This window comes from Allobosea sp. TAF32 (assembly GCF_052113585.1).
Taxonomy (GTDB): Bacteria; Pseudomonadota; Alphaproteobacteria; order Rhizobiales; family Beijerinckiaceae; genus Allobosea.
On record NZ_JBFRDM010000014.1, the window covers coordinates 1 to 56,230 of the forward strand.

51 protein-coding genes (1 of these 51 cut by a window edge) are annotated in these 56,230 nt (G+C 65.8%); 22 read left to right on the top strand and 29 right to left on the bottom strand.

Annotated features, from left to right (window positions below):
• Together AB4Z16_RS25990 and AB4Z16_RS25995 are read left to right on the top strand one after the other, a co-directional pair.
• A partial coding sequence (locus AB4Z16_RS25990) for a methyl-accepting chemotaxis protein (RefSeq protein WP_441514215.1) occupies positions 1-1,195 on the top strand: 1,195 nt, incomplete at its 5' end.
• A 317-nt stretch (positions 1,196-1,512) separates the two neighbouring features.
• Positions 1,513-1,863, top strand: a complete 351-nt coding sequence (locus AB4Z16_RS25995; RefSeq protein WP_441514216.1) for an Atu4866 domain-containing protein — start codon at positions 1,513-1,515, stop codon at positions 1,861-1,863.
• Positions 1,864-1,948: 85 nt separating this feature from the next.
• Here AB4Z16_RS25995 and AB4Z16_RS26000 read toward each other — a convergent pair whose 3' ends face one another.
• Complete coding sequence (locus AB4Z16_RS26000) at positions 1,949-2,560, bottom strand: NAD(P)-dependent oxidoreductase (RefSeq protein WP_441514217.1); 612 nt, start codon at positions 2,558-2,560, stop codon at positions 1,949-1,951.
• Positions 2,561-2,684: 124 nt separating this feature from the next.
• Between AB4Z16_RS26000 and AB4Z16_RS26005 the strand changes: the two genes are divergently transcribed.
• Positions 2,685-3,092, top strand: a complete 408-nt coding sequence (locus AB4Z16_RS26005) for a winged helix-turn-helix transcriptional regulator (RefSeq protein WP_441514218.1) — start codon at positions 2,685-2,687, stop codon at positions 3,090-3,092.
• On the opposite strand, the gene ligD is transcribed toward AB4Z16_RS26005, so the two are convergent.
• The gene (gene ligD / locus AB4Z16_RS26010) at positions 3,079-5,598 is read right to left on the bottom strand and encodes a DNA ligase D (protein ID WP_441514219.1); all 2,520 of its coding nucleotides are present in this window, start codon (positions 5,596-5,598) and stop codon (positions 3,079-3,081) included. The genes AB4Z16_RS26005 and ligD overlap by 14 nt on opposite strands.
• Before the next feature lie 376 nt (positions 5,599-5,974).
• Here ligD and rpsO point away from each other — a divergent pair, with 376 nt between their 5' ends.
• The 3 genes from rpsO (at position 5,975) to AB4Z16_RS26025 (ending at position 9,581) form a co-directional block, all read left to right on the top strand.
• Complete coding sequence (gene rpsO / locus AB4Z16_RS26015; RefSeq protein ID WP_149131827.1) at positions 5,975-6,244, top strand: 30S ribosomal protein S15; 270 nt, start codon at positions 5,975-5,977, stop codon at positions 6,242-6,244.
• Positions 6,245-6,507: 263 nt separating this feature from the next.
• Positions 6,508-8,679, top strand: a complete 2,172-nt coding sequence (gene pnp, locus AB4Z16_RS26020) for a polyribonucleotide nucleotidyltransferase (protein ID WP_441514220.1) — start codon at positions 6,508-6,510, stop codon at positions 8,677-8,679.
• Positions 8,680-8,945: 266 nt separating this feature from the next.
• Complete coding sequence (locus AB4Z16_RS26025) at positions 8,946-9,581, top strand: pyridoxamine 5'-phosphate oxidase family protein (RefSeq protein WP_441514221.1); 636 nt, start codon at positions 8,946-8,948, stop codon at positions 9,579-9,581.
• A gap of 146 nt (positions 9,582-9,727) precedes the next feature.
• On the opposite strand, the gene AB4Z16_RS26030 is transcribed toward AB4Z16_RS26025, so the two are convergent.
• The 5 genes from AB4Z16_RS26030 to AB4Z16_RS26050 all read right to left on the bottom strand — a co-directional run bounded on the left by AB4Z16_RS26030 (position 9,728) and on the right by AB4Z16_RS26050 (position 13,742).
• Positions 9,728-10,726, bottom strand: coding sequence for an adenosine kinase (locus AB4Z16_RS26030; RefSeq protein ID WP_441514222.1), 999 nt, complete (start codon positions 10,724-10,726; stop codon positions 9,728-9,730).
• A gap of 194 nt (positions 10,727-10,920) precedes the next feature.
• A complete protein-coding gene (locus AB4Z16_RS26035; protein ID WP_441514223.1) occupies positions 10,921-11,295 on the bottom strand; it encodes a helix-turn-helix domain-containing protein in 375 nt (124 codons plus the stop codon).
• Positions 11,292-11,852: a Smr/MutS family protein gene (locus AB4Z16_RS26040; RefSeq protein WP_441514224.1), complete on the bottom strand. Its 561-nt coding sequence runs from the start codon at positions 11,850-11,852 to the stop codon at positions 11,292-11,294. Before AB4Z16_RS26040 ends, AB4Z16_RS26035 begins: the two co-directional genes overlap by 4 nt.
• Before the next feature lies 1 nt (position 11,853).
• Positions 11,854-13,020: a murein transglycosylase A gene (gene mltA, locus AB4Z16_RS26045; RefSeq protein WP_441514225.1), complete on the bottom strand. Its 1,167-nt coding sequence runs from the start codon at positions 13,018-13,020 to the stop codon at positions 11,854-11,856.
• Entirely contained in the window at positions 13,017-13,742 is a 726-nt protein-coding gene (locus tag AB4Z16_RS26050; protein WP_441514226.1) for a Tim44/TimA family putative adaptor protein, read from the bottom strand. Before AB4Z16_RS26050 ends, mltA begins: the two co-directional genes overlap by 4 nt.
• Before the next feature lie 247 nt (positions 13,743-13,989).
• Between AB4Z16_RS26050 and secB the strand changes: the two genes are divergently transcribed.
• Entirely contained in the window at positions 13,990-14,487 is a 498-nt protein-coding gene (secB, locus tag AB4Z16_RS26055; RefSeq protein WP_441514227.1) for a protein-export chaperone SecB, read from the top strand.
• A gap of 169 nt (positions 14,488-14,656) precedes the next feature.
• Complete coding sequence (locus AB4Z16_RS26060) at positions 14,657-15,403, top strand: TerC family protein (protein ID WP_441514228.1); 747 nt, start codon at positions 14,657-14,659, stop codon at positions 15,401-15,403.
• 24 nt (positions 15,404-15,427) lie between these two features.
• Here the strand turns inward: AB4Z16_RS26060 and dnaQ are convergent, their stop codons facing one another.
• From dnaQ to AB4Z16_RS26085, 5 genes are read right to left on the bottom strand one after another with little or no spacing between them, the layout of a single operon-like run.
• Entirely contained in the window at positions 15,428-16,144 is a 717-nt protein-coding gene (gene dnaQ, locus AB4Z16_RS26065) for a DNA polymerase III subunit epsilon (protein WP_441514229.1), read from the bottom strand.
• Positions 16,137-16,763, bottom strand: coding sequence for a dephospho-CoA kinase (coaE, locus tag AB4Z16_RS26070; RefSeq protein ID WP_441514230.1), 627 nt, complete (start codon positions 16,761-16,763; stop codon positions 16,137-16,139). The genes dnaQ and coaE overlap by 8 nt, the downstream gene beginning before the upstream one ends.
• Before the next feature lie 15 nt (positions 16,764-16,778).
• Complete coding sequence (locus AB4Z16_RS26075) at positions 16,779-17,612, bottom strand: shikimate dehydrogenase (protein WP_441514231.1); 834 nt, start codon at positions 17,610-17,612, stop codon at positions 16,779-16,781.
• A gap of 12 nt (positions 17,613-17,624) precedes the next feature.
• Positions 17,625-18,251, bottom strand: coding sequence for a Maf family protein (locus AB4Z16_RS26080; RefSeq protein ID WP_441514232.1), 627 nt, complete (start codon positions 18,249-18,251; stop codon positions 17,625-17,627).
• Positions 18,248-19,078 (bottom strand): pyruvate, water dikinase regulatory protein, encoded by an 831-nt coding sequence (locus AB4Z16_RS26085; protein WP_441514233.1) that lies wholly within the window; start codon positions 19,076-19,078, stop codon positions 18,248-18,250. The genes AB4Z16_RS26080 and AB4Z16_RS26085 overlap by 4 nt, the downstream gene beginning before the upstream one ends.
• Positions 19,079-19,519: 441 nt before the next feature.
• Between AB4Z16_RS26085 and hemE the strand changes: the two genes are divergently transcribed.
• From hemE to AB4Z16_RS26125, 8 genes are all read left to right on the top strand, one after another.
• Positions 19,520-20,572 (top strand): uroporphyrinogen decarboxylase, encoded by a 1,053-nt coding sequence (hemE, locus tag AB4Z16_RS26090; RefSeq protein ID WP_441514234.1) that lies wholly within the window; start codon positions 19,520-19,522, stop codon positions 20,570-20,572.
• Between the two features lie 10 nt (positions 20,573-20,582).
• Positions 20,583-21,005 (top strand): protoporphyrinogen oxidase HemJ, encoded by a 423-nt coding sequence (hemJ, locus tag AB4Z16_RS26095; RefSeq protein ID WP_441514235.1) that lies wholly within the window; start codon positions 20,583-20,585, stop codon positions 21,003-21,005.
• A 221-nt stretch (positions 21,006-21,226) separates the two neighbouring features.
• Positions 21,227-22,492, top strand: a complete 1,266-nt coding sequence (gene rho / locus AB4Z16_RS26100; protein WP_441514236.1) for a transcription termination factor Rho — start codon at positions 21,227-21,229, stop codon at positions 22,490-22,492.
• 390 nt (positions 22,493-22,882) lie between these two features.
• Entirely contained in the window at positions 22,883-24,211 is a 1,329-nt protein-coding gene (gene mnmE / locus AB4Z16_RS26105; RefSeq protein ID WP_441514237.1) for a tRNA uridine-5-carboxymethylaminomethyl(34) synthesis GTPase MnmE, read from the top strand.
• Positions 24,212-24,286: 75 nt separating this feature from the next.
• Complete coding sequence (gene mnmG, locus AB4Z16_RS26110; RefSeq protein WP_441514238.1) at positions 24,287-26,179, top strand: tRNA uridine-5-carboxymethylaminomethyl(34) synthesis enzyme MnmG; 1,893 nt, start codon at positions 24,287-24,289, stop codon at positions 26,177-26,179.
• A complete protein-coding gene (rsmG, locus tag AB4Z16_RS26115; RefSeq protein WP_441514239.1) occupies positions 26,176-26,823 on the top strand; it encodes a 16S rRNA (guanine(527)-N(7))-methyltransferase RsmG in 648 nt (215 codons plus the stop codon). The genes mnmG and rsmG overlap by 4 nt, the downstream gene beginning before the upstream one ends.
• Positions 26,820-27,650: a ParA family protein gene (locus AB4Z16_RS26120; RefSeq protein ID WP_441514240.1), complete on the top strand. Its 831-nt coding sequence runs from the start codon at positions 26,820-26,822 to the stop codon at positions 27,648-27,650. The genes rsmG and AB4Z16_RS26120 overlap by 4 nt, the downstream gene beginning before the upstream one ends.
• 32 nt (positions 27,651-27,682) lie before the next feature.
• Positions 27,683-28,567, top strand: a complete 885-nt coding sequence (locus AB4Z16_RS26125) for a ParB/RepB/Spo0J family partition protein (protein WP_441514241.1) — start codon at positions 27,683-27,685, stop codon at positions 28,565-28,567.
• Here the strand turns inward: AB4Z16_RS26125 and holA are convergent, their stop codons facing one another.
• Genes holA through leuS form a run of 3 tightly spaced genes read right to left on the bottom strand, consistent with a single transcriptional unit; the run spans position 28,568 to position 32,747 of the window.
• The gene (gene holA, locus AB4Z16_RS26130; protein ID WP_441514242.1) at positions 28,568-29,596 is read right to left on the bottom strand and encodes a DNA polymerase III subunit delta; all 1,029 of its coding nucleotides are present in this window, start codon (positions 29,594-29,596) and stop codon (positions 28,568-28,570) included.
• A gap of 6 nt (positions 29,597-29,602) precedes the next feature.
• Positions 29,603-30,136, bottom strand: coding sequence for a hypothetical protein (locus AB4Z16_RS26135; protein ID WP_441514243.1), 534 nt, complete (start codon positions 30,134-30,136; stop codon positions 29,603-29,605).
• Positions 30,123-32,747 (bottom strand): leucine--tRNA ligase, encoded by a 2,625-nt coding sequence (leuS, locus tag AB4Z16_RS26140; protein WP_441514244.1) that lies wholly within the window; start codon positions 32,745-32,747, stop codon positions 30,123-30,125. The genes AB4Z16_RS26135 and leuS overlap by 14 nt, the downstream gene beginning before the upstream one ends.
• A gap of 169 nt (positions 32,748-32,916) precedes the next feature.
• On the opposite strand from leuS, the gene AB4Z16_RS26145 reads away from it, so the two are divergent.
• A complete protein-coding gene (locus AB4Z16_RS26145; RefSeq protein WP_441514245.1) occupies positions 32,917-33,582 on the top strand; it encodes a YggS family pyridoxal phosphate-dependent enzyme in 666 nt (221 codons plus the stop codon).
• A gap of 115 nt (positions 33,583-33,697) precedes the next feature.
• On the opposite strand, the gene AB4Z16_RS26150 is transcribed toward AB4Z16_RS26145, so the two are convergent.
• Both AB4Z16_RS26150 and AB4Z16_RS26155 read right to left on the bottom strand, forming a co-directional pair.
• Positions 33,698-34,075 carry a glyoxalase superfamily protein gene (locus tag AB4Z16_RS26150; protein WP_441514246.1) on the bottom strand — a complete coding sequence of 126 codons (378 nt, stop codon included), beginning with the start codon at positions 34,073-34,075 and terminating at the stop codon, positions 33,698-33,700.
• A 115-nt stretch (positions 34,076-34,190) separates the two neighbouring features.
• On the bottom strand, positions 34,191-34,745 hold the full coding sequence (locus AB4Z16_RS26155) for a L,D-transpeptidase family protein (protein ID WP_441514247.1): 555 nt from the start codon (positions 34,743-34,745) through the stop codon (positions 34,191-34,193).
• Positions 34,746-34,827: 82 nt separating this feature from the next.
• Here AB4Z16_RS26155 and AB4Z16_RS26160 point away from each other — a divergent pair, with 82 nt between their 5' ends.
• Together AB4Z16_RS26160 and AB4Z16_RS26165 are read left to right on the top strand one after the other, a co-directional pair.
• Positions 34,828-35,514 carry a response regulator transcription factor gene (locus AB4Z16_RS26160; RefSeq protein ID WP_441514248.1) on the top strand — a complete coding sequence of 229 codons (687 nt, stop codon included), beginning with the start codon at positions 34,828-34,830 and terminating at the stop codon, positions 35,512-35,514.
• 3 nt (positions 35,515-35,517) lie between these two features.
• Positions 35,518-35,982 (top strand): cyclic nucleotide-binding domain-containing protein, encoded by a 465-nt coding sequence (locus AB4Z16_RS26165; protein WP_441514249.1) that lies wholly within the window; start codon positions 35,518-35,520, stop codon positions 35,980-35,982.
• Positions 35,983-35,994: 12 nt separating this feature from the next.
• Here the strand turns inward: AB4Z16_RS26165 and AB4Z16_RS26170 are convergent, their stop codons facing one another.
• From AB4Z16_RS26170 to tesB, 7 genes are all read right to left on the bottom strand, one after another.
• A complete protein-coding gene (locus AB4Z16_RS26170) occupies positions 35,995-36,930 on the bottom strand; it encodes an EamA family transporter (RefSeq protein ID WP_441514250.1) in 936 nt (311 codons plus the stop codon).
• A gap of 102 nt (positions 36,931-37,032) precedes the next feature.
• The gene (gene xth, locus AB4Z16_RS26175) at positions 37,033-37,848 is read right to left on the bottom strand and encodes an exodeoxyribonuclease III (protein WP_441514251.1); all 816 of its coding nucleotides are present in this window, start codon (positions 37,846-37,848) and stop codon (positions 37,033-37,035) included.
• A gap of 100 nt (positions 37,849-37,948) precedes the next feature.
• Positions 37,949-38,800, bottom strand: a complete 852-nt coding sequence (locus tag AB4Z16_RS26180; RefSeq protein ID WP_441514252.1) for a LolA family protein — start codon at positions 38,798-38,800, stop codon at positions 37,949-37,951.
• A 182-nt stretch (positions 38,801-38,982) separates the two neighbouring features.
• On the bottom strand, positions 38,983-41,556 hold the full coding sequence (locus tag AB4Z16_RS26185; RefSeq protein ID WP_441514253.1) for a DNA translocase FtsK: 2,574 nt from the start codon (positions 41,554-41,556) through the stop codon (positions 38,983-38,985).
• Between the two features lie 220 nt (positions 41,557-41,776).
• Entirely contained in the window at positions 41,777-43,255 is a 1,479-nt protein-coding gene (locus tag AB4Z16_RS26190; protein WP_441514254.1) for an ammonium transporter, read from the bottom strand.
• 26 nt (positions 43,256-43,281) lie between these two features.
• A complete protein-coding gene (locus tag AB4Z16_RS26195; protein ID WP_441514255.1) occupies positions 43,282-43,620 on the bottom strand; it encodes a P-II family nitrogen regulator in 339 nt (112 codons plus the stop codon).
• 236 nt (positions 43,621-43,856) lie between these two features.
• The gene (gene tesB, locus AB4Z16_RS26200) at positions 43,857-44,723 is read right to left on the bottom strand and encodes an acyl-CoA thioesterase II (RefSeq protein ID WP_441514256.1); all 867 of its coding nucleotides are present in this window, start codon (positions 44,721-44,723) and stop codon (positions 43,857-43,859) included.
• 122 nt (positions 44,724-44,845) lie between these two features.
• On the opposite strand from tesB, the gene AB4Z16_RS26205 reads away from it, so the two are divergent.
• Positions 44,846-46,093, top strand: coding sequence for a ubiquinone biosynthesis hydroxylase (locus AB4Z16_RS26205; RefSeq protein ID WP_441514257.1), 1,248 nt, complete (start codon positions 44,846-44,848; stop codon positions 46,091-46,093).
• 105 nt (positions 46,094-46,198) lie between these two features.
• Here AB4Z16_RS26205 and AB4Z16_RS26210 read toward each other — a convergent pair whose 3' ends face one another.
• Both AB4Z16_RS26210 and AB4Z16_RS26215 read right to left on the bottom strand, forming a co-directional pair.
• Entirely contained in the window at positions 46,199-46,393 is a 195-nt protein-coding gene (locus AB4Z16_RS26210) for a Trm112 family protein (RefSeq protein WP_441514258.1), read from the bottom strand.
• 14 nt (positions 46,394-46,407) lie between these two features.
• Complete coding sequence (locus AB4Z16_RS26215; protein ID WP_441514259.1) at positions 46,408-51,231, bottom strand: NAD-glutamate dehydrogenase; 4,824 nt, start codon at positions 51,229-51,231, stop codon at positions 46,408-46,410.
• Positions 51,232-51,423: 192 nt separating this feature from the next.
• Here AB4Z16_RS26215 and AB4Z16_RS26220 point away from each other — a divergent pair, with 192 nt between their 5' ends.
• Both AB4Z16_RS26220 and AB4Z16_RS26225 read left to right on the top strand, forming a co-directional pair.
• Positions 51,424-51,972, top strand: a complete 549-nt coding sequence (locus AB4Z16_RS26220; RefSeq protein WP_441514306.1) for a peroxidase-related enzyme — start codon at positions 51,424-51,426, stop codon at positions 51,970-51,972.
• A 355-nt stretch (positions 51,973-52,327) separates the two neighbouring features.
• Positions 52,328-52,696 (top strand): DUF2794 domain-containing protein, encoded by a 369-nt coding sequence (locus AB4Z16_RS26225; protein ID WP_441514260.1) that lies wholly within the window; start codon positions 52,328-52,330, stop codon positions 52,694-52,696.
• Positions 52,697-52,716: 20 nt separating this feature from the next.
• On the opposite strand, the gene AB4Z16_RS26230 is transcribed toward AB4Z16_RS26225, so the two are convergent.
• The 3 genes from AB4Z16_RS26230 to AB4Z16_RS26240 form a co-directional block, all read right to left on the bottom strand.
• Positions 52,717-53,253 (bottom strand): GNAT family N-acetyltransferase, encoded by a 537-nt coding sequence (locus tag AB4Z16_RS26230; protein ID WP_441514261.1) that lies wholly within the window; start codon positions 53,251-53,253, stop codon positions 52,717-52,719.
• An 88-nt stretch (positions 53,254-53,341) separates the two neighbouring features.
• Positions 53,342-54,115, bottom strand: coding sequence for a Bax inhibitor-1/YccA family protein (locus AB4Z16_RS26235; RefSeq protein ID WP_441514262.1), 774 nt, complete (start codon positions 54,113-54,115; stop codon positions 53,342-53,344).
• Between the two features lie 219 nt (positions 54,116-54,334).
• Positions 54,335-56,230, bottom strand: the 3' portion of a protein-coding gene (locus AB4Z16_RS26240; RefSeq protein WP_441514263.1) for an ABC transporter permease. Its footprint extends 690 nt past the window's final position; the window shows 1,896 of its 2,586 coding nt (coding positions 691-2,586); its start codon lies off the right edge, out of view; its stop codon occupies positions 54,335-54,337.

The following is a 56,230-nucleotide window of genomic DNA, read 5'->3' on the forward strand; positions in this document are numbered from 1 at the left end:
GGGCATCAACGAGATCAACCTCGTGGTTGATTCGGCGACGACGGAGTTCGCGCAGGCATTGTCGGCGATCGCGGGCGGGGATCTGACCAACCGGGTCGAGACCGCCTATCGCGGCCGCTTCGCCGACCTGAAGGGCGCGATCAACGAGACGGTCGACCGGCTCTCGGCCACGGTCGCGACGATCCAGACGACCTCGGCCGATGTCGGCCTGGCCGCCCGCGAGATCCATATGGGCTCCGACGACCTGTCCAAGCGCACCGAGGAGCAGGCCTCCTCGCTCGAGGAGACCGCCGCCACCACCGAGGAGCTCGCCGCTTCGGTCAAGGCCTCGGCCCAGGCCTCGAAGGACGCCGCCCGCATCGCCGACGGCGCCATGCAGGCCGCCCAGAACGGCGGCGCCATCGCCGGCCAGGCCGTCGAKGCCATGGCCCGCATCGAGAGCGCCTCGCAGAAGATCTCYGACATCATCCGYGTCATCGACGACATCGCCTTCCAGACCAACCTKYTGGCGCTCAACGCCGCGGTCGAGGCGGCCCGTGCCGGYGAGGCCGGCAAGGGCTTYGCCGTCGTYGCCTCCGAGGTGCGCACGCTGGCGCAGCGCTCGGGCGAGGCGGCCAAGGACATCTCGGCCCTGATCTCCTCGTCCAATGCCGAGGTCGGCGARGGCGTGAAGCTGGTGCGCCAGGCCGGCGAGCAGCTCGCGCGCATCCTGGAAGCCTCGCAGAAGGTGGCGGCGACCATCGCCGACATCTCGGCGGCGTCGGGCGAGCAGGCCAACGGCATCGACGAGATGAGCCAGGCGGTGGCGCATCTCGACGAGATGACGCAGCAGAACGCAGCGCTGGCCGAGCAGAGCGCGGCTTCCGCCAACGCCCTCTCCGGCCGGATCGGCCAGCTCAACGAGCTCGTCGCAACCTTCCGCACCGGCCGCGAGGCGGTCGGGCAGTCCAGCTATCCGCAGCCTGTCGCTTCCGCGGCTGCCGCGGCGCGCCCGGCGAAGCCCGCCCCTCGCGCCGTGGTGCGGCCCGTCGCGGTCTCGAACATGGCTCCGGCCGCCTCCGCCAAGGCCCCCGCGGCCGAGCCGGAGCGGCTGCGCAAGCTTGCCGAAGCCGCCTTTGCCCAGTCCAAGGCCACCCCCGCCCCGCGCAAGGTCGCCAATGGCCGCGCCCAGGATGCAGGCTGGGAGGAGTTCTGAGGGCGGAGGACTGAGCCCTCGACGCCCACAGCCCTCCTGCCCTCAAACGAAACGGCGCCCGAAAGGGCGCCGTTTTTCGTCGATCCTGAATTTTTCTGCGCATCGGCACCTTGCGCAGAGCTGGTATCGACCTATCTCTGCGACAGGCGCCGGGACTTTATGTCCCTTTATGACGCCGACATCGCAAACAGATTTGTGACGACCGTCATGCCGCCTTCCTCGGAATCGGCAGATGCTTCGCCGCTTGCTGACAGGTCCCGACGGGGATGTCTGCGACAAGCGGTTTCAGCCGTCACCAGAACAGGGAGACGAAAACCATGCCTTTCAGCCAGGTTCTTCAAACTCTCGGCCAGCTCGCCTCCGGCTTCACCCAAGCCAGCCGTCCTACCCGCCTGCTCGAGATCGATCTCGACGACAGGGGCGGCCCCACCCCCTTCGAGCAGGCCGCCATCGGCACGTGGAAAACCGAGGACGGGTCGATCTTGATCGATCTGAGACCGGATGGTCAGTTTCACAAGGCCAAGCCAGCAGCCGGCGCGCAGCATCGCGGCCGCTATGCGGTCGATCGCTCGAAGCTCTATTTCGAGGGCGAAAGCGGATGGGTCGCGCTGGGCAAACTCAAGCGCGGCACGCTCAGCATCGGCGAGAAGCATTTCCGCAAAGCGTGACGCGACGCCAAACAGACTAAAATAGGGCCGTGCCGTCGAGAGGGGGCGCGGCCCTTTCCTTTTTCGGAGTCGTTCGCAGCGCTCGTCAGTAGCCGACTGTGAAGCGACGGCGGCTATGAGTTGGCTTTTCCAGCTCATCGACCAGAGCCATGGCGTAGTCCTCCGCCGAGATCGCGCTGTTGCCGCTGCCGTCGACCAGGAGCTGGTCGGTGCCAAGCCGGAACTTGCCGGTCCGCTCACCCGGCTGGATCAGCGCCGAAGGCGAGAGGAAGGTCCAGTCCAGGCCCTGCTCCCGCTTCAGCAGATCGAGGAAGACGCCGCCCTGCTTGGCCTCGTCGAGATAGGCGGCCGGAAATTCCGGCGTGTCATAGAGCCGGATGCCCGGCGCCACTTCGAGGCTGCCGGCGCCTCCGACGACGAGATAACGCTTCACGCCCGACTGCTTCACGGCGGCAAGGAGGAGCTGCGGATCGCTGGCGGTGAAATGGACCGCGCTGATCACCGCGCCATGACCGGCAAGGACCTTCGCCAGCCCGTCCTTGTCGAAGATGTCGCCCTTGACGGCGGTGACGCCGGGCAAAGCCGCGACCTTCTCGGGATTGCGGACAATGGCGGTGACGGCGTGGCCGCGCGACGACAGCTCGGCGAGCAGGCGCGAGCCGATAAATCCGCTTGCGCCGATCAAAGCAACTTTCATGACAGGGGCTCCTTGTTGAGGTATCAAAAAGATACCTGCATCCTGTTGGAACCTATCTGCTCATGCCGCGCAGCCCCGTAAAGAAGGCACTTTCGCGCGACATGGTCACCTCCCGGAAACCGCCATGCTGAAACGCCCCGATCCATTTCAGGCGCTCTGTCCGACGCGACGCGTGCTCGATCGCATCGGCGATACCTGGGCCGTTCTGATCCTGATCGCGCTCGACGACGGCACGTTGCGCTTCAACGCGCTCCGGCGCCGGATCGAGAATATCTCCCAGAAGATGCTGTCGCAGACGCTGAAGAGCCTGGAGCGAGACGGACTCGTCCGGCGCGAGGTTTTTCCGACCGTGCCGGTCACAGTCGAGTATTCGCTGACCGAGCTCGGGCGCACGCTCTCGCGAACCGTGCATCAGCTCACCCTCTGGGCCGAAGCGCATATCGGCGAGGTCGAGGAAGCGCAGCAGCGATACGACCGCGGCTCCCAGCTGCTGGAAGGCGGTCGCATTCCGATCCCGCTCATCCCCCGGTAAGCGGCTTGCCCGCCGCGAAGAAGCCGCTCCAGAGATCGGGCGGCAACGCGCCGTCGAGGATGTCGCCCGCCTTGAACGCATCGGGCGTCAGCTTGTCGATGTCATCCCACTCGACCGGCATCGCCAGCGTCGCACCCGGCCGGGCGCGGGTCGAATAGGGGGCGATCGCGGTCGCACCGCGGCCATTGCGAAGATAGTCGATGAAGATGCGGCCGCGTCGCGCCTTCTTCGACAGCGTCGCGGTATAGAGCTTCGGCGCGGCCTGCTCCATCGCCTTGGCGAAATCGCGGGCGAAACCCCTGACGCGCTCCCAATCCGCCTTTGGCTTCAAGGGCAGCACGACATGGAAGCCCTTGCCGCCGGAGACCTTCAGGAAGCTTTCGAAGCCGAGTTCATCGAGATGCCGGCGCACCGTCAGCGCCGCATCCCGCACGCGCTCGATCGGCACGCCCTCATCGGGATCGAGGTCGAAGATGATCTGGTCCGGCGTCTCGATGGCGTCCATGGTCGCGCCCCAGACATGGACCTCGACCGTGCCGAGCTGGACGAGAGCGGCAAGCCCATCGAAATCCTCGATATAGACCAGCTCCTCGTCGTCCGAATCCCGGCGCCGTTTGACGGCCTCGTGCAGGCCCGGGCCGGCGTGTTTCTGGAAGAAGCGGGAACCCTCGATGCCGTTCGGCGCGCGCACCAGGCTGAGCGGGCGGCCGATGACGAAACGCTGCATCAGCGGCCAGACCTTGGCGTAATAGGCGAGCAAATCACCCTTGGTGAAGCCGATATCCGGCCAGAGCGGCTTGTCGGGGTTCGACAGTTTCACCACGGTCGCGACCGACCTCCTTTGAGAAGGCGGCGCAACCTTCCCGCCCTTCGTTTGCGCCGGAGCCGTTTGGGCGGGCTTCTCCGCGACGATCTCACCCGCCGGCTTGTCCTCGCGCAAGCCCAGGAACGAGGCGTGGCGCAGGGTTTTCGAAGCCGTCCAGGCGCGGAACTCGACCTCGGCCACCAGCTCCGGCTTCACCCAGACAACGCCGCGCTCGCGCCCCGCGGCGCCTTTAAAGGGCGAATTGTCGGTCGCGAGCCCGTCGAGCTTCACCTTCAGCGCAGCTGCGGATTTCGCGGTGAAACCAGTGCCGACGCGGCCTGCCGGCTTCAAATCCCCCTTCTCGTAATAACCCGTCACGATGGAGCCGAGCTTGCGTGGCGCCGCCTGGGAGGGGACATAGCCGGCGATCACGAATTCCTGACGCTGCGTGCATTTCGACTTGATCCAATCGCGCCCCCGGCCACTGCGATAGGGCGCATCAGCCTGTTTCGAGATTACGCCTTCCAGCCCCATGCGGCAGGCATGATTCAGCATGGTCTGGCCCGGCTCGATGAAATGCTCGCTGTAGCGCAGAGGCCCATCGGCCGGGCTGCCCTCCAGGAGATGCTGCAGCCTTTCCTTGCGCGCGAGCAGCGGCTCGTCGCGCAGATCCTCGCCGTCGAGATGAAGCAAATCGAAGGCGAAATAGACGAGACCGCTGGTCTTTCCCTCCGAAAGCGCCTGCTGCAGCATGGAGAAGGACGAGATGCCGTTGCTGCCGAGCGCAACAAGTTCGCCGTCGATCAGCGCAGCCTCGCAGGGCAGACCGGCCAGCGCCGCAATGAGGCTCCCAGCGAAGCGGGCCGTCCAGTCGAGGCCGGAGCGGGTCAACAGCCGGACGCCGCCGCTGTCGATGCGAGCTTCCAGCCGATAGCCGTCGAACTTGACCTCGTGCAGCCAGTTCGCGCCGCTCGGCGGCTTTTCCTGCAAAGTTGCGAGGCAAGGCTCGACGAAGGCGGGAAGATCCTTTCGATCGCTCGGCCCCTTCGCCTTCCGGACAGGCTTCGCCGCGGCCGCCGCCCGCTTTGCCGGCTTTGTCGTGTCCCAGACGGCTCCGCGATCGTCGTCAATGCCGATCCGCTCGACCGACAGGCCGGATTTCACCGAATCGGGCTTGGTGTCGAGGATGTCCTCGTCGGCGCGGGCGAATTCGTCCTCCGACTTGATCAGCAGCCAGTTGTCGCGCTTCTCGCCTCGCCGGGGCTTCAGCCGAACGAGATGCCAGCGCCCACGCAGCTTGTGGCCCTCCAGCGTAAAGGCCAGATGGCCCTTCTTCATGCCGGCAGCCGGATCGCCCTCCGGAGTCCATTGGCCTTCATCCCAGACGATGACCGAGCCGCCGCCATATTGACCGGCGGGAATCGTGCCCTCGAAGCCGCCATATTCGAGCGGGTGATCCTCGACATGAACCGCCAGACGCTTCTCGGCCGGATCCAGGCTCGGGCCGCGCGTCACCGCCCAGGACCAGAGCACGCCGTCATGTTCGAGCCGAAAATCATAATGCAGGCGGCGGGCTGCGTGTTTCTGAACGACGAAGGCGCCACCCTTCGCGGCAGATTTCTTGCCGGCGCTCGCTGCGCCCGCCGGTTCACGGGTTCGAGAGAAATCGCGTTTGGAGCGATAAGGATCGAGCGTCGACATCGCCTTTTCTCTCCTCACAACCTCGAAGACAGCGCCTTCAAGCGAGCGAGAGCTCGAGATAACCCGCGCGCACCGGCCGCGCCGGCATCAGACCATCCGCGGCGATGAGCCTGAGCGGCATATCGTGATCCGGCATACGCACGGGCATGACACGATCCCGCCTTTCGGAACGACGATAAGCAAGTCAAACCGGCGTCCGGCGCTCCTGTTCCGCACGGCGCTGGCGTTTCCGCCGATTTCGTGTATATGGCCCGCATCCGGCCCGAAAAAGCCGGCAGCGCGACCCCTCCGCGATGAGGTGGCTCGCGGATTTCGGACCTCGCTGGACGACATCCCGGCCTGGCCCGCCAGATCAACCCGAACAGAGGATATCCCGATGTCGATCACTGCCGAGCGCAAGACAGCGCTGCTTCAGGAATACGCCACCAAGCCGAACGACACCGGCTCGCCGGAAGTGCAGGTCGCGATCCTGACCGAGCGCATCAACAACCTGACCGGCCACTTCAAGTCGCACGCGAAGGACAACCACTCCCGTCGCGGCCTGCTCAAGCTGGTCTCGCAGCGTCGTTCGCTGCTCGACTACCTCAAGGGCAAGGAAGAGGCCCGCTACAAGACGCTGATCGAACGGCTCGGCATCCGCCGCTGATCGAAGGCTGAAAACCGTTTCCGCCCGGTGCGCCACGCTCCGGGCGGCATCCTTTTAAGGCGATGCCGCCATGGGCGGATTGCCTCACTGTCGCGGCGGCCGCATGGGGCGGCCCTCCCGCGTGACCCGCCGGGCGCCGCAGACGTCCATGGCAGGATCGCCGAGCGCTCGGGCGCACAACCTTTTCCACCCGAGTGCTCCGCCGTCTTGCCCATGGGCCTGAAGGCACCGGACGGGTCGAACCCGACCGAAAGACGAAACACATGTTCGACATCCAAACCGAAGAACTGATCTGGGGCGGCCGCAAGCTCGTCCTCGAAACCGGTAAGGTCGCCCGCCAGGCCGACGGCGCCGTGATGGCCACCTATGGCGAGACCGTCGTGCTCGCGACCGTGGTCTCGGCCAAGGAGCCGAAGCCGGGCTTCGACTTCTTCCCCCTGACCGTCAACTATCAGGAAAAGACCTTCGCGGCCGGCCGCATTCCCGGCGGCTACTTCAAGCGCGAAGGCCGCCCGAGCGAGAAGGAGACGCTGGTCTCCCGCCTGATCGACCGCCCGATCCGCCCGCTCTTCGTCGAGGGCTACAAGAACGACACGCAGGTCGTCATCACCGTGCTCCAGCATGATCTGGAGAACGATCCCGACATCCTCGCGATGGTTGCCACCTCGGCTGCGCTGACGCTCTCCGGCGTGCCCTTCATGGGCCCGATCGGCGGCGCCCGCGTCGGCTATATCGACGGCGCCTACAAGCTCAACCCGACGGTCGAGGAAGCCAAGGAATCGGTTCTCGATCTCGTCGTCGCCGGCACGCAGGATGCCGTGATGATGGTCGAGTCCGAGGCCAAGGAGCTGACCGAAGAGGTCATGCTTGGCGCCGTGATGTTCGGCCACAAGCATTTCCAGCCGGTGATCGAGGCGATCATCCGCCTGGCCGAGAAGGCCGCCAAGGAGCCGCGCGACTTCACCCCGCCGGATGATTCCGCCGTTCTCGACGCGATCATGAAGGTTGGCGAGTCCGAGCTGCGCGCCGCCTACAAGATCACCGCCAAGGCCGAGCGTTACAAGGCTGTCGACGCCGTCAAGGCCAAGGTCGTCGCCGCGCTGGTCTCGGAGACCCCGGACGGCGTCGCGACCTTCCCGAAGGACAAGGTCGGCGCCCAGTTCAAGGAAGCGCAGGCCAAGATCGTCCGCTGGAACATCCTCGACGACGGCATCCGTATCGACGGCCGCGACGGCAAGACCGTGCGCCCGATCGTCGCGGAAGCGGGCGTTCTGCCGCGCACCCATGGTTCCGCGCTGTTCACCCGCGGCGAGACCCAGGCGCTGGTCGTGACCACGCTCGGCACCGGCGACGACGAGCAGTTCATCGACTCGCTGGAAGGCACCTACAAGGAGACCTTCCTGCTGCATTACAACTTCCCGCCCTACTCGGTCGGCGAGACCGGCCGCATGGGCTCGCCCGGCCGCCGCGAGATCGGCCACGGCAAGCTCGCCTGGCGCGCCATCCACCCGATGCTGCCGGGCAAGGGCGAGTTCCCCTACACCCTGCGCGTCGTCTCGGAGATCACCGAGTCGAACGGCTCCTCCTCGATGGCCACGGTCTGCGGCACCTCGCTGGCGCTGATGGATGCCGGCGTGCCGCTGCGCGCTCCGGTCGCGGGCATCGCGATGGGCCTCATCCTGGAAGGCAAGCGCTTCGCCGTGCTCTCCGACATCCTGGGTGACGAGGACCATCTCGGCGACATGGACTTCAAGGTCGCCGGCACGGGTGAGGGCATCACCTCGCTGCAGATGGACATCAAGATCGCCGGCATCACCGAGGAGATCATGAAGGTCGCCCTCGATCAGGCCAAGGGCGGCCGTGAGCACATCCTCGGCGAGATGGCGAAGGCCCTCTCCGCCTCGCGCAGCCAGCTCGGCGAGTTCGCGCCGCGCATCGAGACGATGAAGATCCCGGTCGACAAGATCCGTGAAGTCATCGGCTCCGGCGGCAAGGTGATCCGCGAGATCGTCGAGAAGACCGGCGCGAAGGTGAACATCGAGGACGACGGCACCATCAAGATCGCCTCGGCCGACGGCAAGTCGATCGAAGCCGCGATCAAGTGGATCAAGTCGATCGTCTCGGAAGCCGAGCCGGGCATGATCTATGACGGCACCGTGGTGAAGATCATGGAGTTCGGCGCCTTCGTGAACTTCTTCGGCGCCAAGGACGGCCTCGTCCACATCTCCGAACTCGCCTCGCGCCGGGTCCAGAAGGTGCAGGACGTCGTCAAGGAAGGCGACAAGGTCAAGGTGAAGTTCCTCGGCATGGACGAGCGCGGCAAGATCCGCCTCTCGATGAAGGTCGTCGACCAGGAAACCGGCGAAGACATCACCGAGAAGCTCAAGGCCGAGCGCGACGCCGAGAAGGCCCGCGAGAAGCAGCAGGCCGAGTAAGCCGACGCATCACGCGATTCACGTGAAACGAGACGCCCCGCATCTTCCGATGCGGGGCGTTTTGCTTTGGTCGGTGTCCAGCAGAGGCGGGAGAGGCGACGTCACGCCTGGGCTTGGCCCGAGCATCGCATGAAGGAGCGGCACTTCTTCTTGCCAACGATTCTCCGGTTTCCGCTTCGCTTCGCCCGGGGAAGGATGGCCCGCTTTCGAGAAGGTGACGCGCCGCCATCAATAGTCTAGACATATACCGATCCATGGAGACCGGCATGTCCGACCACTGCATCGCCTCGCTCGACGATCTCGCTCGCGCCTACCCCAATCCGCTCGCTCCGGCCTCGGTCTTCAAGGAGATCGATCATGTCGACGAGAATTATGCAGCGCTGATTGCCGCCTCGCCGTTTTTTGTGCTCGCAACGGTCGGCCCGGAGGGGCTGGATTGTTCGCCGCGCGGGGATCTGCCGGGCTTTGTCACGGTGCGGGACGCGAAAACGCTCCTGATTCCCGACCGAAAAGGAAACAACCGTCTGGATTCATTGAAGAATATTCTGTTTGACGATCGAATCGGAATGCTCTTCCTGATCCCCGGTTACGGCGAGACGCTGCGCGTGAACGGACGCGCAGCGATTTCCTGCGATCCTGAGTTGTGCGCATCGTTCGAGATGGCCGGGAAGCTGCCGGCGAGCGTCATGATCGTCCATGTCGAGGCCGTCTACTTCCAGTGCTCGCGCGCGGTGGTGCGGGCAGAGCTCTGGAACCCGGAGCGGCAGGTCGACAAGCGGACCCTGCCCTCGCCCGGAACGATCCTGCGCGACATCACCGCGCGCAATGCGGCGGTCGAGACCTTCGACGGCGGGGCTTACGACGCGGCGCTGCCGGCGCGGGTCAAGGCGACGCTGTATTGAGGTGTGCCGTATTCGGAGCAGGCGCGCGTCATGCTCGGCCTTGAGCCGAGCATCTCGGGACGAGAGGACGCCTGCACAGTGAGCCTTGTCTAGATGCGATTCTCGGGTCCGCGCAAAGCGCGGCCCGAGAATGACGGACTAACGGCTCACAGCAGGCCTTCGTTGCCCGCCAGCGTCTTCAGGACAACATCCGGCCGGGCGCCTACATGCGAGATGATTTCGGCCGCTGCCAAGGCGCCGAGACGCAGGCAGTCGCGGGTCTCTCGGCCGGAGGTCAGGCCGTAGAGGAAGCCGGCGGCAAAGAGATCGCCCGCGCCGGTTGCGTCGACGACGCGCTCGATCGGGAAGACCGGCTCCTCGATGATGCCGTCCGGCGTGACCGCCAGCGCGCCCTTCTCGGAGCGGGTGACGACCGCGATAATGTTCTCGGAGCGCAGCCAAGACAGGGCCGTATCGAAATCCGAGGTCTCATAGAGGCTCTTGAGCTCGTGCTCATTGGCGAAGACGAGGTCGACCATGCGGTTGCGGATCAGGCCGACGAATTCGTCGCGGTAGCGGTCGACGCAGAAGGAGTCCGACAGGGTGATCGCGACGCGCCCGCCCGCCCTGTGCGCGACCTCGGAAGCCTTGCGAAAAGCCTCCTTCGCGGCCGGCGGGTCCCAGAGATAGCCTTCGAGATAGATGATGTCGGCGTTCTCGACGGCCTTCTCGTCGACATCCGCGGCGGAGAGACCCTGGCAGGCGCCGAGATAGGTGTTCATTGTGCGCTCGCCATCGGGTGTGACGATGATGAAGGAGCGCGCCGTCGCCGGGCCGTCGGCGGCCGCAGCCGTATCGAAGGCGACGCCAAGCGAGGTGAGATCGTGGCGGTAGAGCTTGCCGAGTTCGTCGGCCTTGACCTTGCCGATGAAGGCGCCCTTGCCGCCGAAGGAAGCGAGGCCGGCGATGGTGTTTGCAGCCGAGCCGCCGGAGATGATGCGCGCCGGCCCCATGGCGGCGTAGAGCGATTCCGCTCGGCTCTCATCGATCAGCATCATCGCGCCTTTGGTCAGCTTTTGCGCGGCGAGGAAATCTTCCTCGGCCAAAGCCAGGACATCGACGATGGCGTTGCCGAGGGCGAGGACGTCCGTGCGGGTCTTGGTCATGAGCTGGCTTGTCCGGAATTGCGCGGCCGAAGTGCCGGAAAGGAAGGTTTCGGCGTGTCGCATCCGCGCGCGGCGGGGTCAAGCGGCCTAGATCGCCGTGTGTTCTTTCGGACGCAAAGTGGCGATCCGGCCCTTTGTGTAAGCATCGGATTTGCCCGAAAAGCGGATTCCGCTTGTCGGTCCGATGCTCCGGCTCAACCCTTGTCCCGGCGCGTGGCGGCTTCGTCGAGGACCGTGGCGAGGCGACGCAGATCCTCGCCGTCGAGTTCGGCGATCTCGCGGGCAAGACGGTTGGCGAAGAGTGTCGCCTCGGGATCGAGGCCGGCCGTATCGACGGTGACGCGCGGATGCGAGAGATCGGCGAGGCGGACGAGTTCATCCGCCTCGTCCCAGATGACGCCGAGCACATGGATCGCGCCCTGGATCAGGGTGAAGGTCGGACGACCACGCTTGCCGTGCTCCAGCGCCGAAAGATAGGCCGGCGTCACGCCAAGGCCGTCCGCCATCTGAGCAAGGGTCAGGCCTCGCCGGTCCCGAAGCTCACGCACACGCCGTCCGAAGGGCGTCACGGGCCGTGCTCCCTAGGCCGCCGCAAGCGCACATAGAGCGCGCCGGCACCGCCATGGCGCTGCTCGGCCTCTTCGAAGCCCAGCACCAGCGGGCGCAACTCCGGGAGCCTGAGCCAATGCGGCACCATGCGCCGCAGGACGCCACGCTCATCACCGAACAGGGTTGGTGCAGGACCGCCCTTTCCGGTGACGACAAGGGCCAGGCGGGTGCCGCGGGCCTGTTCGCGACGCAGGAAGCCGTGCAGGGCCAGATGCGCCTCGTCCTGCCGCATCCCGTGCAAATCGATCGATGCTTCGATCTCCTGCCGGCCACGCCGGAGTTGCGTGCGCAGGCGGCGCTCGATCGGCGCGAGCGGCGGAGCCGCCGGGGGCGACGTTCTTGCCGAGGCGACGGCAACGACAAGAACGGATGTCTCGGTTGGAGAAGGCGCTGCCGGAGGCGGGGCCGGCTCCGGCTCGATCGGCGCCCTGCCGGGCAGCGGCTTGACCGAACGCGCCACCTGTCTCCAGAGCGCGATATCGGCCTGCGTCAGCGTCTTGCCCCGGCGTGACCGCATGTCAACGCGGCCATAGCACGGTGAAGGACACGGGATGGCGGATCAGCCCGGCGCGATGGCCGGCAGCCGGGCCGGAACCGACGAAGAGGTCCATCCGGGCCGGGCCGAGGATGGCCGAGCCCGTGTCCTGCGCGATCATCAGCCGGGCGAGATGCTCGTCACCGCCAGCACCATCCGGAATCGTCGTGTCGATCCAGACCGGCAGACCATAGGGCCAAGCAGTACGATCGATGGCGATGCTGCGCAGCGGCGTCAGCGGTAGTCCGGCGCCGCCGATCGGCCCGCTCTCCGCTGGAAGATCGTCGCGGCGGGCGAAGAAGACGAAGGACTCGTTCAGGCGGATCAGGTCCCGGGCAAAGGCGGGGTCGGCCTTCAGCCGAGCGACGAGCCGGTCCATGGTCATCTGCTCGGGCGGAATGGCCTCGCGCTGGCTGAGAACGCGGCCGAGCGAGGTATAGGGATGGCCGTTGCGACCTGAATAGGTCAGCCGCGTCACAGAACCGTCGGGCAAGCGCACGCGGCCCGAGCCCTGCACCTGCAGGACGAAGCGGTCGACCGGATCGCGTAGCCAGAGAATCTCCAGCCCCTGCCCGTCGAGCGCACCGGTCTCGATCGCGGTGCGGTCCGGAAAGGGTTCGAGTCCCCTTTCGGTTCGGCGCGCGGCGGACAACGTCTTTTCCAGGCCCGGCCAGTCATCCTCCGGGAAGCGCGTCACCAGATCCTTCGGTCGGTCGTAGAGCGGCGTCGGGAAGGCATCAGTACGCTTGAGCGAACCTTCGAACTCGGGCTCGAAATAGCCCGTCGTGAAGCCGGTATCAGCGCCGGCCGGCCGGATGCGCCAGAAGCTGAAATTCTGCTCGAAGAAGCCGCGCGCCTGGTCCCGGCCGACATTGCCCTTGGCGGCCAGCGCCTTCGCCTTGTCGCAGACGGCGGCGAGGATGTCGGGCAAAGGTACTGCCTGGCGCAACGGCGGGTCGGCCATGCAGCCGCGCGCGAAAATGGCGAAAGCCCGGGCGTGATCATCCCGGGCCCAGCCATCGATCTCATGCGCGGCGCGTTGCTCGGCCCGGGCGCCGTCCGGCAAGGGAAAGGGAGCGGCCATGGCGGTCATGGAGGAGAGGCAGACTGCCGCGGAAAACGCCAGCGCGATCCCCGCAGCACGGTTCACGCGGCCGATTCGGTGGCGACCAGAAGCCAGTTCGGATCGCGGCTGCCGAGCTGACGCGAGAAGGTCCAGATGTCGTTGACCTCGGAGACCTGATCGGCGCTGCCGTCGACGACATTGCCCTGCGCATCGCGGGTAACGCTGATCAGCTGCGAGATGAAGGCGATGGTCACCTGGGCGGTCTTGCCCTTGACGTCGACGGCGGCGAGATCGGCCTTGTCGATCGAGACGAAATTCGATTCCGCCTTCTCACCGCGCTTCTCACGCTCGGTGATCGCCTGCTCGAAACCGTCATAGACATCCTTCGCAAGCAGGCCCTTGAGCATCTTGCGGTCCCCGCGCGCGAAAGCGGTGACGATCGCCTCATAGGCCGACTTTGCGCCCGAAATGAAGGCATGCGGATCGAAGCTCGGCTCCTGCCTGATAATGGCCTCGATGCCGGCACTGACCGGCGAATCCGGCGGAGCGAGATCCTTCCAGCGCTCGGCGGCCGGCGGGTCTGCGGCGACGGAATCGTTGGCGGCACCCGGCAGGCGGATCACATTGTCGCGCTTGTCCGGGGACTGCGCCTGGTCAGGCCGCATCGGCGGGGTCTCGCGACGCGCGAAAGGATCCTTCGGCTGCTCGTTGCCGGTCTTCTGACCGAGCACGGAACGCAGCTTCCAGGCGACGAAAACGGCCAGAGCCAAGAAGACCAGAGTCGTCATGTCGAAGGAATTTTGCATCGAAGGCTGACCCGCGGCTCCCCGTTATTGCTTGCAGCCTTTCCGCGCAGCCGCGGCAGGCCTTAGCCGTCATATGGTAAGACAGGCTCGTAACATCCACCCCCCACCTTGTGAAGGCGACTTCTTGTGCCGGCCCAGCGTCCATGATAGCCGACGCGCGCGTTGCTCCGGAATGTGGGACGCAGTCCCGGACGCCGGCAATGGCGCGGGATTTCCCGAGACAGCCTGCCAGAACAAGATGGGACCGATGGCCAACGAACTCCCCAACGGCAATGGCACGGACGCTGCGAACGCGGCTCCCAGCCTGAACGCCCTAGTCCAGTACACGAAGGATTTTTCCTTCGAGAACCCCAAGGCGCCGCGCTCGCTCTCCCAGCAGGAGGCGCAACAGGGCCCGCAGATGTCGCTGCAGGTCAATGTCGGCAGCACCGCGCTCGGCGACAACGATTATGAGACCGTGCTTCGCCTGGAAGGCAAGGCCGAACTGAAGGGCGAGACGCTCTTCGCCTTCGACCTGAGCTATGCCGGCGTGTTCCGTCTGCAAAACATCCCGCAGGAGCACATCCACCCTGTACTGGTGATCGATTGCGCCCGCCTGCTCTTCCCCTTCGCGCGCCAGATCGTCGCGGAAGCGGTCCAGAACGGCGGCTTCCCGCCCTTTTACATCCCGCCGATCGACTTCGCCTCGCTCTATCAGCAGCGTATGCAGGAACTGCAGGGTCAGCCCGGCGCCACCGCCAACTGACGGCAGCTCGAGCCGCTACAAGGATCAAGAAAGGGCCCTTCCGGGCCCTTTTTCATTTGTTGCGGATCATTGTTGCCCTTGCAGAGCAAGTGCCACCTCTCCATGTCGCACGAGCAACGGCGGACGCCCCGGCAGGGACGCCCGCCTTTTCCGTATCCGTGGAGACCCGATGGACAACCTTCTGACACTTGCCGCCGACCCCGCCGTATGGGCCGCGCTCGGGGCATTGATCGCCATGGAGGTCGTGCTCGGCATCGACAACCTGATCTTCATCTCCATCCTGACCAACAAGCTGCCCGAACATCAGCGCTCGAAGGGCCGCAAGATCGGCATCGGCCTGGCGCTGATCCTGCGCCTTGCGCTGCTCAGCACCGTGGCCTTCATCGTCACGCTGACTACGCCGATCTTCTCGGTACTCGGCCAGGCCTTCTCCTGGCGCGATCTTATCCTCATCGCCGGCGGCCTCTTCCTGGTCTGGAAGGCGACGAAAGAGATCCATCACAAGGTCGATCCCGATCCCGACTCCGTCCTCGCCGAGGGCGGCCGGGCAGTGACGCTGAGCTTCGGCAGCGCGATTTTCCAGATCCTGCTGCTCGACCTCGTTTTCTCGATCGACTCGATCATCACTGCGGTCGGCATGACCGAGCACGTGCCGGTGATGGTGATCGCCGTGATCGTCGCCGTGCTGACGATGCTGCTCGCCGCCGATCCGCTGGCGCGCTTCATCGACAGGAACCCGACCATCGTGATGCTGGCGCTCGGCTTCCTGCTGATGATCGGCGGTACGCTGATCGCAGAGGGCTTCGGCGTGCATGTGCCGAAGGGCTATATTTACGCCGCTATGGCCTTTTCGGCCCTGATCGAGGCGCTCAACATGCTTTCGCGCCGCAAGGTGCGGAAGGACGCCCAGAGCTGACCTTCCGGGAAAGGACGATGCGGATTACTGTGCCGCGTCGTCCGTGATGCCGAGATAGCCCTTCCACAGCGGGGCCTTCAGCGATCCCAGGATGAAGGCCTCATGCGCCTTGATGGCGGCTTCGTCGAGGCGCGGCGCAAGCGGACGCTGGCGCTGCGGCTTCTCGGCCGCAACCATCGCAAGCCCGCCGCGACCCGCCACTCCCTCGACGCCCAGACCCAGCGAGGTCTGCTTGCCGCCGATCAGCTCGATATACACCTCGGCGAGGATCTCGGAGTCGAGCAAGGCGCCGTGCCTGGTGCGGCGGCTGTTGTCGATGCCGTAGCGCGAGCACAGCGCATCGAGGCTGTTCGAAGCGCCGGGGTGCTTGCGGCGCGCCATCGACAGGGTATCGACCACCCATGCCTGCTCGATCGGCGGCAGGCCGAGGCGCTTGAACTCCATGTTGATGAAGCCGACGTCGAAGGCGGCGTTGTGAATCACCAGCTTCGCGCCGGCGATGAACTCCGCGAACTCCTGGGCGACCGCGGCGAAGACGGGCTTGTCCGACAGGAATTCTTCCGAGAGGCCGTGGACATTGAACGCCCCGACCGGCATCGAGCGCTCGGGGTTGATGTAGACATGATAAGTGCGGCCGCTCGGGCAGTGATTGACCAGCTCGACGCAGCCGATCTCGACGATGCGGTCGCCATTATTGGCTTCGACGCCGGTGGTTTCGGTATCGAGAACGATCTCACGCATCGCTTGAGGACCTCACTGCAGCGCCGCGCCCGGGACGGCCGGCGAGCGCCATCAGGATAGAACCGACCTGTCGCTCCGCGGCCACGAGCCCGCGGGACGTGTCCACAAGGAAATGGGCGCGGCGGCGCTTTTCGGCATCCGGCATCTGGCGCGAAAGGATCGCGTCGAGCTTTTCCGCGTTCATGCCGGGCCGGGCGAGGACGCGTTCGCGCTGAACCTCAGCCGGCGCGGTCACGACGAGGACTGCGTCGCAACGCACTTCCCCGCCGGTTTCGAGCAGCAGCGGCACGTCGATGACAGCAAGCGCCGCGCCCTCGCGGCGACAGCGCACGACGAAGCTTTCCTCTTCCTCGCGCACGAGCGGATGAATGATCGCCTCGAGCCGCTTGAGCGCTTCCGGCTTTCCGAGGACCGCCGCGCCCAGTTTCGCCCGATCGACCACACCATCGACCAATGTGCCGGGGAAGGCCTCCTCGATCGGTGCCGCCGCGCGGCCACGGTGCAGGCGATGTACGGCAGCATCCGCATCATGCAACGGCACGCCGCGCTGCACGAACAGCCCGGCCGTCGTCGACTTCCCCATTCCGATCGAGCCCGTCAGCCCCAGCACGAAGGTCATGCTCTCTCCGCCGAATCAGGTCTTCAGGATATCGGCTTCGATCAGGGCGCGCAGGGCCGGCGTCACTTCCGGCGTTACGCCGAACCAGCGAGCGAAGCCGGGTACCGCTTGATGCAGCAGCATGCCCAGACCATCGACCGGAACGCCGCCGCGACTCTCGGCCGCCGCGAGGAGCGCCGTCTTGAGAGGCGCATAGACGATGTCGTCGACGATGGTGCCGGGCCGGAGCGCCGCGAGATCGATCTCCAGCGGCGGTTTGCCCTGCATGCCCAAGGCCGTCGCGTTCACGATGAGATCGGCCTGCCCGACGAGCCGGTCGCGCTGATCCCAGTCTCCGGTCTCAAGCGGCCGCCCCAAGGCAGCAGCCAATTCCTCTGCGCGCTCGCGGCTGCGATTGACGACGACGACGCGGTCGACGCCCCGCGACTTCAGCCCGTAGCAGATGCCGCGCGCGGCCCCGCCGGCGCCCAGGACGAGTGCTGTTCCGACACGCCCCTGCCAATCCGGCACGGTCGCATCGAGATGAGCGAGGAAGCCCGGCACATCGCTGTTATCAGCCAATACGCGATTGCCCTCGCGCCAGAGCGTGTTGACCGCGCCGACCGCCCGGCCGGCATCGCTGACCTCATCGACCAGCACCATCACTGCTTCCTTGTGCGGCACGGTGACATTGCCGCCGGCGAATTCACCGTCGCGCAAGCGCTGGATGAAGGCGGGCAGATCGGGCGGTGCGACATCGACGCGCTGATAGGAACCGGCGATCCGGTATTGGCGGAGCCACTCGCCATGGATCATCGGCGAGCGCGAATGAGCGATGGGGTGTCCAACAACGAAGCAGCGAGGCGGCATGGGATAGTCCAGTCAGCGGGCGAGACAGCCGAGATCGCGCAGGGCGGCGAGAACGGCAAGCAAGGGCAGGCCCAGTATGGTGAAGTGATTGCCTTCGACGGTGTCGAAGAGCTGGGCGCCCAGCCCTTCAAGCTGATAGCCGCCGACGCTGGACAGAGCCGCAGGGCCGACCAGATCGACATAGAGCCCGATGAAGTCGGAATCGAGAGAACGCATGGTCATCCGCGCGGTCTCGCGCCCTTCGGCGATCGGCGCGCCATCCCTCGCCAGGACGAAGGCGGAGTGGAGTTCGTGCGTCCTGCCGGCGAGCTCCGCGATCTGCTCGGCAGCTGCGAAGTCATCGACCGGCTTGTGGAAGGTGATTCCGTCGCAGGTCAGGGTCTGGTCGGCGGCAAGGACGAGACGACCCGGCCGCGCGTTCGACACAGAGAGAGCCTTGGCGCAGGCAAGCGCCGCTGCGATCTGGTCTGCCGGGACATGCTGCTCGACCAGCGGATGCTCTACCGCGCGCTCGTCGATCTCGGGCTTCAGCACCTCTACCGGAATGCCGGCCGCAGCCAGCATCTCGCGGCGGGTCGTGCTCCCGGAGGCGAGGATCAAGGGCTGTGCTTCGAGCCAAAGACTGTTGGATATGATCATGTCGCGATGAACTTCATGCGGTGGTCGCGCAGCAGGTCGACGATCGATGCTGCAGTCTCCTCGATCGAGCGACGGGTCACATCAATGACCGGCCAGCCCTTGCGGGCGCAAAGCCGTCGCGACTGCGAAACTTCGTCGGCGACCGCCGCCGGATCAACATAGGATGTCTCATCGTCGGCGCGTAGGGACAGGAGGCGATTCTGGCGGATCTGAACGATGCGATCGGGGCTGGCGATCAGGCCGACGATCAGCGGCTTCTTGGCGCTCTCCAGTTCCACAGGCAGCGGAATATTCGGCACGAGAGGGATATTGGCGGTCTTGATGCCGCGATTGGCGAGATAGATGCTCGTCGGTGTCTTCGACGTCCGGCTGATGCCGACCAGGATGACGTCGGCATTGTCGAGATCGCCGCCCATCTGCCCGTCGTCATGGAGCAGCGTGTAGTTCATCGCATCGATGCGGCGGAAGTACTCGGTATTGAGAACGTGCTGCGCGCCCGGCTTCGTCGCGGAGGCCTGGCCGAGATAGGATTGGAACAGCGACAGCACCGGCTGCAGCACCGAGAGACAGGGGCAGCCCAGCTCGCGGCAGAAGTTCTCGAGCTTTTCCTGCCATTCAGGTTCGACCAGCGTGTAGAGCACGACGCCGGGTGAGGATTCGATTTCGGCCAGAACGCGGGCGAGCTGAGCCTCCGAGCGCACCAGCGGGTAGACATGCTCGATAGCGGACACGCTCTCATATTGTGCCGCTGCGGCACGGCTGACGGCGATCAGGGTTTCGCCGGTCGCGTCTGAAACCAGATGCAGATGGAAATAGTTGCGGACCACGGCGTCCCCCGGCCTGAAGCGCTCTTGTCTTCATCTAGCGCGCTTTCGGCCGGATCGGAATCAGGCATTCGATCCGAAAGCGTCGGTACCGTGGCCGCTCCGAGTTTTCCCGGGGCATGGGGAGTGGTGTGGACAACCCGGCCTGTGGGCGGTGGCAGCGAGAGCGCCTGTATAACCCGCCCTGTTCGTCAACAGCCGCCGGACTGTGCATGGTTAAGGAAGTGTTTCACGTGAATCATTCTGGCCGCTGCAGGCGCGGAAGCGGATTTCAATTCGTTAATAAAGCCTTAACACCCGATCGTTCGAACCTGAGATCCGCGACCGGCTGTCCCACCACCTGTGGAACGGTTGTGGACAGGATTGGGCCGGGCTATCTCCCCTGTCCAAGAGTCAAAGAAAAAGAGAATCTTTCATAGAATCTCTTTTTAGTGAGGATACGGGATGAGCCATCCAGCCCCTGGAACGATCAGCGCAGAGCCGCTCTTTCTTCGGGCATTGGCAGGCGAGAAATTGCCTGTTCCTCCGATCTGGCTGATGCGCCAGGCGGGGCGCTATTTGCCGGAGTATCGCGAGCTCCGGGCCAAGGCCGGCAGCTTCCTTGCGCTCTGCTACAACCCCGAGCTCGCTGCCGAGGTGACACTCCAGCCGATCCGGCGCTTCGGCTTCGATGCCGCGATCCTGTTCTCGGATATTCTCGTCGTGCCGCAGGCACTCGGGCAGAAGCTCTGGTTCGCAGAGGGCGAAGGTCCGCGGCTGGAACCCGTCGCGGATGCCGCAAGACTGGCAGAGATCGATCAGCTCGCCGATGGCGCCAAGCTGGATCCCATTCTGGAGACCGTGCGGCGGGTGCGTGGTGCCTTGCCCCGCGAGACAGGGTTCATCGGTTTCTGCGGGGCTCCCTGGACTGTGGCGACCTATATGGTGGCCGGCCGCGGCACGCCCGATCAGGGACCTGCCAAGGCCCTGTTCGCGAAGGACCCTGAACTGTTCCAGGCGATCATCGATCGCATCGTCACTGCCTCCGTGAGCTATCTCAACGCACAGATCGCCGCCGGCGTCGATGCGGTGCAGATCTTCGACAGCTGGGCAGGCGCGTTGGGACCGGAGGATTTCAGGCGCTGGTGCGTCGCGCCGACCAGCCGGATCGTAGAGGGCGTGCGCGCGGTTCACCCCCATGCCCGCATCATCGGGTTCCCACGCGGAGCCGGCAGGTTGATCCCGGACTATGTTGCTGGAACGGGTGTCGATGCGGTCGGGCTCGAATCCGATATCAATCGGGACTTTGCGCGCGACGCGATTCAGTCGAAACTACCTGTGCAGGGCAATCTCGATCCGCTCGTTCTGAGGGCTGGCGGCCCGGAGCTCGAGAAGGAAATAGCGGCGATCCTCTCAGCCTTCGGTGGCGGGCCGTTCGTCTTCAATCTCGGGCATGGCATCCTGCCGGATACGCCAATCGCCCATGTCGAGCGGCTGCTGAAGGCCGTGCGGGGCTGAGGGTCAGGATATGTATGAGTGGATCAAGGCTTTCCACGTCGTCGCGGTCATCTCCTGGATGGCCGGGATGCTCTATCTGCCGCGGCTGATGGTCTACCATGCCGAGGCTCAGATCGGCTCGATCCAGTCCGAAACCTTCAAGATCATGGAGCGCCGGCTGCTGAAGGGCATCATCAACCCGGCGATGATCCTGACCTGGGTGCTCGGTCTCTACCTCTCCTGGTACGGCTTCGCCTTCAAAGGCGGCTGGCTGCATGCCAAGCTGCTGCTGGTGCTGATCCTCTCTGGCATCCATGGCGTGCTGGTGAAGCATGTCCGCGCCTTCGCCCAGGACAAGAACCAGAAGTCTCCCCGCTATTTCCGCATCCTCAACGAAGTGCCGGCCGTGCTGATGCTCGTCATCGTCATTCTCGTCATCGTGAAACCGTTCTGACGCTGACGATTCTTCCCGCTTGAGCCCGGCCGCGATTCCCGCTATCAGGAGCTGCGCTTCTCCAGCGTCCTCCCTTGTTGTCGACTGTTCGTGAGCGATCTGCCCTAGCAGCAGCTCAGGTCGCGCACCCCCCGCGCAGGTCCGGTCAGGGCCGAAGTCGATCACTCCAGTACAGTCCCCACCCCTGCCGATTCGCAGGGCGTTCACGATCCGGGTGCCCCATGCGGGAAATCAAGCTCCAAGAGCTCAAGATCAAATCGCCGACCGAACTTCTGACCTTTGCCGAAGAGGTGGAGGTCGAGAACGCCAGCACGATGCGCAAGCAGGAGCTGATGTTCGCCATCCTGAAGCAGCTCGCCGCACGCGAGACCGAGATCCTGGGCGAGGGCGTGGTCGAGGTGCTGCAGGACGGCTTCGGCTTCCTGCGCTCCTCCGATTCGAACTATCTGCCGGGTCCCGACGACATCTATGTCTCGCCCTCGCAGATTCGGAAGTTCGGTCTGCGCACTGGCGACACGGTCGAGGGGCCGATCCGCAGCCCCAAGGATGGCGAGCGCTATTTCGCTCTGCTCAAGGTCAACTCGATCAATTTCGAGGACCCGGAGAAGATCAAGCACAAGATCCACTTCGACAATTTGACGCCGCTCTACCCGGACCAGCGGCTGAAGCTCGAGGTGCAGGATCCGACCAAGAAGGATTTCTCGCCGCGCGTCATCGACATCGTGGCGCCGATCGGCAAGGGCCAGCGCGCGCTGATCGTCGCGCCGCCGCGCACCGGCAAGACCGTGCTGCTGCAGAACATCGCCCAGTCGATCACGACCAATCATCCCGAGTGCTATCTCATCGTTCTGCTGATCGACGAGCGCCCAGAGGAAGTCACCGACATGCAGCGCTCGGTGAAGGGCGAGGTCGTGTCCTCGACCTTCGACGAGCCGGCCTCGCGCCACGTCCAGGTCGCGGAGATGGTCATCGAGAAGGCCAAGCGTCTGGTCGAGCATGGCCGCGACGTCGTCATCCTGCTCGATTCGATCACGCGCCTCGGCCGCGCCTACAACACCGTGGTTCCGTCCTCGGGCAAAGTGCTGACCGGCGGTGTCGACGCCAATGCCCTGCAGCGGCCGAAGCGCTTCTTCGGCGCGGCGCGCAATATCGAAGAAGGGGGCTCTCTGACCATCGTCGCGACAGCGCTGATCGACACCGGCTCCCGCATGGACGAGGTGATCTTCGAGGAGTTCAAGGGAACGGGTAACTCCGAGATCATTCTCGACCGCAAGGTGGCCGACAAGCGCATCTTCCCGGCGATCGACATCATCAAGTCCGGCACCCGCAAGGAGGAGCTCATCACGCCGCGCTCCGACCTGCAGAAGACCTATGTGCTGCGCCGTATCCTCAACCCGATGGGACCGCAGGACGCGATCGAGTTCCTTTTGGACAAGCTGCGCCAGACCAAGCAGAACTCGGAATTCTTCGACTCGATGAATACCTGACGGGTCCACCCGATCCGGCATTCGATTCGCCGCCGTATCGATCGCGCAGAAGCGGTCGGACGGCGGCGAATTTGTTTGTGGCGCAGCTACGGGCCGCCGCCGCCCCCGATCTATGTGGCGACCGATTCACTCCCGTTACAACCGGGAGACAGATTTCCGAGAAGGACTCGATTCGTAATCGAAACGAATCCGAACGGTCGCCTATCTTCGGGCTCCCGCATGGAGCATCGTTGGCCGGTCGCTCCCCAGCTCGACATAGGGCTTCTTGTGCCTTCGCGCGCTCGGCCGGGACGCGGCAGAATGCGGGCCCAGAGGATGCAAGCTTGACGCGCTGCCCGGGCAAGGCACAGCTGTGCCGCCATCCCTGACACCTACCAGCGAATGACCAGCATGACGGCCACTGAGACGCACATCTACGAAGCCCATCCGACGATCGTGGCACTGTCCTCGGCGCCTGGTCGGGCCGGTGTCGCGGTCGTACGTGTCTCCGGTCCGCGGGTTCGTTTCGTCCTTGAGACCGTAGCGGGAGTCATACCGCCGCCGCGCGTGGCGACACTCCGCCGACTCTCGGATGGAAAAGGTATGGCCGTCGATACGGCGCTCGTTCTGTTCTTCGCGGCACCGGCGAGCTTCACTGGTGAGGATGTCGCGGAGTTTCATGTCCACGGTTCGCGCGCCGTTCTCGCGGAACTACTGGCCATACTGACGGTACTACCGGGAGTAAAACTCGCGGAAGCCGGAGAATTTACCCGGCGAGCCTTCGAGGCCGGCAAGCTCGATCTCGCAGCCGTCGAAGGCTTGGCCGACCTGATCGATTCGGAAACGGAATGGCAGCGCAAACAGGCCCTGCGCCAAATGGACGGCGCCCTCGGCTTCGTCGCCAAGCGCTGGCGCGGAGAGTTGATCGAGGCGATGAGCTTGCTCGCCGCCGAGCTGGATTTCTCAGACGAGGGCGATGTTGCGGGTCCGCTTCAGGATCAGGCACTTGCCTTGGCCGGCGGTGTTCTGAGCTCGCTGCGTGAGGCGCTCGGCAGTTTCACCATGGGCGAACGTGTCCGCGAGGGCTTCGTCGTGGTGCTGGCCGGCCCGCCCAATGCCGGCAAATCGAGCCTGCTCAATGCGCTCGCCCGGCGCGAGGTTGCTATCGTGTCTCCGATTGCCGGCACGACGCGCGACGCTTTGGAAGTACGCCTCGACCTGGAAGGTTTGCCGGTGATCCTGGTCGATACGGCGGGACTGCGCGACAGCATCGACCCGATCGAGGCCGAAGGCGTCAAGCGTGCACGCGCGCTGGTGGAGCGCGCTGATCTCGTACTGAGCCTGCGCGGGATCGATTCGGATACGTATCGAATCGAGCAAGAAGCTTCGACATTGGCAGTCGCGACGAAGTCGGATCTTGGTGGGGAAGCACTGGCGGGGGAACGTGCGATCTCGGTGAAAACCGGAGAGGGAATCCCTGACCTGCTCGCGGAGATCGTGGCACGGCTGCGCGATCTCGGTCAGACGGAGCCTGCGCTCCTGACGCGTGAACGCCATCGCGTCGCGGTGAGCGATGCGGTCGCGGCGCTGGAGCGTGCGGTCACCGCCGATCATTGCCAGGGTGAGTTGCTGGCGGAGGATATCCGCCTGGCGGTCGTTGCGCTGGAGAGGCTGGTCGGCCGCATCGATGTCGAGGACGTGCTCGACCAGCTCTTCGCCGGATTCTGCATCGGAAAGTAAGCCCGAGCGGATGATCCGCCTGGCTTGTAGCGATTGCCGTTGACCCGCCTCCCCGGCTTCGTTAGCGAAAATGGCATGTCCATCCATCATCAGCAGCACTACGACGTCATCGTCGTCGGCGGCGGCCATGCCGGGGCAGAAGCGGCTGCGGCGGCGGCGCGCTATGGCGCGCGTACAGCCTTGGTGACGCACAAGCCCGAGACCATCGGCGTGATGTCTTGCAATCCCGCGATCGGCGGTCTCGGCAAGGGTCATCTCGTAAGGGAGATCGACGCACTCGACGGCGTGATGGCCCGCGCGGCCGACCTTGGGGGCATCCAGTTCCGTATGCTGAACCGGCGCAAGGGACCAGCGGTGCGCGGGCCCCGCGCCCAGGCCGATCGCAAGCTCTATCGCCAAGCCGTGCAGGAGCTGCTCGCGCAGCAGGCCGGGCTCGATATCGTCGCCGGCGAGGTCTTCGACCTCGAGATCGAAGCTGGCCGCGTTGTTGCGGTCATACTTGCGGATGGGCGCCGATTCGGAACCGGAACGGTCGTGCTGACGACGGGGACCTTCTTGCGCGGGTTGATCCATATCGGCGAGACCAAGATCCCGGCCGGGCGGGTCGGTGAGGCACCCTCGCTCGGACTCTCGGCGACGCTGGAGCGTTATGGCTTCCCGCTGGGGCGTCTGAAGACCGGAACCCCTCCCCGTCTCGATGGTAGAAGCATCGACTGGGCTGCACTTGAGATGCAGCCGGGCGACGAGCCGCCGGAGCCGTTCTCGGCGCTGACTGCAGCGATCACTAATCCGCAGATTTCCTGCGGTATCACGCGCACGACGCTGGCGAGCCATGAGCTGATCCGCGCCAATCTGCATCGCGCGCCGATGTTCTCGGGTCAGATCGAAGGGCGCGGCCCGCGCTATTGCCCGTCGATCGAGGACAAGGTCGGCAGGTTTGGCGATCGCGACGGACACCAGATCTTTCTGGAGCCGGAAGGGCTGGATGACGACACGGTCTATCCCAACGGCATCTCGACCTCGCTTCCCGAGGACGTCCAGCTCGGTCTGCTGAAGACCATCCCCGGTCTCGAGCGCGCCACGATGCAGCGGCCGGGCTATGCGATCGAATACGATTTCGTCGATCCGCGGGCGTTGAAGAACACGCTGGAGACGCACGCCGTCGCTGGCCTGTTCCTGGCCGGCCAGATCAATGGAACGACGGGCTATGAGGAGGCGGGCGCCCAGGGACTGCTCGCAGGACTCAACGCGGCACGGTTGGCTGGCGACGCTGAGCCCGTGGTTTTCGACCGAACACAGTCCTATATCGGCGTGCTCGTCGACGACCTCGTCACGCGCGGCGTTACGGAGCCGTACCGAATGTTCACGTCGCGGGCGGAATTTCGCCTGTCACTGCGCGTGGACAATGCCGATGAGCGGCTGACGGGCTTCGGCACGAAGCTCGGCGTGGTCGGCTCAGCCCGGCATGCCGCCTTTGAGGCGCGCCGCGGCGAAATCGCTGCTTTGAGCCAGACCTTGCAGGGACTGTGGTTGACGCCTCGGCAGGCAGAGGGCGTGGGCCTGCAGCTCAATCGGGACGGAGTGCGACGCAGCGCTTACCAAATCCTGTCTTATCCCGATGTCGGTTTCGAGCGGCTTGCTGCGATCTGGCCTGAGCTGCAGGGTTATTCCGCGTCCGTGACGGCGCGTGTCACCGCGGATGCAGTCTATGCGGTCTATCTCGACCGGCAGGCTGCGGAGATCCAGGCTTATCGACGCGACCAGTCTTTGAAAGTTCCGGCTGATCTCGACCTCGACATGATTTCGGGCCTGTCGAACGAGATCAAGGCAAAGCTCGCCGCGCTGCGCCCAGCGGACCTGGCGCAGGCCGGCAAGATCGAAGGCATGACGCCGGCAGCTCTGGCGTTGTTGGCCGCACACGCACGGAAGGGCCGGCTTCCGGCGCCGTTATCCACAGGATCGACGTGACTGTTGAAAAGACCGACAGGCAGCGCGCTTTGCGCTTGACGCCTGTTTCACGTGAAACAGAGGAGCGCCTGGCGCTGCTCGTGGCGGAGCTCGAGCGCTGGCAGGCGGCCAAGAATCTGGTCTCCTCCACGACGCTGGCGGATGTCTGGACACGCCATATCGCGGACTCGCTGCAGATCTTCAGCCTCGCGCCCGAACGCGAACGCTGGCTCGATCTCGGTTCCGGCGGCGGTTTTCCGGGGCTGGTGATCGGTATCTGCCTTGCGGAGCGTGGCCGAGGTCAGATCGATCTTGTCGAGAGCAATGCTCGCAAATGCGCGTTTCTGCGCCACGCGGCGCGGGTTACCGGCGCCCCGGTCAAGGTCCATGCCGCTCGTATCGAGGATGTGATCGGCGATTTCGCGGGCAAGGCCGATGTGGTGACAGCCCGGGCGCTAGCGCCGCTGACGAAGCTCCTCGACTGGTGCGAAGAGCTGTTGAGAACCGGCACTCTTGGGCTCTTTCCCAAGGGACAACATCTAGATGCGGAATTGACCGACTCGGCCAGATATTGGAAGATTCAGGCGACAACGGTTTCCTCCGTGACTGATGATGCCGCGCGAATCCTGATGATCCGCTCGGCCGAGAGACGAGCCGATCCATGACCGAACCCAGATCTGCGCCACCGCAGCGCCGCCCGCGTGTCATCGCGCTTGCGAATCAGAAGGGTGGCGTCGGCAAGACGACCACGGCGATCAACCTCGGCACGGCGCTGGCCGCGATCGGCGAGAAGGTGCTGATCGTCGACCTCGACCCGCAGGGCAATGCCTCGACCGGACTCGGCGTCGATCGCCGTAGCCGGAAGTCCTCGACTTACGATGTTCTCTGCGGCGATGTCGGCCTGGGTCAGGCGCTCCAGCCCACGGCCGTACCGGGCCTGTCTCTGGCGCCCTCGACGCTGGACCTGCTCGGCGTCGAACTGGAGATCGCATCGGCCAAGGATCGCGCTCATCGGTTGAAGAGTGCGATTGACGAATTGTGCTACGACCAGCGCTGCCAGGATCTGACCTATGTCCTGATCGACTGCCCGCCTTCGCTGAGCCTGATTACGATAAACGCGATGACGGCAGCTGACGCCGTATTGGTGCCGCTGCAGTGCGAGTTTTTCGCGCTCGAAGGTCTCAGCCAGCTGCTCAAGACGGTGGAGCAAGTTCGCGCCGGGCTCAATCCGCGGCTGATGATCCAGGGCGTGGTGCTGACCATGTTCGACCCGCGCAACAATCTGTCGGGTCAGGTCATGGCGGATGTGAAGAGTTTCCTTGGTGACAAGGTTTATGAGACGGTAATCCCACGAAACGTGCGGGTTTCCGAGGCGCCGTCCTATGGGAAGCCGGCGCTGCTCTATGATCTGCGCTGCTCGGGTTCGCAGGCGTATCTGCGACTGGCGTCGGAGGTGATCAAGCGGGAGCGCGCTCTGCGCGCCGCGGCCTGACGAAACGAAATGGTGAGGTAACGAGGATGGCGATGGCCGAAGAACAGGGGCGCTCACGCCTGGGCCGTGGTCTGGCGGCGCTGATCGGCGACGTCGGGGAGGAAATCGGCGCAATCGAGCGGGCGCGGGGCCAACGCAAAGTGCCGGTCGAGTTCCTGCGTCCGAGCGCGCGCAATCCGCGCCGCAGCTTCGTGGAGGAGGATCTCGACGAGCTCACGACTTCGATTCGCGAGCGTGGCATTTTGCAGCCGATCATCGTGCGTTCGATCCCCGGCATGGTCGATGCCTACGAGATCATCGCCGGCGAGCGGCGCTGGCGGGCGGCGCAACGCGCCGAACTGCACGATGTCCCGGTGATTCTGGTCGAGGCGGACGACCGCGAAGCGCTGGAGATCGCGATCGTCGAGAACGTTCAGCGCACCGACCTGAACGCGATCGAGGAAGCTGCCGGCTATGAGCGGTTGATCGCCGAGTTCGGCTATACGCAGAACGATTTGGCACGCGTCATCGGCAAGAGCCGCAGCCACGTCGCCAATACGATGCGTCTGTCGAAGTTGCCGGAATCCGTCCGCAAGATGGTCAGCGAAGGCGCGGTTTCAGCGGGTCACGCTCGCGCCCTCCTCTCCGTTTCGGAGCCGGAACTGATGGCGCGCCGGATCGTCGACGAAGGCATGAGCGTCCGCGATATCGAGCGTGTCGTGCAGGAAGAAGCACGGGGCGAGACGACAAAGAGCGTCGCGCTGTCGAAGCCGAAGGTAGAGAAGGATCCGGATACGCGGGCTCTCGAGAAGGCGCTGGAGGAAGCGCTTGGTCTCTCAGTTTCGATCGCGCATCGCGCCAACGGATCGGGGGAGGTCCGGATCGGCTACAAGACGCTCGAACAACTCGACGCGCTCTGCCACCGGCTCAAGGCCTGATCACTCAGGCCGGCCGCTGCGGGCGAGCCGAGCCAACGTCCACAATGTGCGGGTCGCGACGGCGCGACCCATATCGGCATTCTGGCGCGTGGCCAGGATCGCATTGCCGAGTAGGCCGACAGCTTCGTTCAGCTTGGTGCTGGACCAGGCATTCAGTGCAGCTTCGGTTGTGGCAATGCGGGGGTAGGGTAGGCGCATCGTCCCGACGACGTCTCTGACCCCCTTCCCGGCATCGACAGCCTGGCGCGCCTTGAGCAAGGCCAGCGCCTGGCGAAGCACCGTGCCGAGCATCACACCGGCGTCCAATCCCTCGCTGCTGAGCTTGGCCTGAGCGAGGTCGAGCACCGGCAGCTTTCCCGCGAAGACCGCATCGACGAGAATGGCCTGCTCGCGCTGGGCGGTGTCGCCGACGATAGCGTCAATGTGCTCTTCCCGCACGGCAGGGTCGGTTCCGACATAAAGCAGGAGCTTTTCGATCTCGCGGCGAGATGTCTGGCGGTCGCCGCCGAGAAGACCGGCGAGATGCTCCCGGCTGGTGCGGTCGATCGACTTGCCGGCGGCGCGTACCATTTCATCGATGATCGAGCCGAGATCGCGGGCTGCGTCGCCATAGCAGGGCACGGCGAGCGCGGTCTTCGCCCTCTCGCAGGCGGTGCGCAGCGGGTTCGTGCGCTGCAGATCGCCCGCCTCGACGATGACGAGGGCATCCTGCGAAGGCACCGCCAACAGCGGCTCGACTGCCGCCAGCAGGGGTTTGGATGTCGGAGAGACGCGGATTGCGCGGCGGCCGCCGAAAAGGCCGATGGTGTTGGCTTCGTCAGCGAGCTTCAGCGGGTCGGCGGCAACGACGTCGCCATCCATGCGGATGAGCTGGAAAGCATCGTTGGCATCATCGACGCTGGCGCGGGCCAAGGTGCCTGCCCGCTCGGAGACGAGGCCAGCATCGGGTCCGTAGATCAGGACAAGGCGCCAGGCCGGATCGAGGCGCGCCAGTGTCCGTTCGGCTTCATGCGCCTTGATCGCGACCATGGCAGGTCAGGAAGTGAGATCGGCGGCGATCTGTCCCCGGATGATCGTGGCGAGGTTCTTCGCGGCGCGGATCTGTGCGTCACGTGCTGCACGCAGCGTGGCGAAACGCTGTCCGGAGCGCTCATAGGGCGCGCGGACGGAATTGGTGCCGGAGGAGACGACTTCACCCGTCCCGATGCGCGTCACTTTCCAGGTTGCGGTAGCGACGAGCACCGCCGAATCGGCGCGGCCATTGATGTAATCCACCGTGACGACCTCGACGGATTCCGCGATATTGGCATCGAGCCTCAGCTTCCTCTGCGCGTCTGGATCACCGCTGCCGTCGAACTCAAAGACGAGCTCGTTACGGAAGTAATGGCCCACCAGGCCCTTGATCTCTGGAATCTCGATGCTGCGAAGCGCGGTCTTGACGCTGCCACCGACCGTGCTCGTCGTGTTCTCGGAATAGAGCGGCTGGAAGCAGCCTCCAGCGAGCGCTGCCGCGGCGAGCACGGCTGCGAGCAGCGTCCGGCGGGAAAGAGCGGCTTCAGACGACGACATTCACGATTCTCCCGGGAACCACGATGATCTTGCGGATGGCGCGCCCTTCGAGGGCCCGCTGAACCGCTTCGCTGGCGCGGGTGGCGGCTTCCACCGCCACCGTATCGGCATCGGCGGGAACCGTCACCTCAGCCCGCTTCTTGCCGTTGAGCTGGACGGGCAGCGTGACGCTGTCGTCCTTCAGCAGTGCGGGCTCGACCTCCGGCCAGGAGGCTTCGCCGACGAGGCCAGGCTGGCGGAGACCCTGCCAGCATTCCTCGGCCAGATGCGGCATCATCGGTGCCACGAGCTGGGTGACGATCGTGGCGGCTTCAAGCAGCGCGAAGGCGATGTCGGCATCGAGCTCGGGCCTCTCGGCCGCAGCGTCCAGCGCCTTACCGATGGCATTGGTCAGGGTGTAGATATGCGCGACGCAACGGTTGAAGCCGAGGCGCTCGATATCGGCGCCGACCGCGTCGAGAGCGCGATGGCTCGCTTTGCGTAGCGCGAGCGCGGCATCACCGACCTGGGCAGGCTTCTCGGCCTTGCCGCCGGTGCGTTCGGCGATCTCAGCGACGAGACGCCAGAGACGCTGGACGAAGCGGGCGGCGCCCTGCACGCCCTCGTCGGTCCAGATCACGTCGCGATCCGGCGGCGAATCCGAGAGCATGAACCAGCGTGCGGTGTCGGCGCCGTAGGACGCGATGATGTCGTCGGGGTCCACGACGTTCTTCTTCGACTTCGACATCTTCTCGATCGAGCCGATTTCGATCGGAGCGCCGGTCTCGACGTCGAAACCACGGCGGTCGCTGCCGGCCACCTCGATACGGACATTGCCCGGCTCGACCCAGTCGCCATTGGCGGCCCGGTAGGTCTCGTGCACGACCATGCCCTGGGTGAACAGACCAGCGAAGGGCTCGTCGAGGCCGGCATGGCCGGTCCTCTTCATCGCGCGGGTGAAGAAGCGCGAATAGAGCAGGTGCAGGATCGCGTGCTCGACGCCGCCGATATACTGGTCGACCGGGAGGAAGCGATCGACGGCCTTGCGGTCGGTCGGGCTCTTGGTGCGCCACGGGTCGGTGAAGCGGGCGAAGTACCAGGACGAATCGACGAAGGTATCCATCGTATCGGTCTCGCGCCGCGCCGGTTTGCCGCATTGCGGGCAGGCGACGTGTTTCCAGCTCGGATGATGGTCGAGCGGGTTGCCCGGTTTGTCGAAGGAGACGTCGTCCGGCAGCTTAACGGGCAGGTCGGCATCCGGCACCGGAACCGTTCCGCAGTCGGAACAATGGATGACCGGGATCGGGCAGCCCCAGTAGCGCTGGCGCGAGATGCCCCAATCGCGCAGGCGGAAATTGATCTTGCGCTGGCCAACCGGGCGGTTGCCGCGGGTTTCGCTCTCGAGCCGGCGCGCGATCTCCTCCTTGGCTTCCGAGATGGTCATACCGTCGAGGAAGCGGGAATTGATCATCCGGCCATCGCCGTCATAGGCGGTGTCGGTGATGACGAAACCAGCCGGATCGGTGCCTTCCGGCGCTACCACAGGGGTATTACCCAGGCCATACTTGTTGACGAAGTCGAGGTCGCGCTGGTCATGCGCCGGGCAGCCGAAGATGGCGCCGGTGCCGTATTCCATCAAGACGAAATTCGCGACATAGACCGGCAGCGTCCAGTTGGGATCGAGCGGGTGCACGGCGCGCAGGCCAGTGTCGAAACCGAGCTTCTCGGCCTTGTCGATGGCTTCCTGCGCCGTGCCGGTGCGCTTGCATTCCTCGATAAAGGCCTGCAGCGAGGGGCTCTTCGCCGCGATGGACTTGGCGATCGGATGATCGGGCGCGATGGCGACGAACTTGGCGCCGAACAGCGTATCGGGGCGGGTCGTATAGACCTCGACCTCGTCCTGCCCCGCACCATTCGATTCGAGAGCGAAACGAACCAGCAGGCCTTCCGAGCGGCCGATCCAGTTCTTCTGCATCAGCCGGACCTTTTCCGGCCAGCGGGTCAGGCCGTCGAGCGCGTCGTTGAGCTCCTGACCATACTCGGTGATCTTGAAGAACCACTGGGTCAGCTCGCGGATCTCGACCGGCGCACCGGAACGCCAGCCGCGGCCGTCGATGACCTGCTCATTGGCCAGCACGGTCTCGTCGACCGGGTCCCAGTTGACCTTGGCGGTCTTGCGGTCGACCAGCCCGGCCTTCAGGAAGTCCAGGAACATCTTCTGCTGGTGGCGGTAGTAGCTGGGGTCGCAGGTCGCGAGCTCGCGGCTCCAGTCGAGCGACAGGCCCATCGACTTGAGCTGCTTGCGCATCGTCGCGATGTTCTCGTAGGTCCATTCGCGCGGATGGACCTTTTTCTGCTTGGCGGCATTCTCCGCCGGCAAGCCGAAGGCGTCCCAGCCCATCGGATGCAGCACCGAGAAGCCCTTGGCGCGCTTGTAGCGCGCGACAACGTCGCCCATCGCGTAGTTGCGGACATGGCCCATATGGATGCGGCCCGACGGATAGGGGAACATCTCGAGGACATAGTAGCTCGGCCGCGTGTCGTCGTTCCTCGTCTCGAAAAGCTTGCGCTCTTCCCAGACGGTGCGCCATTTCGGCTCGGACTCTTTCGGATTGTAGCGTTCGACGGCCATGTCAGCGGGCAATTCTCTGAGCGGGCGATTCTTGGCGGTTCGCCGGTTCCCGGAGGCAGGCCGGCGCAGGGGCTGAATGCAAAAACCGGATGTCGGAATCTTGCAACCTGCTCTAGGACACCATTGCGCGCACGCGGTCAACGGCGCGCAGGGCATGAGAGGCTGGCAGATGAGCGATACGGTTACGCGTTTGGCTGAGATCCGGGCGGCGATCAGCCGGACCGAGCGCGATTTCGGGCGCAAGCCGGGTTCGGTTGCGCTGGTCGCCGTCTCCAAGACCAAGCCGGTCGAACAGATCATCGAGGTGCTGGAGGCCGGACAGCGCATCTTCGGCGAGAACTATGTCCAGGAGGCCAAGGCGAAGTGGCCCTCGCTGAAAGAGCGCTTCCCCGATGCCGAACTGCACATGATCGGACCGCTGCAGTCGAACAAGGCGCGCGAGGCGGTGGAGCTGTTCGACGTCATCCAGTCGCTTGACCGGGAGAGCCTGGCGAAGGAGCTGGCGCGCGAGATCGCGCGGGCCGGACGCGCGCCGAGGCTGTTCGTGCAGGTGAACACCGGCGAGGAGTCGCAGAAGGGCGGTGTCCTGCCGGTGGAGGTCGATGCCTTCATCGCCCGCTGCCGCGACGTTCACGGTCTCGCGATCGAGGGGCTGATGTGTATCCCGCCCGCCGAGGAGCCGCCTTCTCCGCATTTCGGGCTGCTGGCCAAGATCGCCGCCCGCAACGGGCTCAAGGGCTTGTCGATGGGTATGAGCGCCGATTACGAGGCGGCTATCCAGCTTGGCGCGACCTATGTGCGTGTCGGCAGCGCGATTTTCGGCGCGCGGGGCTGATTTTAAGCGTCATGCTCGGGCTTGACCCGGGAATCTCATGCCAAGGGAGGCTAAGGAGCCTCCCTTGGCATGAGATTCCCGGGTCTGCGTTTCGCTGCGTCCGAGAATTGACGGCCTATTTCAGCGGCTCACCGACATCGATGCGGTTGCCGTCCGGATCCTCGAAGACGAAGGCGCGCAGGCCGTAATCCTTGTCGCGCAGCCCCTTGACGATGCGCAGGCCGCGCTCGCGGACGAGGGAGTGCACCGCGTCGATGTCCTCCACCATCATATGCGCGACGTTGAACGCTGCCGGCCTGTGGCCGGGCTGGAGCGTGAGGTGCAACTCGGCGGCGTCGCGCTTCAGGATCATGAAGCCGACGGGATTGCCGTTCTCGAAGGTTTTTCGGAAGCCGAGAGCGCCGATGTAGAAATCGCAGGCGCGGGCCATATCGGCGACCGGCAACATCGCGGCGATCCGTCCGAAGCGGAACGAGGAACCCGAATCAGTCATCGCAAATCTCAGATTGGGATCGTGCCGCGACATGGGACGGTGCCCGTGGGCGCGGCCGCTGATCCAAAGAGGATGATCGAGACGGTGCTCGCCGCTGCTTCTAGCCGAATTCGGCCTATCTGACCAGAATCCGGCAATGGCGCGCCAGCCGCGGCAGCACCTTGGCGAAGACATGGCCCTCGACCGCGACGCAGCCGGCGGTGGGCGTGAAGCCGGGGCGGGCCAGATGCCAGAAGATCGCGCTGCCGCGCCCTCGAATCACCGGCCGATCATTCCAGCCGAGCTCGACGATGACGTCGTAGAGATGGTCCTCTCGCTGCAGCCGCTCCTCGGCCTGGCCCGGCGGACGGTCGATCAGCCGATTGTAGCGGCGGTGATTCACGTCGTCGCACCAGGCGTCGCGCGGCCCGATCCGCTTTGACGGCAGCAGCGTGCGCGGCCGAGCCAGGCGGTCGGCCCGGTAGAAGACGCTGCGCAACGGCAGGGCGGTGCGTGGCGTGCCGCCGTCGCCCTCGCGCTTGTCGGTGCGGATGCCGGAGCGACCAAGCGCGCAAGGGAACACCGACGAGCCGGCGATCAGGAAGCCCTTGCGGCGGTCACGGACGGAGGCGAAGACCCGCAGCGAGGAGAGTTTGCGCGGGTCTGCGGGGAAGGAAGGGCGGTTTCTCAAGGGGATTCCTGGCTGCCTGACTTGCGATGACGACTCAGCGGGCTCATGTTGCCGTAACGATTGCGTCCGAGCGAACCGTCCCATGTCCGTCGTCCATCATATTCTCCTGGTCGATGACGACCAGACCCTGCGCGATGCACTGGCCGAACAGCTGGCGCTTTACGAGGAGTTCAGGCTGTCGACGGCCGGCACGGCCGCCGCTGCCGTGAGGGCCGTGCAGGGCGAGCGCGTCGATCTGGTCGTCATGGATGTCGGGCTGCCCGACATGGACGGCCGCGAGGCCGTCAAGGTGATGCGCAAGAACGGCTTCAAGAGCCCGGTCGTGATGTTGACCGGCCAGGGCTCGGACGCCGATACGGTGCTGGGTCTCGAGGCCGGCGCCAACGATTATGTGGTGAAGCCGTTCAAGTTCGCCGTGCTGCTGGCGCGCATCCGGGCGCATTTGAGGCAGTACGAGGCGAGCGAGGACGCCATTTTTCAGGTCGGCCCCTACACCTTTCATCCCGGATCGAAGTTGCTCGTCAGCGAAAAGGGCTCGAAGACCAAGCTGACCGAGAAGGAGACCGCGATCCTGCGCTTCCTCTACCGCGCCGGCCGCAAGCCGATCGCGCGCGAGGTGCTGCTGCAGGAGGTCTGGGGCTATAACAGCCAGGTCACGACGCACACGCTCGAGACGCATATCTACCGTCTCAGGCAGAAGATCGAGCCGGATCCCGGCAATGCCCGCCTGCTCGTGACCGATGCCGGCGGCTACCGGCTGAATCCCTGACGGATGGCGCTCGACGACGATATGGCCCTGCTGGCCCGGCAGCCGCTGCTGAGCCTGATGGAGCGCGATGCGCTGCGACTGCTCGCCTTCGCGGCGGAAAGCCGCATCCTGCGTGCCGGCGATGTGCTGTTCCGCGCCGGCGAGCCTTCGGACGGGGCCGTTTTGGTGGTGTCGGGCGCGATCGCCGTTACGGCGCGGGATGACGGCCAGCCGGCGCAGGAGATCATCGGCCCCGGCGCCATGATCGGCGAACTCGCGCTCTTCACCTCGGTGCCGCGGCAGGTCACCGCGATCGCGCGCGAGCCGACGCGGGTCATGCGGTTGCCGCGCAGCGTGATGCGGCGCGTGCTCGGCGAATCGCCGGATTCGGCGGAGGCGATCGCCTCAGAGATCAGCACCAGGCTGCGTGGTTTCGTCGGCGAGCTCTCGTCCGTGCAAGAGGCGCTCGCCGCGATCGACCGCAAGTAAGGCGCAGTGCCCTCAGGACGAAGGCGGATGCCTGGCGGCGCGGATCGCCGCGAAGCGCGGCCAGAGGATGTTGATGCACAGGCCGGACAGCACCAGTCCGGCAGCAAGGAACTTCCAGCCAGGCAGCGGCTCGCCCAGCCAGATGGCGGCGGCACCCATGCCAAAGACCGGGACCAGCAACGCGGTTGGCGCGACCGTGGCGGCGGCATAGCGCGAGAGCAGCCAGCCCCAGACGGCATAGCCGAACATCACGTTGCCGACGGCTTGCCAGAGCGCGGCCGCCCAGGCGGCGAGCGGGGCTCCGGTCAGCCCGCCGCGCATCGCCGGCCAACCCTCGATGAGCCAGGACAGGATGAAGAGGGGTGGCACGGCGAAGAGGCTGGTCCAGACGACATAGGCCAGCATGTCGACGCCGGGGGTGCTGCGCGACACGATGTTGCCGCCGGCCCAGCAAAGCGCTGCGGCAAGCACGAGGGCGATCCCGAGGGGGGTGGTCGTGCCGTCCGCGTGCCAGAGAATGACGCCGATACCGACCGCGGCGAGCAGCAGGCCGACGAACTGGAAGGGCTGAACGCGCTCACGGGTGATCGCGGCGGCGAGCAGGATCGTGAAGAAGGACTGCGACTGCACCACCAGCGAGGCCAGCCCCGGCGCGATGAAACCCTTGATGGCGATGAACAGCAGGCCGAACTGGCCGGCACCGATCAGGAGCCCATAGGCAGCGAGCTTGCTCCAGGGAACGGCTGGCCGCTTGAGGAAGAAAACCGCGGGCAGCAGCGCGAACGCAAAGCGCAGGCAGGCGAAGAGCAGGGGCGGGAAATGGTCGACGCCGATGCGGATGACGACGAAATTGGTGCCCCAGACCACCATCACCGCGAGGGTGAGCAGTGCATCGCGCAGGGACAGGGAGGTGGAGAGCGGCGGGTGCAACGGCTTCGGCCACGGCAATGAAAACTGCCGCGGCTATATCACGATGCGTCGGCGGTCCGTTAGGACGGTCTGGCATGGCCGGGACGCCGTCCGCTCAGGCGTTGCGCGCCAACGAGCTTGTCAAAGTTCCAGCGTCACCGTTACCGGGACATGGTCGGAAGGGCGCTCCCAGCCGCGGGCTTCGCGCAGGAAGGCGAGGTCGCGCAGCGTCGGCTTCAGGCCGTCCGAGAGCCAGATATGGTCGAGCCGGCGGCCCCTGTTCGACGCTTCCCAGTCCTGCGCGCGGTAGCTCCACCAGGAATAGAGCTTCTCGGGCTCCGGGCGGAGCGTGCGTGCGGCGTCGGTCCAGCCGGTCTCGCTGCGCAGCTTCTCCAGCGTCGTGGTCTCGATCGGCGTGTGGCTGACGACGTCGAGGAGCTGCTTGTGGCTCCAGACGTCGTGCTCGTAGGGCGCGATGTTGAGGTCGCCGAGGAGGATCGCCGGCCGATCGGTCGGCTTCTTCGCCACCCCCCAGGCGCCGAGCTCGTCGAGGAAGGCGAGCTTGTGGGCGAACTTGTCGTTCTTCTCCGGATCGGGGATATCGCCGCCGGCAGGGATATAGAAGTTATGGATGGCGATGCCGGCGGCGGCGCCCGCGGCCTTGTCGAGCGTCACGGTCATGTGCCGGGCGTCGTTGCGCCCGCACATCGACATCGCCTCCTTCTCGCTGAAGGGCAGCTTCGAAACGATGGCGACGCCGTTATAGCCCTTCTGGCCGATGAAGGCCTGATGGGTATAGCCGAACTGCTGGAAAGCCTTGGCCGGGAACTGCTCGTCCGGCGTCTTGGTCTCCTGCAGACAGAGCACGTCGGGAGCGTAGGTCTTCAGGAACTCGCCGACCATGCCGATGCGCAAGCGGACGGAGTTGATATTCCAACTGGTGACGGTGAGTTGCACGCGAGAATTCCGGCGGGAAGGAGGCCGGAAACTGGGTCGTCGGGGCGCAAAAGGCAAGCCCCGGCGCGAAGTCCGTCTGCAGGTCCGTTGAAAGGGCCGCCTAGAGCGTGCGCTGGTAGTCGATCACGAACTTCTTCGGATCGGGACGGCGCTGGGTGTCGAGATTGTAGAGCGCGACCGAGGTCTCGTAGCCCTGCGGATCGACCACGATCCATTGCCGCAGCTCATTGGCGACGAGATCGTATTTCAGCGTGATCTTCGAGGTGCCCCCCAGCGTCGAGCGGTCCTCGATCCTGACGGAAAGGATGTCACCGTCGATGCTGGCGCCGGTGAGGGTGCCTTCGCGGGCCAGGTCCATGCGCTCGCGCACGAGAAACTTCAGCGGCGTCTGGCCGATCGAGTAGATGTCCTGCGTCGCCAGGCGCTTGTCGCGCACGGCAACCGAGGTGCCGTCGGCGATGACTTCGGTGGTGGCGGGCGGCTCGTACTCGAAGCGCATCTTGCCCGGGCGCTGGATGTAGACGCGGCCTTCGAGCCGCCGGCCATTGGCGGCAAACTGGATGAAATTTCCCTGCAGCGAGGTGAAGCTGTTGAGATAGGCATTGAGCCGCTCGATCGCCTCTTCCTGTGTGGCAGGGACAGAGCCCTTGGCCTTCGCGGGCGCGGCGGCGTGTTGCTGAGCCTCGGGTGGCTTGGTCGCAGTGGAGCCGGATGAAACCGGCTGCACGGCTGCTGGTTCGGCTGCAGCGGTTCGCGCCATGCCGAGATTGGCAGGGCGCGGCGGCGGCAGGACGAGACGCGGCGCAACGGGCTTGGCCGCGGCCGGCTTCGCAGGGGAAGGGGACTGGAGCTGGAGAGGCTGGGCGGCCAGCGGCATAGCCGCGATGACGCCGCCAAAAAAAGTCGCCGCCAGAACCAATTTCCGGACCGCCGGGGTCATGTGCTTGAGCAAGCTGCTCCACTCCCTGTGCCTCGGCCAACGCGCTGCCGGGCCTTGCAAGTGCGTTGCGACAAACGGGTCGGCTCAGATTGGCCCAAGGTCAACGCGCGATATGCTGCCGAGGTTGCAGCATCGTCATGGCAATTTGAGGACTGCCCTCCCCGGCCGCAAGGGCCCGCAGCCCGTCGCGAGCGTCATTCGTCGTGCTGGTTCTGCGTCTCGACGAGGATCTCGCGTTTTCCGGCGTGGTTTGCGGGGCCGACGATGCCCTCGTTCTCCATGCGCTCCATGATCGAGGCGGCGCGGTTGTAGCCGATCTGGAGGCGGCGCTGGATGTAGGAGGTCGAAGCCTTCTTGTCGCGCAAGACGACCGCGACCGCCTGCTCGTAGGGGTCGTCCGAGTCGACCGAACCCATGCCGGTCTTGTCGAAGACGGCGCCGTCCTCGTCCTCGGCGCCGTCCTCCTCCTCGGAGGTGACGGCGTCGAGATATTGCGGCCGGCCTTGCGTCTTGAGGTGAGCGACGACCTTCTCGACCTCGTTGTCGGAGACGAAGGGGCCGTGGACGCGGGTGATGCGCCCGCCGCCGGCCATGTAGAGCATGTCGCCCTGGCCGAGCAGTTGCTCGGCGCCCATCTCGCCGAGGATGGTGCGGCTATCGATCTTCGAGGTGACCTGGAAGGAGATCCGGGTCGGGAAGTTCGCCTTGATCGTGCCGGTGATGACGTCGACCGAGGGCCGCTGCGTCGCCAGCACGACATGGATGCCGGCGGCGCGCGCCATTTGGGCGAGGCGCTGGATCGTGCCCTCGATCTCCTTGCCGGCGACCATCATCAGATCGGCCATCTCGTCGACGATGACGACGATATAAGGCAGAGGCTCGAGGTCCATGACCTCCTCCTCGTAGACAGCCTCGCCCGAATGCTTGTCGAAGCCGGTCTGGACCGTGCGGGTGATGATCTCGCCGGCGGCCTTGGCCTCGCCGACCCTCGCATTGAAGCCGTCGATGTTGCGCACGGCGAGCTTCGACATCTTCTTGTAGCGCTCCTCCATCTCGCGCACCGCCCATTTGAGGGCGACGACCGCCTTCTTGGGGTCGGTCACGACGGGGGTGAGCAGATGCGGGATGCCGTCATAGACGGACAGTTCCAGCATCTTGGGATCGACCATGATCAGCCGGCATTCCTCGGGCTTCAGCCGGTAGAGGATCGACAGGATCATGGTGTTGATGGCGACGGACTTGCCCGAGCCGGTGGTGCCGGCGACGAGCAGATGCGGCATGCGGGCGAGGTCGGCGATCACCGGTTCGCCGCCGATGGTCTTGCCGAGGCAGAGCGCCAGCTTGTGCTTGGTCGCCTCGAAATCCTGGCTGGCGAGCAATTCGCGCAGGAAGACGGTCTCGCGCTTGCTGTTGGGCAGTTCGATGCCGATGGCGTTCTTGCCCTGCACCACCGCGACACGCGCCGAGACCGCGCTCATCGAACGTGCGATGTCGTCAGCCAGCGAGATCACCCGCGACGACTTCGTCCCCGGAGCAGGCTCAAGCTCATAGAGGGTGACCACCGGGCCGGGCCGGACCTGCGTGATCTCGCCGCGAACGCCGAAGTCCTCGAGCACGCCTTCAAGCAGTGTCGCGTTCTGCTCCAGCGCGTCGGTCGAGACGGCGTTGGCCGCGACCTTTTTCGGCTCGGCCAGATAGGTCAGCGGCGGCAGCTCGAAGCCTTCCCGGTCGAGGAGCGAGGGCTGCGCCTCGCGCTGCATACGCTTGCCGGGTTTGGGCGCCGCGCGCGGCATGGCCACCCGCGGCGCGTTGAGATCGCGCAGATCCTGCGGGTCGTCATCGAGATCGAAGGGAGCGTCGATGTCATCCTGAGCCCGGCCCTTCGCCACGGAGGGACGCGCGCCCGGAAGCGGTTCGGGATCGAACTCGGGAAGGCTGCGGCGGCTGGCGGGCACCTCGCCGAACTGCGGCTCGCGGCGCACGCGGCCGCTTTCGTCGCGCGGGACGACGCCGCGATCGACGGCAGGCTCGGGCGGCTGCGGCAGGCGGCGCAGGATGGCGGCGCGCAGGGCCATGGCGCCATGGGCGAGCCAGCCGATCAGGATCACGGTAATGCCGGGCTCGTCGTCACGGCGCTCCTCGCCGTCCGACCAGCTATCCTCGGCCTCGTCGCCCTCGAGTGCGGAATCGTCGTCGGTGACGAAGCCGAAGCCCGCGGCGGCGGTGACGGCGAGAATGGCGATGCCGGCATAGAGGAAACCGACGAGGCTGCCGACGGCGCTGCCGGCAATGCCCGCGATGTTGCGCGTGCCGAAGAGCAGCCCGTCGCCGATGACGCCGCCCATGCCGGTCGGCAGCGGCCAGCGCGGCGTGGCCGGCAAGGCACTGGCCACGGCGGCGGTCGCAGCGACGCCGACGACCCAGAGGCCGAGCTTCAACGCGCCGCGATCGAAGAGATGGAAGCGCATGAGCCTGAGCGCCCAGATCATCGGCGGGAAGAGCAATGCGATGACGCCGAGGCCGATGAGCTGCATCAGCAGATCGGCGACCATGGCGCCGGGGCGCCCGAGCCAGTTGCGAACGGCGCCGCTGGTGGCGTTGTTCAGGCTGGGATCATCGACCGACCAGCTCGCGAGCGCGACGGCGATCGCGACCATCAGGGCCAGCACGCCGAGCCCGGTCAGCTCCGAGGCACGGCGCGACAGGAACTCCCGCACCGGATCGGGCAGGCGGTCCATGAGCGATTGGGAGCGGCGAATGGTGCGCATGCGGCTTTCGGGTCGTGTCCGGACTGTCGGGCCGCATCATTCCGGCCATCAGGAAGAGGTTAGGAAGGCGAGGTTAAGACCCGCTTAACCTTGAACGCTATGCACCGCCGCCGGATGTCGGGAGGCCGTAAGGCCGAAGCGCGCGAGGCCGGCGGCAAGAAGAGAAAAACCCCGGCGGTTGCCCGCCGGGGTCCGGGATTCACGTGAAACCTGCAGGAGATCACATATTGTAAGCGCGCTCGCCGTGCTCGGCGATGTCGAGACCCTCGCGCTCTTCATCGGTGGTGACGCGCAGGCCGACGATCACGTCGACGATCTTGTAGAGGATCGCCGAGCCGACGCCGCTGAACACCAGCGTGAATAGCACCGCCTTCACCTGCGCCATGACGGCCGGGCCGAACTCGTAGGCGGCGACGACGAGCTCGCCGGGCTTGCTTGAATAATCCGGGATACCCCCGCCGCCGAGAGCGGTGTTGACCAGGATGCCGGTCGCGATCGCGCCGATGATGCCGCCGACGCAGTGGATGCCGAAGACGTCGAGCGAGTCGTCATAGCCGAGCGCGTTCTTCACCGTCGTGCAGAAGACGAAGCACACGACACCGACGACGAGCCCGAGGACGATCGAGCCCATCGGGCCGGCGAAGCCGGCCGCCGGGGTGACGGCGACGAGGCCGGCGACCGCGCCCGAGACCATGCCGAGCATCGAGGGCTTGCCCTTGACCGCCCATTCGACGAAGAGCCAGCCCAGCGCGGCGGCTGCCGTGGCGACGAAGGTGTTGATCATGGCGAGCGCGGCGGTGCCGTTGGCTTCGAGGTTCGAGCCGGCGTTGAAGCCGAACCAGCCGACCCAGAGCAGCGCGGCGCCGATCAGGGTCATCGTCAGCGAGTGCGGCGCCATCAGCTCCTTGCCGAAGCCGATGCGCTTGCCCATCAGGATGCAGCCGACGAGGCCGGCGATGCCTGCGTTGATGTGGACCACCGTGCCGCCGGCGAAGTCGAGCGCGCCCCATTTGAAGAGCATGCCGGCATCGGCATTGACCGCGTCGAGCGCGGACTGCGCCGCAGCCTTGCCGTCCGCGCCGGCCTCGGCCAGCGCCTTGGCGGCGTTGCCGACCGCGTCAGGCCCGCCCCAGTACCAGACCATGTGAGCCATCGGGAAATAGATGAAGGTGACCCAGAGCACCGTGAACAGCAGCAGCGCGGAGAACTTCATGCGTTCCGCGAAGGCGCCGACGATCAGCGCCGGCGTGATGCAGGCGAAGGTCATCTGGAAGCAGATATAGACGAATTCGGGGATGTAGACCCCGTTCGAGAACGTGCCCGCCACGGTGGTTGCGTCGACGCCCCGCAGGAAGGCCTTCGAGAAGCCGCCGACGAAGTCGTTCAACCCGCCGCCATTGGTGAAGGCGAGCGAATAGCCATAGGCGACCCAGAGGATACAGACGACGCTGACGATGGCGAAGACCTGGGTCAGCACCGAGAGCATGTTCTTGGAACGGACGAGGCCGCCATAGAAGAGGGCGAGGCCCGGGATCGTCATGAGCAGGACGAGGATCGTCGAGCTCATCATGAAGGCGACGTCGCCCTTGTTGGGAACGGGCGGGGCGGCCGCCGGGGCCTGGGCGAGCGCGACGCCGGCCGAAACGGCGGCCAGTGCGAGGCCGATCGATCCGGCCCGCAGGGAAGTCCTCAAATTCATCGTCTAAAACTCCTGAAGGGTCGGGCTCAGAGGGCGTCGGCGTCGGTCTCGCCGGTGCGAATGCGCACGGCTCTCTCGATCGAGGAAACGAAGATCTTGCCGTCACCGATCTGGCCGGTGCGGGCCGCGGCGGTGATCGCTTCGATCACCTGCGGGACGAGCTCGTCGGAGACCGCGACCTCGATCTTGATCTTCGGCAGGAAGCTCACGGCATATTCGGCGCCGCGGTAGATTTCCGTATGCCCCTTCTGGCGACCGTAGCCTTTGACTTCGGTCACCGTCAGGCCGTGCACGCCGATGGCAGTGAGCGCGTCGCGCACCTCCTCCAGCTTGAACGGCTTGATGATTGCCATCACGATTTTCATGTGCTGGGTTTCCCCGTTTGCGCCGCCCGGTCGTCAGCCCCGGCGATCTCGTTGCACCTCGCGCGCCCTGCGGTCGCAGTGCGTCGCACCATGCAATTCAAGGGACGTGCCAACCCGCTCCGGGAGCCTCAAGGGGGCATCCGGAGGTCAAATGAGGGGAATCAGATGTTGGGAAAGCAGGCTCTGCCTAGAAAATAGGCATGAGATTATCGGAGAAGCATGCGCCCAAAATATCGTCAGCCTAGATCCGGCCGGGGCCGGATGAGCCCTTCCTGGGCGACGGAGGCGACGAGGCGGCCCTGCAGATCGAAGACGAGGCCGCGCGAGAAGCCGCGGGCGCCCGAGGTCGAAGGGCTGTCCTGCGAGTAGAGAAGCCACTCATCGGCCCGGAACGGACGATGGAACCACAATGCATGGTCGAGGCTGGCGCCCTGGATCTTCTGGTCGAAGACCGTGGTGCCGTGCGCGATCAGGCTGGAATCGAGCAGCATCAGGTCGGAGGCATAGGCCAGCACGCTCCGATGGAAAGCCGGCTCGTCCGGAAGGGTTTCCATCGCCCGAATCCAGACGTTGAACTTCGGCTCCATCTTGCCGCCGGTGCGATAACGCTCGAGCTCGACAGGGCGAATCTCGATCGGCCGCTTGCGCTGATAATAGGCCTGTATGGCATCCGGCATATGCGGCAGCACGCTCTTGGCCATCTCCTCCCGATCCGGCAGCTCTTCCGGCATCGGCACGCTCGGCATCGGCATCTGGTGCTCGAAGCCGGGCTCGTCGACCTGGAAGGAAGCGGACATGGCGAAGATCGCCTCGCCCTTCTGGATGGCGAGCACGCGCCGCGTCGTGAAGGACCGGCCGTCGCGCAGCCGGTCGACTTCATAGACGATCGGAATCTCCGGATCGCCAGGCAGCAGGAAATAGGCATGCAGCGAATGCGGCTGCCGGCCTTCGACCGTCTTGCAGGCGGCATAAAGCGACTGCGCGATGACCTGCCCGCCGAAGACGCGCGGCCAGTTCGACTTGGGGCTGCGACCGCGGAACAGGTTGCGCTCGAGCGTCTCGAGGTCGAGGATTGCCGTCAGGGAGGCGCTGATCTGGGACATGGCGGCGGGCATCGCGGTCAGTTGACGGAGCGGCTGGCGGCCCCCACAGGAACAGCCGGTTCGTCTCGCATCAGCAACGAGGCGTCCCGTGCCGTCAAGACGCTTGCCGAAGGAGCAGCAGCATGGCCATCGAGCGGGATTCCGACATGGGCATCGTCATCGCGGGTGGGGGAATCGCGGGGCTGACCCTGGCGCTGGCGCTGAAGCAGGCGCTGGGGAACGATTTCGCGATTACACTGGCCGATCCGGCGCTGGCTGCGCCACCGCGCGCCGACAACCGCGCTTACGCGGTGGCGGCCGGCGCCCGCGCGATGCTGGAGACGCTGGGCATCTGGGACGCCGTCGCAGGCTCTGCGCAGGCGATGATGGAGATGATCGTCTCGGACAGCCGCACGAACGATGCGGTGCGCCCGGTCTTCCTGACCTTCGATGGCGAGGTCGAGCCGGGCCAGCCCTTCGCCCATATGGTGGAGAATGCAGCGCTGGTGGCCGCGCTCAAGGCGGCCTGCGAGCGGGAAGGCGTCGAGCTGCGCGCGACCGGGGTGCGCCGTTTCACGGCAGAAGAAGCTGCGGTTGGGGTCGTCTTCGGTGACGGCTCACGTGGCGAGGCTACGCTGCTGGTCGCTGCCGACGGCGCGCGCTCGAAGCTGCGCGAGCAGGCCGGCATCGGCTGGGTCGGCTGGGGCTATGGCCAGTCCGGCATCGTCGCGACGATTGGGCATGAGCGTCCGCATGGCGGCCGGGCCGTCGAACATTTCCTGCCGTCCGGCCCCTTCGCGATCCTGCCGCTCGCCGATGGTGGCACCCTCGGCCACCGCTCCTCGATCGTCTGGACCGAGAGGAGGGAGAATGTCCCGGCCCTGCTCTCGCTCGATGCTGCCGACCTGCTGGCCGAGATCGAGACGCGCTTCGGGCTCGAGCTTGGCGAGATCACGCTCGAAAGCGCTGTGAGCGCGCATCCGCTCGGCTTCGGTGTGGCCCGGCGCTTCGTGGCTGAGCGATTCGCGCTGCTCGGGGATGCCGCGCATCTGATCCACCCCATCGCGGGGCAGGGACTCAACCTCGGACTCAAGGATGTCGCGGCGCTGGCCGAGACCATCGTCGATGCGGCCCGGCTCGGGCTCGATCCCGGCTCGCTCGACGTGCTCGAAGGCTATGAGAAGGCCCGCCGCTTCGACACCGTGGCGATGGGCGCGGTCACTGACGGGCTGAACCGGCTGTTCTCGAACGATGCGACGCCGATCAGGCTGGCGCGTGACTTCGGCCTGGGGGTCGTCGACCGGCTTCCGGGACTGAAGCGGTTCTTCATCCGCGAGGCAGCGGGTGTCGCGGGCGCGCCGCCTCGGCTGCTTAGGGGCGAGATGCTTTGACGGCCGTCATGGTCGGCTTGACCCGACCATCTCGGAAACCAGAGCCTTCTTATTCTGAGATTCTCGGGTCGCCGCCATGCGGCGCCCCGAGAATGACGACTGGCCTCAATCCTCCAGCGGCCGGGCCTCTTCCGGCAGCATGATCGGGATGCCGTCGCGGATCGGATAGGCGAGCTTCGCCGCCCGGCTGATCAGCTCCTGTTTCGCGGCATCGTATTCGAGCGTCGCCTTGGTCAGCGGGCAGACCAGGATTTCGAGCAGCTTGGGGTCGATACGGGTACTGCGGTCGGCTTCGGTCATTCGGTTCGTCCTGTTCAGCCGCGCTTGCGCGGCAGGTCGGCCAGCATGCCGGCGGCCACCATCAGTTTCGGCAAGGTGAGGCCGGAACTCGCGATTGCGTTGACGGTCGAGCGGGTCCGTTCCGCCTCCTCACCGCGCTCGGCAAGCCAGCTGTCCAGTGTGGCTTCGCCCTTGCCGGAGGCGGAAGCCTCCTGGGTCAGGTTGGAGTGGGCATCGTCGAGGGTTTCGAGCGCGCGCTCGCGGGCAAGGCGCTCATAGTCGTCAGTCGCGGGGACGGCTGACGCCGCTGTCTTCAAGCTCGACAGGCCGAAGAGCGCATCGATGCCGAAATGGATACGGGCGACATCGCCGATCTCGCGCTTGCTGCGCTCGGCGATGTCGACGATGTCCGTCGCCTCGGCCATCGCCGGCAGGCTGGCGACGCGGGTGGCCAGTGCTTCGGGCACGCCTTCGGAGGTCAGCACTGCGATGCGGGCGAGCCGGGCCTGCGAGGCGGCCTCGGGCAGCAGGCTGCCGAGCTCGGCCGACAGCTCTTTCACGCCCTTGGCATAATGGGCGATCGTCTGCTCGATCGTGCCGGGCTTGGCTACCCCGCGACGCAGGAACCAGCCCATGCGGTTGGTGACGAGTTCCTGGGCGGCGGCATAGAGACCGAGCTGGGTCTTGCCGGGAATCTTCGCGTCGAGCGCGTCGATGTCACCGTTGAGGGCGATCAGATCGAAGGAGTCGCGGGCGATGGCGTAGGCGGCAGCGATGGCCGGCGCGCCCGAGCGGGTCAGCGCGGCCAGGACCGGGACCAGAGCCGGGCCGCCGCGGTTGACGATCGCATTGGCGAGCTGCGTCGCCACGATCTCGCGTCGCAGCTTGTGGCTGGCGATGGCGTCCGGATAGGCGTCCCGCAGGGCCTTCGGGAAATAGCGGACGAGCTCGCTGGCGAGATAGGGATCGTCCGGCACCGAGGATTCCAGCAGTGCGTCGTGCAGCGAGAGCTTGGCGTAGGCCAGGAGCACGGCGAGTTCCGGCCGGGTCAGGCCTTCGCTACGCTTTTCGCGCTCGGCGAGCTGGGCGTCGCTCGGCAGATACTCCACCGAGCGGTCGAGCCGTCCGTCCTGCTCCAGCGTCTGCATCAGGAAGCGCAGGCCGGGCGTCGCCGCGGCGCCCTGCGCCTCGGTGAGCGAGAGGGCGAGCGTCTGCAGATAGTTGTTGCGCAGGACGAGATCGCCGACCTCGTCGGTCATCGCCGCCAGCAACTCGTTGCGCTTGTCTTCCTGGAGGCGACCGTCCTTCACCGGGTCGGCGAGCGCTATCTTGATGTTGACCTCGACGTCCGAGGTGTTGACGCCGGCGGAGTTGTCGATCGCGTCGGTGTTGAGCTTGACGCCCTTGCGGGCAGCCTCGATGCGGCCGCGCTGGGTGACGCCGAGATTGGCGCCTTCGCCCACGACCCGCGTCCTGAGATCGTTGCCGGTGATGCGGATCGCGTCATTGGCGCGGTCGCCGACCTGTGCGTCGGTCTCGTCGCTGGCGCGGATATAGGTGCCGATTCCGCCGAACCAAAGCAGATCGACACGCGCCTTGAGGATCGCCGTCATCAGCTCGGGCGGTGAGACTTCGGCCTTGTCGAGGTCGAGCAGGGCGCGCACCTCGGCGGAGAGCGGGATGCTCTTGGCCTGGCGCGAGAAGATGCCGCCGCCCTTCGAGATCAGCGTCTTGTCGTAGTCAGCCCAAGACGAGCGCGGCAGTGCGAAGAGGCGCTGGCGCTCGGCCAGCGAGGCGGCAGGGTCCGGATTCGGATCGAGGAAGATGTCGCGGTGGTCGAAGGCCGCGACGAGCTTGATCGCCGGCGAGAGCAGCATGCCGTTGCCGAAGACGTCGCCGGACATGTCGCCGACGCCCGCCACGGTGAAGGGCGTCGTCTGGATGTCGATATCGACCTCGCGGAAGTGGCGTTTCACCGCCTCCCAACCGCCGCGGGCGGTGATGCCCATGCCCTTGTGGTCGTAGCCCTGCGAGCCGCCGGAGGCGAAGGCGTCGCCGAGCCAGTGGTGCTTCTCCAGCGAGATCGCGTTAGCGGTGTCGGAGAAGGTCGCAGTGCCCTTGTCGGCGGCGACGACGAGATAGGGGTCGTCGCCGTCATGTCGCACCGTGTCCGGCGGCGGCACGATCGTCTCGCCGTCGAGATTGTCGGTGAGCTCGAGCAGGTTGCGGATGAAGATGCGGTAGCTCTCGGTGCCCTCGGCCAGCCAGGCGGCACGGTCGGAGGCCGGAGGCAGCTGCTTCGGAACGAAGCCGCCCTTGGCGCCGACCGGCACGATCACGGCGTTCTTGACCTGCTGCGCCTTGACCAGGCCCAGCACCTCGGTGCGGAAGTCCTGTGGTCGGTCCGACCAGCGCAGGCCGCCGCGGGCGACCTTGCCGAAGCGCATATGGACGCCCTCGACACGTGGCGAATAGACGAAGATCTCGTAGAGCGGGCGCGGCAGCGGCAGGCCGTCCACCTTCGCGCAATCGAATTTGAAGGTGATGGTCTGGCGCGGATGGCCGTCCGGGCCGGTCTGGAAGAAATTGGTGCGCAGCGCAGCGTCGACCAGATTGATTAGGCGACGCAGGATGCGGTCTTCGTCGAGGCTGGTGACGGCGTCGAGCGCCTCCTCGATCTCGGCGCGCTTCTGGGCCATGCGCTGCTCGCGCTCGCCGGCCGGAACGCGCGGGTCGAACTTGGCATTGAAATAGGCGATCAGGCCCGAGGCGATGTCGGCATGGCGGGTCAGCGCATCGGCGATATAGCCCTGCGCATAGGGCGCGCCGGCCTGGCGGAGATAGCGGCCGAAGGCGCGCAGCAAAGCGGCCTCGCGCCAGGCAAGGCCGGCGGCGAGGACGAGTTGGTCGAAGCGGTCGGATTCGGCGAGGCCGCGGAACTGCGCCATCAGGGCGGCCTCGATCGTCGGATCGAGATGCTCGATGTCGATCTCGCCGTCGTCGGCGCGCTCCAGCGACATGTCATGCAGCCAGACGCGGGCGTTCTCGCCGGTGCCCTGTGGCATGACGTTGTAAGTCCGCTCGTTGACGACGCGGAAGCCCATGTTCTCGAGCACCGGCACGCGGGCGGACAGCGAGATCGGCGCTCCGCGCGAGAAGACCTTGAGATTGGCGCGCTTGGCGTCGTCGCCCTCGCGCCGGTAGAGGTTGACGGCCCGGCCGCGCTCCGGCGTCAGCTGCTGCAGCATCTCGATGTCGACAAGCGCATCGGCGGCAGAGAAGCGTTCGCGATAAGCGGCGCCGAAGGCCTCGGCGTAGCGTTCGGCCAGTGCGCGAGCGGCCGGCCCAGCCTTCTCCTGATCGAGCACGTCCTTGAGGCCATCGCCCCAGGTGCGGACGATGGCGCTGATGCCGGCCTCGAGCGTGGCGCGGTCGATGCGCGGCGTTTTGCCCTCGTCGCGGCCGATGATGTAGTGGGTGCGCGAGAGCGGGCCTTCCGGATAGGCCGGATAGGCGGCCGAGATGCGGCCGTTATAGATCCGCGCCAGGAATTCGCCGACGCGCTGACGGACCGTGGTGTCGTAGCGATCCTTCGGGATGAAGACGAGAATCGAGACGAAACGGTCGAACTCATCGACGCGGGCAAGCGCCCGGATGCGCGGGCGCTCGGTGAGCTGCAGGATGTCGAGTGCGAACTGCTCCAGGGTCGTCACATCGATCTGGAAGAGCTCGTCGCGCGGATAGGCGTCGAGCACGTTCATCAGTGCGCGGCCGGAATAGCTCGCCGGATCGAAGCCGATGTTCTTGGCGACGCGCGCGACCTTCAGCCTGAGATAGGGGATGGCGCGGGCCGAGCCGGTATAGGCGTTCGAGGTCAGGAGGCCGACAATGCGCAGCTCGCCGTCGAGCCGGCCGTCCGGCGTGAACAGCTTGACGCCGACATAGTCGAGATGGACGCGACGGTGGACCAGGCTCTTGACGTTGGCCTTGGTGATGATGAGCGCCTGGGGCTTGGCCAGGAAGGAACGCACCTCCGGCGTGGTCGTCACCAGCTCGCGGCCCTTGCGCAGCACCTTGACGGAGGGGTCGCGCAGGATGCCGAGGCCCGAGCCCTCGATCGGGTCGGCCGCGACGTCGCCGCCAGGGAACCGGTAGGCGCGGATGCCGAGCAGGGTGAAGTTGTCGCCGGCGATCCATTCGAGGAACTGCAGCGCCTCGGTGATCTCGTCCTCCGGCAGCGGCGGCGGGTTGGCGCGATAGGCCTGTATCACTTCGGTGATACGGCCGCGCATCGCGGCCCAGTCGTCGACCGCGAGCGCGACATCGGCATAGACATGCTCCAGGCCGGCGCGCAGCTTTTCGCGCGCTGCGGGCGTGTCGATGCGCGGGATATGGATATGCAGCAGGCTTTCCCGCCGCGTGCCTTCCGGCGCGCGGCCGGTGGCTTCGCCGGCGAGCGAGACGAACTTGCCCTCGGCATCGCGCGCCACCGCCAGGATCGGATGCGCGACGAGGCGCGGCTCGTAGCCCTGATCCTGCAGCTCGGCCAGCGTCGAATCGAGCAGGAACGGTTTGTTGTCGTTCACGACTTCCAGGATGGTGACCTGGCGCTCGCGGTCACCCTCGCCGAACGCGTCGTCGCGGAAGCGCAGGTTGATCGTCTCGGGCTTGCGAGGCTCGGCCAGGTGCTCGTAGGCGGCGGCCGCGGTGTGAGCCAGCATATCCGGCGGCAGGGCTTCGAGGTCCTCGGCGACGGAACGACCGTAGAGAAGGCGGGGGAATTCGGCCGGCATCGCGCTCTTCAGGCCCGTCGCTGCGGCTTCGATGGCTGCGATCGCTCCGGCGGTCGCGTTCGTCACCCGTTTGCCCATGTGTCACCCCAGTTGTTTTGCAGCAGCGATGGCATAGGCTGCTCAGGCTTTCAACTTTGCCTTGCCTGAAAAAGCGGCAAAATTGCCGCACAGGATCTAACAGGATGCACCATGGCGACGAAGCATGACAAACCAAAGGTAGGCGAAGAGCCGGCACGGCAGGATGCGCCGCCGCGGGTAATGGCGCTGGCGCTGAAGCCTGGACAGCTTTCGCCAGAAAATGACGCCTATTTCGAGAAGTGCCGGGAGAAGCTCGGATTCGTGCCGAATGTGCTGACGTCCTACGCCCATGATGACGCCAAGCTCTCGGCCTTCGCCGCCTTCTACAATGACCTGATGCTGGCGCCCTCCGGCCTGTCCAAGCTGGAGCGGGAGATGATTGCGGTCGCGGTGTCCAGCGTGAATCGCTGCTATTACTGCCTTGCCGCCCATGGCGCGGCCGTGCGCCAACTCTCTGGCGATCCGGTGCTGGGCGAGATGCTGGTGATGAACTACCGTGCGGCGGAGCTGTCGGCGCGGCATCGTGCCATGCTGGATTTCGCCGTGAAGCTGACTGAAACGCCGCATCTGATCGGCGAGAACGACCGGGAAGCCCTGCGCAAGGCCGGTTTCGGCGAGCGCGACATCTGGGACATCGGCGCGGTCGCGTCCTTCTACAACATGTCGAACCGGATGGCCTCGGCCGTCGATATGCGGCCCAACGCGGAGTATCACGGCCAGGCGCGCTAGCTCGCTTTCGTCGGTCATCGCGGCCTCGCGAAGCGAGGCCCGACCCTCACAAAGAAAACGGCCGGCGCAATGCCAGCCGCTAGTTGGCCTCGACTCGGTGGCCCGGCTCCACCGGAACTCCGGGGGGCTGGGGGGCTGACAAACCGGCGTTCAGCGAAACCGGGCCGTCGAGGCAACGAGGGGAGTTGAGCGGTGTAACTTGGCGGTCGCTGGGCGCGTTCGCGGCGAAAATGCGGCATTTGCGATGAATGCTTACCCAGCGCGCCAACGCGGACGAGCGCGATCGCTTGCCAGCGCAGCAGTGTGGGCGCATCATCGCCCTGTCACTTCGAGAGGCTCCGCTCAGGGAGGCGCCATGAGCGAAAGCGAAACGCCGCAATCGCAACCGGCTGGCGCGGTCGTCCATTTTCCGTCGCCGGCCCGGCCGGCGACAGTCACCTTCGACCGGCGCGAACTCAACGAATTGCTCAATCTCTATGGCCGCATGGTCGCGGCTGGTGAATGGCGCGACTACGCCATCGATTTCCTGAAGGACAAGGCGCAGTTCTCGGTGTTCCGGCGTTCGTCGGAGATGCCCCTCTACCGAATCGTCAAGGACCCGGCGCTGGCCCGCCGGCAGGGAGCCTATTCGGTCGTCGCTGCGACGGGGCTGATTCTCAAGCGCGGCTCGGAACTGTCACGAGTCCTGCAAGTGCTCGACCGCAAGCTCAGCATCGTGAACTGACCATCAACGGAGATGGCCCTTCAGAAGGCCGGTGGCGAGCGGTCGCCTTCGCCCAGCTCCTTCTGCATCAGCATCTGGTCGAGCCAGCGGCCCTGCTTGAAGCCGACCTTCTCGGCCACGCCGATCAGACGGAAGCCGGCCTTCTCATGCAGGCGGCGCGAGCCCACCGAGGCGCCCGTGCCGTCGCCGATCACCGCGATCATCTGGCGGAAGCCGCATTCGGCGCAGGCATTGATCAATGCGTCGAGCAGGAGGCCGCCGACGCCGCGTCCCTGGGCCGTGGGAGCAACGTAGATCGAATTCTCGACCGTGGCGCGATAGGCGGGGCGCGGGCGGTAGGCGCCGGCATAGGCATAGCCCAGCAGTTCGCCTTCGCCTTCGGCGACGAGATAGGGGTAGCCGCCTGCCAGAATGGTCTCGAAGCGGCGGAGCATCTCCGTCTCGGTTGGTGGCTCCAGTTCCCAGGATGCGGTGCCATGCAGGACGGCATGGGCGTATATCGCGCGAATGGCGGCGATGTCAGCCGGGCAAGCAGGTCGGATCGCGGGCGTCGTCATCGCTGCAGAATGAGCAATGCCCGTGCCAAAAGAAAAGCCCCGGCCGGGGGCCGGGGCTCGCTCCGGGCATGTCGCCCGCAAGATCGGCTCAGCGGCGGTCGCCGAGCAGGCTGATCAGCATCTGGAACATGTTGATGAAGTTCAGGTAGAGCGACAGCGCGCCGTTCACCGAGATCTTCGCAGCCGATTCCGGATCCAGATCCGAAGAGAGATACATCTCCTTCAGGCGCTGGGTGTCCCAGGCGGTCAGGCCGGCGAAGATCAGGACGCCGATCACCGAGATGCCGAAGGACAGCGCGCTCGACGCCAGGAACAGATTGACCACCGAGGCGATGATCAGGCCGATCAGGCCCATGATCAGGAAGGAGCCCATGCCCGACAGCGACTTCTTCGTGGTGTAGCCAACGAGGCTCAACGCTCCGAAGGCGGCGGCCGTGATGAAGAAGACGCGCGTCACCGAAGCGCCGGTGAAGACGACGAGGATGGACGACATCGAGATGCCCATCACCGCCGCGAAGGCGAAGAACATGGTGCGCGCCGAAGAGGCGCTCATGCTTTCGGCCTTGAACGAGAAGAGCATGATGAAGGCGAGCGGGGCCAACATCACGACCCATTTCAGCGGGCTGAGATAAATCGCCTGGCCGAGCGCGGTCAGGCCGGTGATCTTGCCGTCGGGCGTGAAGCCGGCAATCGCCAGCATCGAGATGCCGAGCGCGGCGAGGCCAGTGATGCCGAGGCCGATCGCCATGTTGTTGTAGACGCCGAGCATGAACGAGCGCAGGCCCTGATCCATCTCGACGGCGCTGGTCTGCTGTGCGCGGCCGGCACCCCAGACTGGAGCATTGCGGTCGAAGTTGCTCATTAAGAGAGTTTCCCCTGACGTAGTTTCGGACGACGGAAGGCACGCGAATGCCAGCCGTCCTCGCGCATGATCGGCGCGGTGAGAGGAATATGAGGGGCTTTTGCCTTCCTTACAAGGGCCGGCCATGGTTAAGCCCGGCCGGGCTATAGAAATTCGGCGCTGAACAAAGGCAGAATTACAGGATCTTAATGTCTATCGAGAGTCGTTCCCAGATAGTCATCATAAATTCCTGAGATGAGAAGCGGGGGCTTTCGCGAGTATTTTTATCGTACCGACGAGCCCGAACAGGACGGTAACACCAACTGCTGCAGTCGCAGCCAGTACCGCGCCCGTCGGATCACTGACGAAATCGATCCGCATCACTTGCGTGACGATCCCCCACCCCGCCGCTGTACCCGCAATAACGCCGAAGACGGCTGCGACGAGGCCGATCGCCGCGTATTCAAGGGCGTACGACGAAAGTATGAAGCGGCGGGTGGCGCCGAGGGTCTTCAGGATCATCGCGTCATAGAGCCGCGCCCGCTGTCCGGCCGCCAGCGCTCCACCCAGCACCAGCAGGCTCGCCGCGATGGCCAGGCCCGATGCACCGCGGATCGCCATGGCGAGCTGGGCGACGATGGTATTGACCGCTTCGAGCGCGTCCTTGACCCGCACCGCCGTGACGGCGGGGAAGTCGAGCGCGAGGCGGCGCATCAGCGCCGCGTCGGTCGCACCCTTGCCGTCCGGGCTCGCCGTGATGGTCGCGAGGTTGGTGTGCGGCGCGCCCGCGAAGGTGTTGGGCGAGAACACCATGACGAAGTTGATGCCGAAGGAGCGCCAGTCGACCGTGCGGAGATTGGCGACGCGGGCGGTGATGTTGCGGCCGAGCACGTTGACGGTGAGCCGGTCGCCGATCTTCAGGCCGATGCCCGTGGCGTTCTGGGCATCGAAGGAAACCAGCGGCTCGCCGCGGTAGTCCGCCGGCCACCATGCGCCGGCGGAGATGCGCGAGCCCTCCGGAATTGCCGCCGCATAGGTGATGCCGCGGTCGCCGTCGAGCACCCAGGCGGATTGCTCGCTCGCCTTGATGTCCTCGGCGCGGGTCTCGTTCACGGCGACGATGCGGCCGCGCATCATTGGCACGCGCTCGGTCTTCGCGCCCGGGCGTTGCTCGGCGAGGAAGGCGTCGAAACGCCCGGAATCGCGGCTGGGCACGTCGAGGAAGAAGAAGCTCGGCGCCTTGTCGGGCAGCGCGCCGGTGAGCTGCCGGGTCAGGCTGACATCGATGAAGGAGAGCGCCGAAAGCAGCGCGACGCCCAGCCCGAGGGAGAGGACGAGCGAGGGCGTCAGCGCGCCCGGCCGGTGGCTGTTGGCGAGCGCCATCCGCAGGGCCGGGCGGCGCGGGCGCGGGATGCGGCGTGCGAGCGCCATCAGGCCAAGCGAGACGACGCGCAGCAGCACGAAGACGCCGAACATCACGCCGATATAGATCAGCGCGATCCGGCGGTCATAGGCGAAGCCGATGGCGACGCCGGCGAGCCCGGCCAGCGCCAGTGCGCAGAGGGCGAGGTAGATCGCGCGCGGGCGGCGCGGATCGGGCTCGATGCGATCGCGGAAAAGGGCCGACACCGGGATATCGTGCGCCCGGCCGAGCGGAATGACCGCGAAGACGAACGCCGTCAACAGCCCGTAGAGCGCGGCGATGGCGAGTTCGCCCGGCGCCAGTGTCGGCTCGAAGGGAACCGGCAGGATGCTCTGGACGACGGCGCCCAGGCCAAAGGGGGCGGCGGCGCCGAGTACGAGGCCGATCGCCGTGCCGATAGCGGCGACGAGCATCACCTCGGTCAGGTGGATCGCGACGACGCGGCCGCCGCTGGCGCCGACCGCCTTCATCGTGGCGAAATCGAGCTTCTTGGCCTCGACGAAGCGGCGCACGGCATTGGCGACGCCGACGCCGCCGACCAGCAGGGCGGTGAGACCGACCAGCGTCAGGAACTGGGTGAAGCGTTCGAGATTGCGCTGGAAGCTCGGCGCGGCATTGGCGCGGGAGCGGATCTCCCAGCCGGCGTCGCGCTGCTGGGTGCCGACATCGGCGACAAGCCGTTCGAGATCGGCGTCGCTGGAGGCAGTCGGCGG

Bases quoted from the DNA above. Each gene is read 5' to 3' on its own strand.
- AB4Z16_RS26195 (WP_441514255.1), bottom strand. From the start codon at position 43,620: ATGAAAATCGTGATGGCAATCATCAAGCCGTTCAAGCTGGAGGAGGTG.
- AB4Z16_RS26205 (WP_441514257.1), top strand. From the start codon at position 44,846: ATGGCCATCGAGCGGGATTCCGACATGGGCATCGTCATCGCGGGTGGG.
- AB4Z16_RS26125 (WP_441514241.1), top strand. From the start codon at position 27,683: ATGGCCGAAGAACAGGGGCGCTCACGCCTGGGCCGTGGTCTGGCGGCG.
- AB4Z16_RS26080 (WP_441514232.1), bottom strand. From the start codon at position 18,251: ATGATCATATCCAACAGTCTTTGGCTCGAAGCACAGCCCTTGATCCTC.
- AB4Z16_RS26075 (WP_441514231.1), bottom strand. From the start codon at position 17,612: ATGCCGCCTCGCTGCTTCGTTGTTGGACACCCCATCGCTCATTCGCGC.
- ligD (WP_441514219.1), bottom strand. From the start codon at position 5,598: ATGTCGACGCTCGATCCTTATCGCTCCAAACGCGATTTCTCTCGAACC.
- AB4Z16_RS26145 (WP_441514245.1), top strand. From the start codon at position 32,917: ATGAGCGATACGGTTACGCGTTTGGCTGAGATCCGGGCGGCGATCAGC.
- AB4Z16_RS26135 (WP_441514243.1), bottom strand. From the start codon at position 30,136: ATGTCGTCGTCTGAAGCCGCTCTTTCCCGCCGGACGCTGCTCGCAGCC.
- secB (WP_441514227.1), top strand. From the start codon at position 13,990: ATGGCCAACGAACTCCCCAACGGCAATGGCACGGACGCTGCGAACGCG.
- rho (WP_441514236.1), top strand. From the start codon at position 21,227: ATGCGGGAAATCAAGCTCCAAGAGCTCAAGATCAAATCGCCGACCGAA.
- AB4Z16_RS26120 (WP_441514240.1), top strand. From the start codon at position 26,820: ATGACCGAACCCAGATCTGCGCCACCGCAGCGCCGCCCGCGTGTCATC.
- AB4Z16_RS25995 (WP_441514216.1), top strand. From the start codon at position 1,513: ATGCCTTTCAGCCAGGTTCTTCAAACTCTCGGCCAGCTCGCCTCCGGC.
- AB4Z16_RS26225 (WP_441514260.1), top strand. From the start codon at position 52,328: ATGAGCGAAAGCGAAACGCCGCAATCGCAACCGGCTGGCGCGGTCGTC.
- rpsO (WP_149131827.1), top strand. From the start codon at position 5,975: ATGTCGATCACTGCCGAGCGCAAGACAGCGCTGCTTCAGGAATACGCC.
- leuS (WP_441514244.1), bottom strand. From the start codon at position 32,747: ATGGCCGTCGAACGCTACAATCCGAAAGAGTCCGAGCCGAAATGGCGC.
- AB4Z16_RS26160 (WP_441514248.1), top strand. From the start codon at position 34,828: ATGTCCGTCGTCCATCATATTCTCCTGGTCGATGACGACCAGACCCTG.
- AB4Z16_RS26190 (WP_441514254.1), bottom strand. From the start codon at position 43,255: ATGAATTTGAGGACTTCCCTGCGGGCCGGATCGATCGGCCTCGCACTG.
- AB4Z16_RS26150 (WP_441514246.1), bottom strand. From the start codon at position 34,075: ATGACTGATTCGGGTTCCTCGTTCCGCTTCGGACGGATCGCCGCGATG.
- AB4Z16_RS26005 (WP_441514218.1), top strand. From the start codon at position 2,685: ATGCTGAAACGCCCCGATCCATTTCAGGCGCTCTGTCCGACGCGACGC.
- mnmG (WP_441514238.1), top strand. From the start codon at position 24,287: ATGTCCATCCATCATCAGCAGCACTACGACGTCATCGTCGTCGGCGGC.
- pnp (WP_441514220.1), top strand. From the start codon at position 6,508: ATGTTCGACATCCAAACCGAAGAACTGATCTGGGGCGGCCGCAAGCTC.
- hemJ (WP_441514235.1), top strand. From the start codon at position 20,583: ATGTATGAGTGGATCAAGGCTTTCCACGTCGTCGCGGTCATCTCCTGG.
- dnaQ (WP_441514229.1), bottom strand. From the start codon at position 16,144: ATGCGTGAGATCGTTCTCGATACCGAAACCACCGGCGTCGAAGCCAAT.
- AB4Z16_RS26235 (WP_441514262.1), bottom strand. From the start codon at position 54,115: ATGAGCAACTTCGACCGCAATGCTCCAGTCTGGGGTGCCGGCCGCGCA.
- AB4Z16_RS26040 (WP_441514224.1), bottom strand. From the start codon at position 11,852: ATGCGGTCACGCCGGGGCAAGACGCTGACGCAGGCCGATATCGCGCTC.
- coaE (WP_441514230.1), bottom strand. From the start codon at position 16,763: ATGACCTTCGTGCTGGGGCTGACGGGCTCGATCGGAATGGGGAAGTCG.
- AB4Z16_RS26185 (WP_441514253.1), bottom strand. From the start codon at position 41,556: ATGCGCACCATTCGCCGCTCCCAATCGCTCATGGACCGCCTGCCCGAT.
- AB4Z16_RS26000 (WP_441514217.1), bottom strand. From the start codon at position 2,560: ATGAAAGTTGCTTTGATCGGCGCAAGCGGATTTATCGGCTCGCGCCTG.
- AB4Z16_RS26060 (WP_441514228.1), top strand. From the start codon at position 14,657: ATGGACAACCTTCTGACACTTGCCGCCGACCCCGCCGTATGGGCCGCG.
- AB4Z16_RS26050 (WP_441514226.1), bottom strand. From the start codon at position 13,742: ATGCAAAATTCCTTCGACATGACGACTCTGGTCTTCTTGGCTCTGGCC.
- tesB (WP_441514256.1), bottom strand. From the start codon at position 44,723: ATGTCCCAGATCAGCGCCTCCCTGACGGCAATCCTCGACCTCGAGACG.
- AB4Z16_RS26230 (WP_441514261.1), bottom strand. From the start codon at position 53,253: ATGACGACGCCCGCGATCCGACCTGCTTGCCCGGCTGACATCGCCGCC.
- holA (WP_441514242.1), bottom strand. From the start codon at position 29,596: ATGGTCGCGATCAAGGCGCATGAAGCCGAACGGACACTGGCGCGCCTC.
- AB4Z16_RS26025 (WP_441514221.1), top strand. From the start codon at position 8,946: ATGTCCGACCACTGCATCGCCTCGCTCGACGATCTCGCTCGCGCCTAC.
- AB4Z16_RS26220 (WP_441514306.1), top strand. From the start codon at position 51,424: ATGGCGCTGGCGCTGAAGCCTGGACAGCTTTCGCCAGAAAATGACGCC.
- hemE (WP_441514234.1), top strand. From the start codon at position 19,520: ATGAGCCATCCAGCCCCTGGAACGATCAGCGCAGAGCCGCTCTTTCTT.
- mnmE (WP_441514237.1), top strand. From the start codon at position 22,883: ATGACGGCCACTGAGACGCACATCTACGAAGCCCATCCGACGATCGTG.
- AB4Z16_RS26030 (WP_441514222.1), bottom strand. From the start codon at position 10,726: ATGACCAAGACCCGCACGGACGTCCTCGCCCTCGGCAACGCCATCGTC.
- AB4Z16_RS26210 (WP_441514258.1), bottom strand. From the start codon at position 46,393: ATGACCGAAGCCGACCGCAGTACCCGTATCGACCCCAAGCTGCTCGAA.
- AB4Z16_RS26165 (WP_441514249.1), top strand. From the start codon at position 35,518: ATGGCGCTCGACGACGATATGGCCCTGCTGGCCCGGCAGCCGCTGCTG.